The 57,671-nt window shown below is 55.2% G+C and carries 45 protein-coding genes and 1 tRNA gene (1 of these 46 running past the window's edge); 19 read left to right on the top strand and 27 right to left on the bottom strand.

Translation table 11 applies throughout. The annotated features are described in order from the left end of the window. The 5 genes from NG653_RS12395 to ruvB all read right to left on the bottom strand — a co-directional run. On the bottom strand, positions 1-943 hold the 5' end (the start) of the coding sequence (locus NG653_RS12395) for an NADP-dependent malic enzyme (RefSeq protein ID WP_252742031.1). 1,355 nt of this gene lie to the left of the window's left edge; the window shows 943 of its 2,298 coding nt (coding positions 1-943); it begins with the start codon at positions 941-943; the stop codon falls past the left edge of the window. Positions 944-1,209: 266 nt separating this feature from the next. Then, a complete protein-coding gene (locus NG653_RS12390; RefSeq protein WP_252742030.1) occupies positions 1,210-2,928 on the bottom strand; it encodes a sodium:solute symporter in 1,719 nt (572 codons plus the stop codon). 150 nt (positions 2,929-3,078) lie between these two features. Continuing rightward, positions 3,079-4,008 carry a tRNA epoxyqueuosine(34) reductase QueG gene (queG, locus tag NG653_RS12385; protein WP_252742029.1) on the bottom strand — a complete coding sequence of 310 codons (930 nt, stop codon included), beginning with the start codon at positions 4,006-4,008 and terminating at the stop codon, positions 3,079-3,081. 87 nt (positions 4,009-4,095) lie between these two features. Then, positions 4,096-5,484: a cytochrome P450 gene (locus NG653_RS12380; RefSeq protein WP_252742028.1), complete on the bottom strand. Its 1,389-nt coding sequence runs from the start codon at positions 5,482-5,484 to the stop codon at positions 4,096-4,098. 2 nt (positions 5,485-5,486) lie between these two features. Next, positions 5,487-6,521 (bottom strand): Holliday junction branch migration DNA helicase RuvB, encoded by a 1,035-nt coding sequence (ruvB, locus tag NG653_RS12375; protein WP_252742027.1) that lies wholly within the window; start codon positions 6,519-6,521, stop codon positions 5,487-5,489. 182 nt (positions 6,522-6,703) lie between these two features. On the opposite strand from ruvB, the gene pckA reads away from it, so the two are divergent. Next, positions 6,704-8,287: a phosphoenolpyruvate carboxykinase (ATP) gene (pckA, locus tag NG653_RS12370; RefSeq protein WP_252742026.1), complete on the top strand. Its 1,584-nt coding sequence runs from the start codon at positions 6,704-6,706 to the stop codon at positions 8,285-8,287. A 57-nt stretch (positions 8,288-8,344) separates the two neighbouring features. Here pckA and NG653_RS12365 read toward each other — a convergent pair whose 3' ends face one another. The 9 genes from NG653_RS12365 to NG653_RS12325 form a co-directional block, all read right to left on the bottom strand. Then, positions 8,345-9,181: a GIN domain-containing protein gene (locus NG653_RS12365; protein WP_252742025.1), complete on the bottom strand. Its 837-nt coding sequence runs from the start codon at positions 9,179-9,181 to the stop codon at positions 8,345-8,347. Positions 9,182-9,298: 117 nt separating this feature from the next. Beyond that, positions 9,299-11,122 (bottom strand): cytochrome c oxidase subunit I, encoded by a 1,824-nt coding sequence (locus NG653_RS12360; RefSeq protein WP_252742024.1) that lies wholly within the window; start codon positions 11,120-11,122, stop codon positions 9,299-9,301. 38 nt (positions 11,123-11,160) lie between these two features. Then, a complete protein-coding gene (locus tag NG653_RS12355; protein WP_252742023.1) occupies positions 11,161-12,228 on the bottom strand; it encodes a cytochrome c oxidase subunit II in 1,068 nt (355 codons plus the stop codon). A 33-nt stretch (positions 12,229-12,261) separates the two neighbouring features. Further along, entirely contained in the window at positions 12,262-13,602 is a 1,341-nt protein-coding gene (locus NG653_RS12350; protein ID WP_252742022.1) for a quinol:cytochrome C oxidoreductase, read from the bottom strand. Between the two features lie 13 nt (positions 13,603-13,615). After that, positions 13,616-14,176, bottom strand: coding sequence for a c-type cytochrome (locus NG653_RS12345; protein ID WP_252742021.1), 561 nt, complete (start codon positions 14,174-14,176; stop codon positions 13,616-13,618). A 9-nt stretch (positions 14,177-14,185) separates the two neighbouring features. Further along, entirely contained in the window at positions 14,186-14,707 is a 522-nt protein-coding gene (locus NG653_RS12340; RefSeq protein WP_252742020.1) for a DUF3341 domain-containing protein, read from the bottom strand. 3 nt (positions 14,708-14,710) lie between these two features. Next, the gene (locus NG653_RS12335; RefSeq protein WP_252742019.1) at positions 14,711-16,435 is read right to left on the bottom strand and encodes a helix-hairpin-helix domain-containing protein; all 1,725 of its coding nucleotides are present in this window, start codon (positions 16,433-16,435) and stop codon (positions 14,711-14,713) included. A gap of 24 nt (positions 16,436-16,459) precedes the next feature. Then, positions 16,460-19,576 carry a TAT-variant-translocated molybdopterin oxidoreductase gene (locus tag NG653_RS12330; RefSeq protein ID WP_252742018.1) on the bottom strand — a complete coding sequence of 1,039 codons (3,117 nt, stop codon included), beginning with the start codon at positions 19,574-19,576 and terminating at the stop codon, positions 16,460-16,462. 28 nt (positions 19,577-19,604) lie between these two features. Then, complete coding sequence (locus tag NG653_RS12325; protein ID WP_252742017.1) at positions 19,605-20,999, bottom strand: c-type cytochrome; 1,395 nt, start codon at positions 20,997-20,999, stop codon at positions 19,605-19,607. Positions 21,000-21,324: 325 nt separating this feature from the next. Here NG653_RS12325 and NG653_RS12320 point away from each other — a divergent pair, with 325 nt between their 5' ends. Beyond that, positions 21,325-21,687: an SPOR domain-containing protein gene (locus NG653_RS12320; RefSeq protein ID WP_252742016.1), complete on the top strand. Its 363-nt coding sequence runs from the start codon at positions 21,325-21,327 to the stop codon at positions 21,685-21,687. Between the two features lie 197 nt (positions 21,688-21,884). On the opposite strand, the gene infB is transcribed toward NG653_RS12320, so the two are convergent. Genes infB through rimP form a run of 3 tightly spaced genes read right to left on the bottom strand, consistent with a single transcriptional unit; the run spans position 21,885 to position 26,299 of the window. Then, complete coding sequence (gene infB / locus NG653_RS12315; protein ID WP_252742015.1) at positions 21,885-24,533, bottom strand: translation initiation factor IF-2; 2,649 nt, start codon at positions 24,531-24,533, stop codon at positions 21,885-21,887. Positions 24,534-24,578: 45 nt separating this feature from the next. Then, positions 24,579-25,811, bottom strand: coding sequence for a transcription termination factor NusA (nusA, locus tag NG653_RS12310; protein ID WP_252742014.1), 1,233 nt, complete (start codon positions 25,809-25,811; stop codon positions 24,579-24,581). Positions 25,812-25,825: 14 nt separating this feature from the next. Next, a complete protein-coding gene (gene rimP / locus NG653_RS12305) occupies positions 25,826-26,299 on the bottom strand; it encodes a ribosome assembly cofactor RimP (protein WP_252742013.1) in 474 nt (157 codons plus the stop codon). Positions 26,300-26,688: 389 nt separating this feature from the next. Between rimP and NG653_RS12300 the strand changes: the two genes are divergently transcribed. From NG653_RS12300 to NG653_RS12285, 4 genes are all read left to right on the top strand, one after another. Further along, complete coding sequence (locus tag NG653_RS12300; protein ID WP_252742012.1) at positions 26,689-28,686, top strand: S9 family peptidase; 1,998 nt, start codon at positions 26,689-26,691, stop codon at positions 28,684-28,686. A gap of 121 nt (positions 28,687-28,807) precedes the next feature. Beyond that, positions 28,808-29,401, top strand: coding sequence for a hypothetical protein (locus NG653_RS12295; RefSeq protein ID WP_252742011.1), 594 nt, complete (start codon positions 28,808-28,810; stop codon positions 29,399-29,401). A 72-nt stretch (positions 29,402-29,473) separates the two neighbouring features. Continuing rightward, entirely contained in the window at positions 29,474-31,888 is a 2,415-nt protein-coding gene (locus NG653_RS12290) for a TonB-dependent receptor (protein WP_252742010.1), read from the top strand. A 318-nt stretch (positions 31,889-32,206) separates the two neighbouring features. Further along, entirely contained in the window at positions 32,207-32,557 is a 351-nt protein-coding gene (locus tag NG653_RS12285) for a putative quinol monooxygenase (RefSeq protein WP_252742009.1), read from the top strand. A gap of 126 nt (positions 32,558-32,683) precedes the next feature. Here the strand turns inward: NG653_RS12285 and NG653_RS12280 are convergent. Then, positions 32,684-32,755 (bottom strand) — tRNA-Gln (locus NG653_RS12280). Between the two features lie 169 nt (positions 32,756-32,924). Between NG653_RS12280 and NG653_RS12275 the strand changes: the two genes are divergently transcribed. After that, entirely contained in the window at positions 32,925-36,263 is a 3,339-nt protein-coding gene (locus NG653_RS12275) for a glycosyltransferase family 117 protein (protein ID WP_252742008.1), read from the top strand. Positions 36,264-36,317: 54 nt separating this feature from the next. Here NG653_RS12275 and NG653_RS12270 read toward each other — a convergent pair whose 3' ends face one another. The 3 genes from NG653_RS12270 to NG653_RS12260 form a co-directional block, all read right to left on the bottom strand. Next, positions 36,318-36,614, bottom strand: a complete 297-nt coding sequence (locus tag NG653_RS12270; RefSeq protein WP_252742007.1) for a thioredoxin family protein — start codon at positions 36,612-36,614, stop codon at positions 36,318-36,320. A 79-nt stretch (positions 36,615-36,693) separates the two neighbouring features. Then, complete coding sequence (locus NG653_RS12265) at positions 36,694-37,923, bottom strand: metallophosphoesterase (RefSeq protein ID WP_252742006.1); 1,230 nt, start codon at positions 37,921-37,923, stop codon at positions 36,694-36,696. A 33-nt stretch (positions 37,924-37,956) separates the two neighbouring features. After that, complete coding sequence (locus NG653_RS12260; RefSeq protein ID WP_252742005.1) at positions 37,957-38,685, bottom strand: copper homeostasis protein CutC; 729 nt, start codon at positions 38,683-38,685, stop codon at positions 37,957-37,959. Between the two features lie 40 nt (positions 38,686-38,725). Between NG653_RS12260 and NG653_RS12255 the strand changes: the two genes are divergently transcribed. Both NG653_RS12255 and polA read left to right on the top strand, forming a co-directional pair. Next, positions 38,726-39,715, top strand: a complete 990-nt coding sequence (locus tag NG653_RS12255; protein WP_252742004.1) for an isoaspartyl peptidase/L-asparaginase family protein — start codon at positions 38,726-38,728, stop codon at positions 39,713-39,715. Positions 39,716-39,754: 39 nt separating this feature from the next. Further along, positions 39,755-42,583, top strand: coding sequence for a DNA polymerase I (gene polA, locus NG653_RS12250; RefSeq protein WP_252742003.1), 2,829 nt, complete (start codon positions 39,755-39,757; stop codon positions 42,581-42,583). A 31-nt stretch (positions 42,584-42,614) separates the two neighbouring features. Here the strand turns inward: polA and NG653_RS12245 are convergent, their stop codons facing one another. Next, a complete protein-coding gene (locus NG653_RS12245) occupies positions 42,615-43,106 on the bottom strand; it encodes a lipocalin family protein (RefSeq protein WP_252742002.1) in 492 nt (163 codons plus the stop codon). A 227-nt stretch (positions 43,107-43,333) separates the two neighbouring features. Between NG653_RS12245 and rplM the strand changes: the two genes are divergently transcribed. The 10 genes from rplM to NG653_RS12195 all read left to right on the top strand — a co-directional run bounded on the left by rplM (position 43,334) and on the right by NG653_RS12195 (position 54,108). Continuing rightward, positions 43,334-43,789: a 50S ribosomal protein L13 gene (rplM, locus tag NG653_RS12240; RefSeq protein WP_252742001.1), complete on the top strand. Its 456-nt coding sequence runs from the start codon at positions 43,334-43,336 to the stop codon at positions 43,787-43,789. Continuing rightward, on the top strand, positions 43,789-44,175 hold the full coding sequence (gene rpsI, locus NG653_RS12235; RefSeq protein ID WP_252742000.1) for a 30S ribosomal protein S9: 387 nt from the start codon (positions 43,789-43,791) through the stop codon (positions 44,173-44,175). The genes rplM and rpsI overlap by 1 nt, the downstream gene beginning before the upstream one ends. Before the next feature lie 244 nt (positions 44,176-44,419). Then, complete coding sequence (gene rpsB, locus NG653_RS12230) at positions 44,420-45,499, top strand: 30S ribosomal protein S2 (protein ID WP_252741999.1); 1,080 nt, start codon at positions 44,420-44,422, stop codon at positions 45,497-45,499. A gap of 70 nt (positions 45,500-45,569) precedes the next feature. Further along, entirely contained in the window at positions 45,570-46,394 is an 825-nt protein-coding gene (gene tsf, locus NG653_RS12225) for a translation elongation factor Ts (RefSeq protein WP_252741998.1), read from the top strand. Between the two features lie 245 nt (positions 46,395-46,639). Continuing rightward, on the top strand, positions 46,640-47,347 hold the full coding sequence (pyrH, locus tag NG653_RS12220; RefSeq protein ID WP_252741997.1) for a UMP kinase: 708 nt from the start codon (positions 46,640-46,642) through the stop codon (positions 47,345-47,347). Between the two features lie 37 nt (positions 47,348-47,384). Further along, complete coding sequence (gene frr, locus NG653_RS12215; protein ID WP_252741996.1) at positions 47,385-47,939, top strand: ribosome recycling factor; 555 nt, start codon at positions 47,385-47,387, stop codon at positions 47,937-47,939. A 120-nt stretch (positions 47,940-48,059) separates the two neighbouring features. Beyond that, complete coding sequence (locus NG653_RS12210; RefSeq protein WP_252741995.1) at positions 48,060-50,468, top strand: efflux RND transporter permease subunit; 2,409 nt, start codon at positions 48,060-48,062, stop codon at positions 50,466-50,468. A 96-nt stretch (positions 50,469-50,564) separates the two neighbouring features. Then, positions 50,565-51,998, top strand: coding sequence for an asparagine--tRNA ligase (asnS, locus tag NG653_RS12205; protein WP_252741994.1), 1,434 nt, complete (start codon positions 50,565-50,567; stop codon positions 51,996-51,998). 50 nt (positions 51,999-52,048) lie between these two features. Continuing rightward, positions 52,049-53,503 (top strand): RNA polymerase factor sigma-54, encoded by a 1,455-nt coding sequence (gene rpoN, locus NG653_RS12200; protein ID WP_252741993.1) that lies wholly within the window; start codon positions 52,049-52,051, stop codon positions 53,501-53,503. Then, the gene (locus NG653_RS12195; RefSeq protein ID WP_252741992.1) at positions 53,500-54,108 is read left to right on the top strand and encodes a hypothetical protein; all 609 of its coding nucleotides are present in this window, start codon (positions 53,500-53,502) and stop codon (positions 54,106-54,108) included. Before rpoN ends, NG653_RS12195 begins: the two co-directional genes overlap by 4 nt. A gap of 41 nt (positions 54,109-54,149) precedes the next feature. Here NG653_RS12195 and NG653_RS12190 read toward each other — a convergent pair whose 3' ends face one another. The 5 genes from NG653_RS12190 to NG653_RS12170 all read right to left on the bottom strand — a co-directional run bounded on the left by NG653_RS12190 (position 54,150) and on the right by NG653_RS12170 (position 57,277). Continuing rightward, positions 54,150-54,836, bottom strand: coding sequence for a porin family protein (locus NG653_RS12190; protein WP_252741991.1), 687 nt, complete (start codon positions 54,834-54,836; stop codon positions 54,150-54,152). A gap of 69 nt (positions 54,837-54,905) precedes the next feature. Further along, entirely contained in the window at positions 54,906-55,388 is a 483-nt protein-coding gene (locus NG653_RS12185) for an ExbD/TolR family protein (protein ID WP_252741990.1), read from the bottom strand. A 10-nt stretch (positions 55,389-55,398) separates the two neighbouring features. Next, entirely contained in the window at positions 55,399-56,010 is a 612-nt protein-coding gene (locus tag NG653_RS12180; RefSeq protein ID WP_252741989.1) for an ExbD/TolR family protein, read from the bottom strand. Positions 56,011-56,020: 10 nt separating this feature from the next. Then, positions 56,021-56,464 (bottom strand): hypothetical protein, encoded by a 444-nt coding sequence (locus tag NG653_RS12175; RefSeq protein WP_252741988.1) that lies wholly within the window; start codon positions 56,462-56,464, stop codon positions 56,021-56,023. 24 nt (positions 56,465-56,488) lie between these two features. Beyond that, positions 56,489-57,277: a MotA/TolQ/ExbB proton channel family protein gene (locus tag NG653_RS12170; RefSeq protein ID WP_252741987.1), complete on the bottom strand. Its 789-nt coding sequence runs from the start codon at positions 57,275-57,277 to the stop codon at positions 56,489-56,491. Between the last annotated feature and the right edge of the window lie 394 nt (positions 57,278-57,671).

The following is a 57,671-nucleotide window of genomic DNA, read 5'->3' as shown; positions in this document are numbered from 1 at the left end:
TGGGGTGGTCGGAACGCCCGGTGGCCATGATCACGTCTTTCCGCGTCCCCACGGCCAGGTCATAGCGGATCTCAGGGTCCGGGTTGGCCATGGCGAAAACGATGGGGTTCTTCGCCATGCTTTTAAGCATTTCGGGGGTCATGATATCGGCGACCGACAGGCCGATAAAGACATCGGCCCCTACCAGGGCTTCTTCCAGGGTGTCAATCTTCCGATGGGTCGCGAATTCGCGTTTTTCCACACTAAGGCCTTCGCGGTCTGCCCGGATCACGCCCTTGCTGTCGAGCATCACGATGTTCTCGTCCCGGGCACCAAAAGCCTTGTACAGGCGGGTGCAGGAAACGGCAGCCGCCCCAGCCCCACTGATGACCAGGGTTACCGATTCCATCTTCTTCCCGGCCAGTTCCAGGGCATTCAGCAGGGCAGCTGCGGAGATGATGGCGGTGCCGTGCTGGTCGTCGTGCATGACGGGGATATCCAGTTCTTCTTTGAGACGGCGCTCGATCTCAAAGGCTTCCGGCGCCTTGATATCTTCCAGGTTGATCCCCCCGAAGGTGGGGGCCATGATTTTGACGGTTTCCACGAACTTATCCACATCGTGGGTATCCAGCTCAATGTCAATCCCGTCGATGTCGGCAAAAATCTTAAACAGCAGGCATTTTCCCTCCATTACGGGTTTGGATGCAGCAGGCCCGATATCGCCAAGGCCCAGCACTGCGGTCCCGTTTGAAATCACCGCGACCATATTTCCTTTGGCCGTGTATTTATACACATGGTCAGGGTTCCTGAAGATTTCCATGCAGGGCTCCGCTACCCCCGGAGAATAGGCCAGGGCCAGGTCCCGTTGCGTGGAATAGGGCTTGGTGGGGACCACCTTTATCTTTCCCGGCTGGGGTTTGGCGTGATACACCAGGGCCTCCCGCCGTCTCTTATAGTTGCTCATGGGTTTGGGTTAGAACTACAAAAGTAAGGGGTTTGGGCCTTTTCTGTACGGGGGATTCGCAAAAGTGGGGCGATTTCACCCAATCCCCCGGGATTGCATTGGAAGTAGTTGTATTCCAATACTTTTTAGCGGAAAGCGGGAGGCCTGTTGGGGAGTTGCAGGGGGTAGGGGTAGGTTTGGGTTGGGGGCGGGAGGGCGGGGGGCCCCGCAGCACAGAGCCCTCGCGGGCTGCATCCCCGTTCACCAAAAAGGTCAACCCCCGGGAACTACCAGAACCAGATCACGATGGCCGCGGTCATCACCAGCAGGATGACCGCCAGGTACCGGTAATTCTGGTACCAGGGCAGGGCCTGCAATTCTTCCGTTTCAGAAGTGAACAATTCCTTTTTATAGGTGTACTCGGCTACCTGCTGCGGGTCGGGTCGTCCGGTGGCCAGGCTTACCCCGATGTGGATGAGCGCACTTACCACAAACAACAGGTTGGCCTTAGCCAGGAAATGGAAATCATTCAGGTAGGGCCACAGGTCCAGGGAAGCCGAAAGGATCATAAAGAGGGCGAAAATACCCCCGAAAATAAGGCTGACAAAAGCCCCCTGGGCATTGGCGCGCTTCCAGAACAGGCCAAGGATAAAGGCAGAGACCACCGGTGGACTGGTAAAGGCAATCACCAGCTGCAGGTACGCCCAGAGGGAATCGCTTACCCTTTCGATAAAGGGCACCCAGGCAGAGGCCAGCACAACCAGGACCAGGGTGGCGATCTGTCCGGCGCGGACCAACTGCTTGCTGGTCAGTTCAGGCTTTAGTTCACGCACAAAATCCATGGTAATCAGGGTGGAGGCTGAATTGAAGGTCGCCGACACCGACGACATCATGGCGGCGAGCAACCCGGCCACCACGAGCCCAAGGATGCCGGCGGGAAGCAGTTGAAAGAGCAGCACCGGATACGTCAGGTTTGGGCAATCGGCCAGGTTTTCACACATCCCCCCGGAAGCGAGGGGATAATTCAACTCTGAAATGTCGAGGGTATTGAACAGCAGCAGGGCCAGGACCCCGGGCACCACCATAATGAAGATCACAGGAAGCTTGAGCAATCCGGCAAAGAGGGCTCCCCACCGGCCATGGTTCAGGTTTTTAGCCCCCAATACGCGCTGCACCATAAACTGGTTATTGGCCCAGAAATAAAAGCCCAGCAGGGCCACCCCGGAAACCAGCCCCCACCAGGGCATAAATTCATCATTGCCCGGGCGTACCAGGCTAAAGGCCTCTTTCGAATTTGATGGGATGTATTTCCCTTCGGCCGCCCGGTCCCTGAATTCCACCTCCCCGGCAGCAAGCATGCCGTCGAGTTTGTCCATCATCAATTCCCATCCCCCGCCGAGCCGGTCAAAAGCAAAATAGGTGAGCAGACACGAGCCGATAATGAGCAGTACCGCCTGGATGACCTCGGTTTGTATCACCGAGTTAAGCCCCCCCGGAATGGTGTAGGCGGCTGCCGCGAGGGCGAGGATAATGATAATGAGGGTGGAACTGATCTCCGGAAAAAGCAGCTTGAGGACTATGCTGCCCACATAAAGCCCGGCGGCGGTATCGACCAGGACATTCCCGATGATGGTAATGAGCGAAAAATAATACCGGGAACGCTTGTCATAGCGTTTTTGCAGGAATTCCGGCATGGTGTACACCCCCGATTTCAGGTAGAACGGGAGGAAGAAGATGGAAAAAAAGATCAGGATTACCACCGCGTACCACTCGTAGTTGTATACGTGGACGTTGGTCTGAAAGCCGTCGGAGGCCAGCCCTACCAGGGTGGAGCTGGAGATATTGGCAGAAAAAAGGGCAATCCCCACAATGGGCCAGGTCATGGTGCGGCCTCCAAGGAAATAATCTTCAGAACTGCTCCGCTTCGATTTGGAAATCCCGTATATAATGATCCCTACCAGGTAGACCACGATCACTACCAGGTCCAGAGTACCTAATCCGCCCATGAATTTTTGATTTAGTTGGTTGAGTTTAGTCAAAAAACGTGGCAATCCCCCTCTGCGGGGGATCGCGTTGCGCCCTCAATATAAAAACTTTATTCCGCTCTGTAAAATCTGAGATTGAATACCGACCTGCCTGTACCGGGGGCTTTCCCCCTACTCCCCCTGGCCCTTCACAAAATCAATGTTTCGTTTCAGGCCCGCAAATTTGGCCCGTTTGACAGCCGATTTTGAAAACACCTGCCGGAAGACCTCCACAGTGAGTTCCTCCCACTCCCTCCGGTCCATGTCGAGGAGGCCTGGGGCCGGGTTGAACCTGGGTTCCCCATGGGGCTTTGAAAATCGGTTCCAGGGGCAGACATCCTGGCAAATATCGCACCCGAATACCCAGTCGTCGAAGGATCCGCTTACAGAAGCGGGGATCTCATTTTTCAACTCTATGGTAAAGTAGGAAATGCATTTGCTCCCGTCAACCACATACGGCTTCACAATAGCCCCTGTCGGGCAGGCCTCCAGGCAGGCCGTACAGGTACCGCAGTGGTCTGTCACCGGGGCATCGGGGGCGAGCTCCAGGTCCACGATCAGTTCTGCAATAAAATAGAAAGACCCTACCTGCCGGGTAAGCAGATTGGCGTTTTTCCCAATCCATCCGAGGCCGCTGCGGGCAGCCCAGGCCTTGTCCAGGACCGGGGCGGAATCCACAAAGGCCCGGCCGTCCACAGCCCCGATTTCCTCGCGGATGAATTCGAGCAATGCGCGGAGCTTGTCTTTGACCACGCGGTGGTAATCTTCCCCGTAGGCATATTTGGAGAGTTTGTACGTGTCCTCCCTTTGCTGCTCCCGGGGAAAATAATTATACAACAGGGAAATGACCGTTCGCGCCCCGGGCACCAGCTTGCGGGGGTCCAGGCGCTTGTCGAAATGGTTTTCCATATAGGCCATTTCCCCGTGCATCCCCTGCCTGAGCCACCGTTCCAACCTTGGGGCTTCTGCTTCCAGGAAGGTCGCTTCCGAGATGCCACAGGCCAAAAACCCGAGGCGTTGGGCCTCGGCTTTTATGGCGACAGCGTTTCTTTCCCTGGACATCCCCGGCTAGATTTGATCCGAAGATACCAAAAATGCGAGGGCAGTTCCCCCTCCAAAACAAGAAAGCAGAAAAGCTAAAGGGGTCGGCTAATGCCTGGGATGCAATTCCAGCAATACCTCGCCCGGCTTCAGGGAAATCAGCGGCACGACCTCCAGGGTCGGGAGCGGGGAGGTAATCCGGTACTTTTTTACCATCCACCCGATGGCCATCACCATTTCGTAGAGGGCAAAATTATTGCCAATACACATCCGGGGGCCCGCCCCAAAGGGGAAGTAATGGGAGGTGAACTCCTTTTTCCTTTCCGGGTCGAACCGATCGGGACGGAAGGACAGGGGGTCTTCCCAAAGGCGGGGGCTGCGGTGAAGTTCGTAAAGACTCACCAGCCAGGTGGTTCCGGCCGGATAGGTGTGTCCCTGCAATTCTTCCGGCCCGAGGGAAACCCGGTCGATCACATAAACCGGCGGAAAGAGGCGCATGGCTTCCTCCACGCATTGCTGGGCAAACCCAAGGCCCCTTATCCATTGATCGATGTTGCCTGGGTCAAAATCCAGGGATGCCACACTCTGGTAAAGCCTTTCCTGTATCTCCGGGTGCCGGGCGAGGAGGTACAGGGTAAAACTCAGGGCATTGGCGGTTGTCTCGTGCCCGGCCGTAAAAAGGATCAGGACCTCATCGATCAGTTGTTTCCTGGGCATGGGGGAACCATCGTCGTACCGGGCTTCCAGCAGCATGTCGAGCAAATCGCCCTGAGACGCCCCGCTTTGGACCCGCTCCTCGATCAACCGGTCAAGCAACCCCCGCCCCTCCTCTGCGTAGTCCAGGTGGCGGCGGATTTGTCCTGACATTCGGAACCACCATTTCAAATAGGGCTGCCGCATTTCACGGATCAGCATGCGCTGGTTCGTTTCGGTGATTTCCTGCAAGCGCTTCATGTCGTCCCGGAGGTTTCCCGCACTGAAAAGCGACCGGGCCACCACCTGGAAAGCCAGGTCGCTCATGCGCGGAAATACATCCATCGGCCGGCCTACCGGCAGGCCCGATAATTCTGAACGAATTGCCCCGAACATTATCCCCAGCAAGCCCCTGAGGGCATCTTTGTGGAACGCCGGTTGTATCATCTTGCGATGCCTGCGCCAGTACTCCCCTTCACTGGTCAGGATGCCGTGCCCAATGTATTTGGCCAGATCGCGGGTCTGAAGGGGCGATTTGCGGTAATTCCGGTGGTTCTTTTGCAGGATGTTGCGGGCAATCAGGGGGTCGCGGGTGAAAACGACCCTTGAATCCGGCCCGATCCAAACCATGAAAGTATCGCCATGGGCTTCAAAATTTTCGTGGTGGAACGGCAGGGGGTTTTTGAGGATCCGCTTGCGGTTTTTAAGTACCGTCCACAGGGAAACTGCATGGATGGGCGGATTTCCGGCCCCGGAAAGGGGTTTACTTGCGGTTTCCTGCTGTGGGGCCTGGTTTTCTGACATCGCTATCCCTGCTCAGGGAACAGGCCGGGCTGCACCCCTCCCTTAAACCGGCCCAGGTGCCGGTAGGCGAGTTCCGTGACCTCCCTTCCCCTCGGGGTACGCTGGATAAAGCCCTGCTGGATGAGGAAAGGTTCATATACTTCTTCAATGGTTTCCGCGTTTTCCGAGACGGCTGTGGCCAGGGTACTGATCCCCACGGGGCCACCCTTGAATTTATCGATGATGGTGGCCAGGATCTTGTTGTCCATTTCGTCGAGCCCATAGGCGTCTACATTAAGCGCCTTCAGGCCATACCGGGATATTTCCAGGTCAATCCGCCCATTGCCCTTGATCTGTGCAAAATCGCGGATACGCCGCAGCAGCGCATTGCAGATCCGGGGGGTCCCCCGGCTGCGACCGGCGATCTCTATGGCGGCCTCGTGTGAGATCGGCACTTTCAGGATATCGGCGGAACGCTCCACAATGGCAGCCAGCAATTCGGTGTTGTAGTATTCCAGGCGGCTGGCAATACCAAAGCGGGCTCTCATGGGGGCGGTCAGCAGCCCCGACCGGGTGGTGGCCCCCACCAGGGTAAAGGGGTTCAGGTGGATTTGCACCGAGCGGGCATTGGGCCCTGTTTCGATCATGATATCGATCTTGAAATCCTCCATGGCAGAGTAGAGGTATTCCTCCACCACCGGGCTCAGGCGATGGATTTCGTCGATGAACAAAACATCCCTGGTTTCCAGGTTGGTAAGCAGCCCGGCCAGGTCTCCCGGCTTGTCCAGGACCGGCCCGGAGGTCACTTTCAGGCCTACCCCCAGTTCATTGGCCAAAATATGGGCCAGGGTGGTCTTCCCCAGGCCCGGGGGGCCGTGCAGGAGGGTATGGTCAAGGGCCTCCTTCCGGAGGTTGGCCGCCTGCACGAACACCTTGAGGTTGTCCAGGACCTTCTCCTGCCCTGCAAAGTCATCAAAAGACAGGGGTCGAAGGGCGCGCTCTATATCGAGTTCCTCCTGGGAAAAATGTTCTGCCGTGGGGTCAAGATGCTCATTCATTGCCAAACAAAGATAGGAAAACCCCTCCGCACTAGTGCGAAGCTTTTGGCCCTATTTCCTTGAACGGCGTTGATATTTGTCATACTTTTCGGGACATTTTTTTCGCTCCTTTGCAAAAGGTTCCGGCTTTCCGGCTGGCCTGGGCGTCCTGTGAAATTTATTAATCGCCAAATCAGGTATCTATGGCAACTTTCAACCTAACCCAGTATGGGATTTCCGTTGGGGAAGTCCACCGAAACAGCAGTATCCCCATGTTATACGAAATCGGCCTGCGCAGTGAAGCCGGAACGGCCATTTCCGATGTAGGGGCCTTATTGGTCTACTCAGGGGAAAAAACCGGCCGGAGTCCCAAGGACAAACGCATCGTCAGGCATCCCGATTCGGAAAACAACATCGACTGGGGCGATGTCAACATCGGCCTGGACGAAAACACCTTCTTCGTCAACAGGGAACGGGCCATCGATTACCTCAACATTTGTGAACGCCTTTTTGTGGTCGATGCCTTTGCGGGGTGGGACCCCAAATACCGCATTAAGGTGCGCATCATTTGTACCCGGGCATACCACGCCCTTTTTATGCAAAACATGCTCATCATGCCCACCGCAGCCGAGCTGAAAGATTTCGGGACCCCTGATTATGTGATCCTGAATGCAGGAGGGTTCCCGGCAAACTCCTACACCTCCCACATGACTTCCAAAACCTCGGTGGATGTACACCTGGAGCGGCAGGAAATCGTGATCCTGGGAACCCAGTATGCGGGGGAAATGAAAAAGGGCATTTTCTCCGTGATGAACTACCTGATGCCGCTTCAGGACGTACTGCCCATGCACTGTTCGGCCAACGTCGGGGCCGGGGGCGACGTCACTTACCTCTTTGGCCTGTCGGGGACCGGGAAGACCACCCTGAGCGCAGACCCCAAGCGAAAACTGATCGGGGATGACGAACATTGCTGGACCGATGAAGGCACCTTCAATATAGAGGGCGGCTGCTACGCCAAAGCCATTAACCTTTCCGCAGAAAATGAACCCGATATTTTCAATGCCATTCGTTTCGGAACGGTTCTGGAAAACCTGGTTTATGACAAAGAGACCCGCGAGGTCGATTATACAGACACCTCCATTACCGAAAATACCCGGGCCTCCTACCCGATCCGGTTCATTGAGAATGTACAGATCCCCTGCGTGGCAGGACATCCAAAAAACATCATCTTCCTGACCTGTGACGCTTTCGGGGTGCTTCCACCGGTGAGCAAGCTCACCCCGGAACAGGCCAGCTACCATTTTATTTCGGGTTATACCGCCAAGGTGGCGGGTACGGAAATGGGGGTTACAGAACCCCAGGCCACCTTCAGCGCCTGCTTCGGGGCTGCATTCATGATGTGGCACCCCAACAAGTATGCGGAGTTACTGGCCAGCAAGATGAAGGAACACCAGGTGAAGGCCTGGCTCGTGAACACGGGATGGACCGGAGGCGGCCATGGGGTCGGTTCCCGGATCAAGCTCAAATACACCCGGGCCATGATCGATGCCATCCACAACGGGGATTTTGAGGCGGTATCTTACGCAAAAGACGATGAGTTCGGGTTTATGGTCCCCCAGGCCTGCCCGGGTGTGCCCGAAGCCCTGCTGAACCCGAGAAATACCTGGGACGACCAAAAGGCCTATGACGCCACCAAATCCAAGCTGGTAGCCCTGTTCCGGAAAAACTTCCAGAAATATGAGGCCGGGGTAAACGCCGACATCATTGCAGCGGGCCCCAATACCTGACAGGCCGACCAATTCCCCGGGAGGGCTTCCTTCCGGGGTTTTACATTTGTAAGGACGTTATTCCGGAGCCTTATGGAGTTCCGCCCTGTCGCGGAATCCGGGGATTTCGATTGCGGGCTGCCCGTATACGAAAAGGCGGGAATCCCCGCTGCCTTCATAGCGGAGGACGTCCAGGGCCCTTATGCGCCCATTGGACGATTCGCCCAGGGTAACCGATACAACCCTGGCTTCGAGGGCGCGAGCATCGAGTCGGGTATTTCCTGAAAGCGTCGCCTGCATTTCGGGGCTATCTCCTTCCAGGACCAGAGAAGCGCTTTGGGTTAGCGCCAGCGCAAGGCCTCCACCTTCGGAATACAGGTGGGCGTCGGCCCGGTCGGCTGCCCTTATGGCCACCGAATCGGCCCTAAGGCGCAGATCTGCAGAGGCATTTCCTTCCAGGTCCACCGACACTATGGTGCCATGGACCTCGAGTGTGGCCTTTCCCACCTCCATGACCCCGAGCCTGATTTGATCGGCCTTCAGCGGATCCGAGGTGGTAAGGTTTCCCGCGGTTACCCGTATCGATTCCAGGTGGGTGTAACTCAGGGTAAGGTCGAGCTGCTTCTTTGCGGTAATGTTGTAAAAGGAGGCAATCCGGAGGGTATCGCCGTCCAGGTCGAACCTCAGGATATCCACCAGGTTGTCGTCGGCATCAATCCGAACCCCTTCCGAGGCCCCGGCCCTTAGGCGTACTTCAAGGTCGTCTTCCAGGACCAGATGGGAAAAAGGCGGAAGTTCCCTGTCGACGGAAACCACCGTCCGGCTTCCCCGGATACGAGGTTTTCGCTGACCAAGCGCAGGGGTGGCCAGCAGGAGGGAGCAAAGGACAACCCCAAAGGAGATCAGGTTTTTCATGGTATTGAGCCTTCTTTGGATTAAAGATATCACAATTCGGCAAAACGGAGCGGTTTTCCCAAAAAACAGGAAAAGCCCACAGGGTGGGCTTTTCGATGCGTATCAGGCGAAGAGGGGCTAGTGCTGCAATTCCTCTTCCCCTTCCTGCAATGGGATGTGCTGGGGCACAAAGTCCTGTCCCTTAAGGATATACTCCCCATTGTCGTAGGTCTTGCTGTAGTCATAACACCAACGGTGTACCTCGGGGATCTCCCCTGGCCAGTTCCCGTGGATATGTTCCTGGGGGGCCGTCCATTCCAGGGTGGTGGCATTCCAGGGGTTTTGCGGGCCCCGCTCGCCGTAGAACATACTGCGAATAAAATTGTAAAGGAAGATCAGCTGGGCCCCGGCCGTAATTATCGCAAAAACGGTCATCAGCACCTGTACGTCCACCAGTTCATCGAACATGGGGAACGCAGTGTTCTCATAATACCTCCTGGGAACGCCGGCCATCCCCACGAAGTGCATGGGGAAGAAAACGCCATAGGACCCCACTGCCGTGATCCAGAAATGGATATATCCCAGGTTTTTGCTCATCATCCGGCCCTGGAACATTTTGGGGAACCAGTGGTATACCCCGGCAAAGAGTCCGTAAAGGGCAGAGATCCCCATAACCAGGTGGAAGTGGGCGACCACGAAATAGGTGTCGTGTACATTGATGTCCAGGGTACTGTCACCCAGCACGATCCCGGTAAGACCCCCGGTGATGAAGGTAGATACCATCCCTATGGAAAAGAGCATGCCCGGGTTGAGCTGCAGGTTTCCTTTCCAGAGGGTGGTAATCCAGTTAAAGGCCTTTACCGCGGAAGGGATGGCAATCAAAAGGGTGGTAAAGGTAAATACCGACCCCAGGAAGGGGTTCATCCCGGAAATAAACATATGGTGTCCCCATACAATGGTGGAGAGGAAGGCGATAGCCAGGATGGAGGCGATCATAGCGCGGTATCCGAAGATGGGCTTGCGCGCATTTACGGACATCACTTCCGAAACAATCCCCATGGCGGGCAGGATTACGATGTAAACCTCGGGGTGTCCGAGGAACCAGAAGAGGTGCTCATAAAGTACCGGGGAGCCTCCCTGGTAGTGCAAGACCTCTCCCTGGATGAAAATATCAGAAAGGAAAAAGGAGGTCCCGAAGCTGCGGTCCATAAGCAACAACAGGGCTGCCGAAAGGAGGACGGGGAAGGAAATTACCCCGATGATAGCGGTCACGAAAAACGCCCAGATCGTAAGGGGCAGGCGGGTCATCGACATACCCTTGGTCCGGAGGTTGATAACGGTGACAATATAGTTCAGGGAACCCAGCAGGGAGGAGGCGATGAAAATGGCCATCGACACCAGCCACAGGGTCATCCCCATTCCCGATCCGGGCTGTGCCATGGGCAGGGCACTCAGGGGCGGGTATATGGTCCATCCCGCAGCGGCAGGGCCGGCTTCCACGAAAAGTGAAATGACCATGATGACGCTGGAGGTGAAGAACATCCAGTACGACAACATGTTCAGGAAACCGGAGGCCATATCGCGGGCCCCGATCTGCAGGGGGATCAGCAGGTTGCTAAAGGTACCGCTCAACCCGGCAGTAAGCACGAAAAACACCATTATGGTGCCGTGTATGGTTACCAGGGCAAGGTAAATGTCAGCGTCCATGACACCCCCGGGGGCCCATTTGCCAAGCAGCGCCTCAAAAATCGGGAACGACTGCCCGGGCCAGGCCAACTGCATGCGGAACAGCAGCGACATGGCGATACCGATGATCCCCATGATCAACCCCGTAATGAGGTACTGTTTGGAGATCATTTTGTGATCCTGGCTGAAGATGTATTTGGTTACAAACGTCTCTTTGTGGTGGTGCCCGTGGTCATGGGCGTGATCATCTGCCACTGCGTGTGCTTGTACTGACATAATCCTTTGGTTTTATTCCTTTTCTAGCTAATTTTTTTTTACGGTTGCATGGAGGCCATGGTCTGCCCGAACGTCTGCTGGCTTTCGATCCAGGCCTGGTATTCCTCCTCGGTCTCCACGACAATTTTTAACTGCATGTTGTAGTGCGACTTGCCACAGATCTTGTTGCACAACAGCACGTAGTCGAATTCCCAGGGGTCCGAATTCGGTTCCCCGGCGGCAGCCCTTTCTGCACGGAGGGCATTGGTGCGCTGCACTTTATCAATGATCTCCGGTCGCTGCCTCATCTCCGCCGTGGTTACGGTGGGGGTGAAGGAGAATTCGGTGACCATGCCGGGCACACAGTTCATCTGGGCCCGGAAATGCGGCATATACGCCGAGTGTAGCACATCCTGGGAGCGGAACTTGAAATTCACTTTCCGCCCGACCGGAAGGTGGAGTTCTTTTACGAGGATGTCATCGACCCCATTGGGATCGGACTCATCCAGCCCCAGCACGTTTGCCCGGTCGATATCGATCAGGCGGACGTTCGCCTCCCCCAGTACGTTGTCGGCGCCCCCGTAGCGGGCCGTCCAGTTGAATTGCTGGGCATAAAGCTCCACGATCAGCGGATCGTCCTCATCATTGATGTCCATAATGCTCGTCCAGGTATAAAGCCCCCAGAGGATCAACCCTGCAAGCACGATCACCGGGATAATGGTCCATATGAATTCCAGCCGGTCGTTATCGGCAAAGAACAATGCTTTCCTGCCCTCCTCTCCCCGGTACTTGAATGCAAAATAATGCAGCAGCGCCTGGGTGATGATCTGTACGATAAAAATAATAACAAATGTCCACAACATTAGGGAATCGTATTCCCCCCCGTGTTCACTGGCCGCTTCAGGCAGGATAAACTTGCCGTATTTCCAGAAGCTGAAAATGGTGATGCCGTATATGAATACCAGGAAGAGGAACATCAGGTAGCCGTTGTACCTGTTGTCTTCCTCAGTGGCTACTTCCGAATTTCCCGCTTTAGCTCTTACCTGTGATAATTCAAAGATTTTGGTCATTTGCCAGATGGCAATGGCCACCAAAACTAAAACCGTGATCGTCAAAAATGCTGTCATTGTGTGAACGGATATGATTCGCTATGGATTCGTTTAATAGTGGAATTGGCGGCTTTCTTCAATAAACGGGTTGCGCGTCGGTTGGAGGGGCGCCTTGGTCAGGGCACGGAAAACCCAGAAAATAAAGGCCCCCGCAAAAAAGAGCACGGCGCCGATTTCCGGGATGCCGATATACCACTGGTCCCCTACGGTCGCAGGCATTACCATGTTGAAAACATCCAGGTAATGACCTAAAAGTACAACTATTCCGGTCATGATCACAAACCAGTTAAGCCGCTTGTAATCGCTGTTCATCAGCACCAGCAGCGGGAAAATAAAGTTCATGGCCAGCATGCCCCAGAAGGGCAGGGTGTACTGTTCGATCCGGGTTACAAAATAGGTCACTTCCTCCGGGATATTGGCATACCAGATGAGCATGAACTGGGCAAACCAAAGATAGGTCCAGAAAATGCTGATGCCAAACATAAACTTGGCCAGGTCGTGGATATGGCTGTTATTGACATCGGGCAGGTACCCCCTTGACTTCAGGTAAATGGTTACCATGGCAATCACGGTAATGCCGGAAACAAACATGCTTGCAAATACGTACCATCCGAAGAGGGTGCTGAACCAGTGCGGGTCAAGGCTCATGATCCAGTCCCATGACATCATGGATTCGGTTACCAGGTAGAAGACCAGGAACCCGGCGGACCACCGGAAATTCTTTTTGAAATTGCTGTTGTCGTCAGCAGCGTCCTGGGCCAGGGAAAGCCGGCGCGATACTTCGCGGTAAGCGATCCATCCGCCAAGGAATATGGCTGCGCGGACCAGGAAGAAGGTGGGGTTCAGGTACCCTGCCTTGCCCTGGAGCAATTCGTCGTGGGCCACGGTTTCTGCATCCATCCAAACAAAGAGGTGGTTCATATGGAGTACGGACAATACTAGGAACACAAACAGTACAATGCCGCCAGGCACCAGCCAGGCAGTGATACCTTCCATTACACGGAACAACAGGGGGGACCATCCGGCCTGGGCCGCCCGTTGAATGGCATAAAATGCAAGTACCCCAAGGGAAATCATAAAGAAAAAGAAGATGGCGACATACATGGCCGCCCAGGGACGGTTCTGCAGCTGGTGCAACAGGTGTTCATCGTGGTCTGCGCCGTGGGCTTCCTCCCCATGGGCCTGGTCGGCATGGGCCGTTCCATGTGCGGCAGCGCCATCAGCAGCTGCAGCGGCATGGTCCCCTCCGTGGCCATCCCCGTGGGAAGCCACCATGGCCCTGGCTTCTTCCACCGTGGAAGGGGCAGATACAAATCCAATGGCCATCCCCAGAAGCCCGAGGGCCATCAACACCAGGGATCCGATTTTAAGTCTGTTCGAGAAGGTATACATCTGCAATGCTGCTTTATTTTGTTAAGTCTTCCTTGAGTTTCATCACATATTCAGAAACCTGCCAGCGCTCTTTGTGGTTCAATTGGTTCGCGTAAGAGCCCATCGAGTTGAGCCCGTAGTAGATTACATGATAAGTGCCCCCGACCGTGATGTTCCTGGCGGCGTCTGCGTAAGAGGGTACCCCGAGGATCTTTTCACGTTGCACCAGGGTGCCCTTCCCGTCGCCTTTGGCCCCGTGGCAGATGGCACAGTATATATCGTAGAGTTGTTTTCCCACGGCAAGGTTTTCCTCCCGCTGCAGGGAATCGAGAGGGCTTGCCGCCAGGCGGGAAGCGTCCTTGCCCTCGGGGGTATTCTCAAAGGCATAGGGAACCAGGCCCCTGGAGATGGTATTTTCCACGGGGATCATCGCCTCGGTGCCCTCCGGGAGCCAGTCTACCTTTTCGTAGGTCTCGTAGCCGACGGACTCATACATATTGGGCATATACTGGTAGTTGGGCTGGTTGTTGTCCTGGCAGGACGCCAGCACCAGCACCAGTATAATTACCCCTGCTGAAATAAGCGTGTTCTTCATCGTTCAGAATTACTTTTCGACACTATTGATTTCTACGGCACCGGTTTCCCTGAGCAGGGCCGTCAGGCCAGCCTCATCGCCGTGTACCTCCACTTCCATGATAAAATGGTCGTCGGTACTCCTGGGGTCCGGGTTCTCCGCTTTTTTGAAGGGCCACAGGCGGCTCCTCAGGTAAAAGGTTATCACCATCAGGTGGGCGGCAAAAAACACCGTCATCTCAAACATTACCGGCACAAAGGCAGGCATGTTTTCGATATAGCTGAAACTGGGTTTCCCCCCGATATCCTGGGGCCAGTCCTGGATCATGATGTAGTTCATCATCACGATGGCCACAGTGAGCCCAAGGCAGCCATACATAAAGGAGGTAATGGCGATGCGGGTGGGTGCCAGTCCCATGGCCTTGTCGAGTCCGTGGACCGGGAACGGGCAGTACACCTCTTCGATGTGGTGCCGGGCGGCCTTTACTTTCTTTACCGCCTGCATCAGCACGTCATCGTCATTGTAATACGCGTGAATCACTTTAGATGCCATAACCTATTTCTTTTCGTTTAAGCGTTTCGCCTGTCCGGCCCAGTCGTCTCGTTGTGCCCTGCCGGGGAATGACCCGGTAAGGGAGTCGAGCAGGTCATATTCCCTTTCTGTCATCCGGCTGACCTGCCCAAAGGTAAAGATGCCGATCTGGTTAAGGGTTTGTTCCATTTGCGGGCCCACTCCCTTGATCTTTTTCAGGTCGTCCGGGGTTTCCGTGGCGGCATCGAAGACCCCCAGGGTTCCCAGCAGGGCGCCAATTTTCTCCTGGTCGCCTGCGGCGGGGGCTGAAGGCTTTCCGCCACCCTGTTTTACCGCAGCCGTTGCAGGCATCTGGTAAAGGGGTTTGCCGGCATCCCTAAGCTTCTTGTACCGCTCCCCGGAAGATTTCAGGATGGACTTCACCTCCGCCTGGGCGATGACCGGGAAGGTCCTGGCATACAGGAGGAAGAGGACGAAGAAAAAGCCGATAGTGCCTATAAAGATGCCGATATCGACAAAGGTCGGGGAAAACATGGTCCAGGAAGACGGCAGGTAATCGCGGTGGAGGGAAGTCACAATGATCACAAACCGTTCAAACCACATCCCGATGTTTACCACAATTGAAATGATAAAAGACACCATAATGCTGGTACGGATCTTTTTGAACCACATGACCTGGGGCGAAACCACGTTGCAGGTCATCATCAGGGTATACGCCCACCAGTAAGGCCCGGTGGCCCGGTTCAGGAACGCGTACTGTTCGTACTCCACCCCGGAATACCAGGCGATGAACAGCTCGGTGATGTAAGCACACCCGACAATGGACCCGGTAATCATGATCACGATGTTCATCAGCTCGATGTGCTGCACGGTGATATAGGCCTCAAGGTTGCTCACCTTCCGCATGATGATCAGCAGGGTCTGCACCATGGCAAAGCCGGAGAAGATGGCCCCGGCCACAAAATAAGGGGGGAAGATGGTCGTGTGCCATCCCGGGATGACCGAGGTGGCAAAGTCAAAGGATACAATGGTATGAACGGAAAGTACAAGGGGGGTGGCCAAACCGGCGAGGACCAGGGAAACCTCCTCAAAACGCTGCCAGTCTTTGGCCCGCCCGGTCCAGCCAAAACTCACCAGGCTGTATATTTTCTTCTGGAAAGGCTTTACCGCGCGATCGCGGATCATGGCAAAGTCGGGCAACAGCCCGGTCCACCAGAACACCAGGGAAACCGAAAGATAGGTGGATATCGCAAAAACGTCCCAAAGCAGGGGGGAGTTGAAATTCACCCAAAGGGATCCGAACTGGTTGGGGATAGGGAGGACCCAGTACGCCAGCCATGGACGTCCCATGTGGATGATGGGGAACAGCCCGGCCTGGATCACCGAGAAGATGGTCATTGCCTCAGCGGAACGGTTGATCGCCATCCTCCACTTCTGGCGGAACAGCAGCAATACGGCTGAGATCAGGGTTCCAGCGTGGCCGATACCCACCCACCAGACGAAGTTGGTAATGTCCCAGGCCCAGTTCACGGTGCGGTTGAGTCCCCAGGTACCTATCCCGGTGGAAACGGTATAGATGATACACCCGACCCCCCAAAGAAAGGCGGCCAGCGCGATGGAAAATACTATCCACCAGTGCTTGTTGGCCCTTCCCTCCACCGGGGCTGCAATGTCTACCGATACCTCGTGGTAGCCCTTATCACCCAGCACAAGGGGCTTGCGTATTGGTGCTTCGTAATGCGACGCCATATCTAGTATTCGTTTCTTAAGTTGTTATGCTTCGTTTGTGTTTCGGACCTTAACGTGATAGAACACATTGGGCTTGGTCCCCACATGCTCCAGGAGGTGGTACATCCTTTCGCTTTCTTTAAGCCTGGCCACCTCGCTCTCAGGGTTATTGACGTCCCCGAAAACGATAGCCCCGCTGCTGCACGCATTGGAACAGGCGGTCTGGAATTCCTCATCCCTGACCTCGCGGCCCTCGCGCTTCGCATCCAGGATGGCCTTCTGGGTCATTTGGATACACCAGGAGCATTTTTCCATCACCCCACGCGAACGGACGTTTACATCCGGATTGAGGACCATCTTGCCGAGGTCGTTGTTCATGTGGAAGTCGAATTCGTCGTTGTCGCTGTACAGGAACCAGTTGAAGCGGCGCACCTTGTACGGGCAGTTGTTTGCGCAATAGCGCGTACCCACGCAACGGTTGTAGGCCATGTGGTTGTGCCCCTGGCGGCTGTGGACCGTGGCGGCCACCGGACAAACCGTTTCACAGGGCGCATGGTTGCAGTGCTGGCACATCACCGGCTGGAATGCCACCTGCGGGTTGGCCGCAGGGTCTTCCATTTCCTCAAACCCGGATTTGGACTCGAAAGCCCCCGAAAACCCGTCTTTCTTCAGGTTATCGGCCTCAAAAGTCTCCTCGGAAGAGTAATACCGGTCTATCCGCAGCCAGTGCATGTCGCGGGAACGGCGGATTTCCTCCTTCCCTACCACCGGCACGTTGTTCTCGGCGCTACAGGCGATGACGCATGCCCCGCAACCGGTACAGGCGTTCAGGTCGATGGACATGTTGAAATGGTGCCCTATGGAGCGGTCAAAGCTATCCCAGAGGTCGACGGTTGTGGCGGGGACTTCCTGGTGGTCCAGGGATACCTGGGGAACCGGGTTCCATTCGGCGGCCTCCAGGGTATTGAAATCCTCCAGGGTCGTTTCCTTGATGATGTCGCCGCGACCCATCAATGTTTTATGGAGCTGTACACAGGCAAACTCGTGCATGCCGTCAGCCTTTTTGAGGGCAACGGACTGGATGGCATTAAAATCCTGGTACAGGGGGAAGGCATTTACCCCGGTCTGCATCTCCTTCTTCATGCCGACCGCACGGCCGTATCCAAAGGAAAGCCCCACGGTGCCCTCTGCCTGCCCCGGCTGGATGATTACAGGTACCCTGTTCAGGGTGACCCCATTGACGTCGAGGTCCACATAGCTCCCGTCCATACCCCCGTTGGCCACGTGGGTATTGACCAGGCCGAGGTCACTGGCGTCTTTTTTGGAAATAGTAATATAGTTATCCCAGGAGACCCGGGTAATGGGGTCGGGGAACTCCTGCAGCCAGGGGTTTCCGGCCTGTCGGCCATCGCCCATGCCCACTTTGGGATACATCACCAGGCTCATCCCGGCATCTGCAGCCCCGGCAAGGCGGCGCACTGCAGCAGCTACAGAAACCTGGCCGGCGGCCTCGCTTGCTGACCCGGTTTCCTTATCGGCGGGTCCTGCTGGCATTTTCGGGTCGGCTTCCGGGGCAGCACTTGTGTAAACCCCGTCATGGAGCGCCTGGCTCCATTCCGCTCCGCCCAGGATGCTTTCGCCCCAGGTTTCCCGGATAAAATCGTAATAGGTGGTTTCGGCGTCCATCCAGTTCAGCAGGCACTGCTGGAACTGACGGGTATCGAAAAGTTCCCGGATCACGGGCTGCATCAGGCTATAGTGCCCTTTTTTGAACTCTGCATCGCCCCAGGATTCCAGGTAATGGTTGGCTGCCCCGGCGAAGGTGGTGTGCTGGGTGGTCTCATTCTGGTTGGTCGAAAATGCCACCGAAATATCGACCTTCGAAAGGCCTTCAATAAATTCCCCGGCATTCGGGAGGGAGTACGCCGGGTTTACCCCATCCATGATCAGGGCGCCCACCTTCCCAGCATTCATATCGGCAACCAGCTGGCTGAGTTTCCGGGCGTTGCCCTGGCGCACATAGCGGGGAGCCGCCACATCAAAGGCCTGGCTGCCCAGCATTTCATTGATGGCCAGGACGACTGCCTGTGCATCCGGGTCGTCGAGCCCGCAAAGGACCACAGCCTTTCCAGGCGCCTTTCCAATCTGGCTAACCACAGCCTCCAGGGCCCGGGTCGCCTTTTCGGGCAATTCTCCCCCGGCCGCGCTGCCATTGAGGCGGGCATAGAGGTGGGCCAGGGCTACTTTTTGCCTGGCCGGGGTAAGGGGGATCCGTTGATCCGCATTGGCCCCGGTTAAGGACATGTTGGCTTCAAACTGCACGTGGCGCGACATTTTTCCATTTTGTGGGACGCGCCCTTTGCTGTACCCGCTGTCGTATCCGCCCCCCTGCCAGTCACCCAGGAAGTCGGCCCCGAAAGAAACGATCAGCTCGGCTTTGGAAAGGTCGTAATCGGCCAGTGCCCTTTCCCCGTATCGGGCTTCGAAGGCGTTCAGGGCTGCATCGTCGGAAACGGCATCGTACACCACATGGGTAACGTTCTCATACGCCTCAGCAAACCTGCTGATCAGGCGTTTTGCCGAAGGGCTCGCATAAGTTTGGGTAAGCAGGGCGATTTGCCTGCCTGTTCCCCTCAATCCCGCAAGTTTGGATTTAACCCCGGCATCGAGGGCGTCCCATTCCACGGGTTCCCCCTTGGCCGTGGGGCCCTGCATCCGGGTACTGTCGTAGAGGGAAAGGACGGAAGCCTGTATCCGGGCATTGGTGCCGCCCATCACCCGCGCCTCCTTGTTCCGCTCGATCTTTATCGGGCGCGATTCCCGGGTTTTCACCAGGATGCTGGCAAAATCAAACCCGTCAGCGATTGTGGTGGCGTAGTAGTTGGCCACCCCGGGGATAATGCGCTCGGGCTGGAAGACGTAAGGAATGGATTTATGGACCGGGCCCTCACAAGCCGCCAGGGATGCCGCCGCTGTACTGAAGCCCACATATTTGAGGAAATCCCTCCTGCTGGTTTGGGCAGAAGCGAGTTGTTGCTTGTCCCCCAGGAACTCATCCACCGGGATTTCTTCCGGGAATTCGTTTTGTTTCAGCGCCTCAACAATGGAATCGTTTGGGGATAGTTCCGCCTCACTCTTCCAGTATTTTTTGTTTGATGCCATAGGATTGGTTGTAATTAACTCCTTGTTGTTAGTAGTGACACTTTCCGCATTCCAGGCCTCCCATCTGGGCAGCTGTTACTTTTTCCACCCCGTATTTCTTGGCCAGCTCGGCGTGGATCTTTTCGTAATAATCATTGCCCTCCATCTGCACGTCGGTTTCCCGGTGGCAATTGATGCACCACCCCATGGTCAGGGGCGAATACTGGTACATGATTTCCATTTCCTCTACCGGGCCATGGCAGGTCTGGCATTCGATTTTGCCCACTGTTACGTGCTGGGCGTGGTTGAAATAGGCGAAGTCGGGCAGGTTGTGGATGCGCACCCATTCCACCGGCTGGGTTTCCCCGGTGTACTGCTGGTTTTCTTCATCCCAGCCGACAGCCTTGTACAGTTTTTTGATCTCGTTGGTATAGAACTCATTGGTATAGCCCATAGCCAGGTCCTCGGCAGACGGCCCTTCGGGGTTTCCCTTGTACTCGTAGATCGACTTGTGGCAGTTCATGCACACGTTAAGGGAAGGGATGCCGGAATGTTTTGAAACCCGGGCAGAGGAGTGGCAATAATTGCAATCGATCTTGTTGTCGCCGGCGTGGATTTTGTGGGAATAGTGGATCGGCTGGATGGGCGCATAGCCCTGGTCCACCCCTACCTGCATCATCCATCCATAGGCAAAATATGCAGCCCCCAGCATCAGGAAAATCACACTGACCAGCACCAGGAACTGGTTTTGAGCAAAGGCTTTCCAAAGGGGCAGGCCTTTTTCTGCCTTTTCCCGCTCCAGTACCACGCCATTCGCTTCAGCGATCCGGCGAAGGGTGCGGTTTACCAAAATCAGCATCATTACCAGCAGGGCAAAAACCATGGCCAGGGCCCCGAGGATCAACTCATTGGAAACCCCGCCGGAGGCGCCGGCATCCGTTTGGGCCCCGGCTGCGGCCGCAGCCGGGGCTGCAGGGGCAGGAGGGGTGGCCTCCGTATAGGCCAAAATGTCATTGATGTCCTGGTCGGAAAGGGTCGGGAAGGCAGTCATGGCTGCCTGGTTGTACTCCTCATAGATGCGGTTGGCATAGGCATCCCCAGAGGCAATCATGCCCGAACTGTTCTTGATCCAGGCATAGATCCATTCGCAATCAAGGCCTTCCTCCTCGATAAGGCGGGAAGCCACATTGGCCAGGGCCGGGCCCGTCATTTTGCGATTCAGGGCATGGCAGGCCGCGCAGTTCTGGTTAAACAATTGCTTCCCCTTGTCCGGGTCCCCCGGACCGCAGGGCCCTTCTTCACCGGCAGCTGTAGCCTCAGCCGCAGCAGCCTGGTCGGAAGCAGCATCGTCTTGGGCGTAAAGGGAAGGTGAGAAAAGGAAAGTAACTACTAAACAAAAACCAAAAAGTGCGGATAACTGATGGCGGTTGAGAACCTTTTTCATGAGTTGCTGTTCAATATTTTTCCTTGTGGCTGACAACACCCAAAAACAAGCCCGGCACCCAGGGTACCCGATCGCCTTTAATTGCTGTCTGTTCAGGCCTTTTTATTCGTCTGAAGGGAAGAAAACCCGGTCGCTTTCCACACCTGGAAAACCCGGATTTCTCGCGTTCAAATTGTCGACAAAAATAAGACATAGACTTTATTTTGGAAATCTTAGCTGTTTTATAATTTCTAATTTATAATAATTCTAAATAAAGTGGTAAAGGCCCGTGTGAATGGCCAAATTAGGTACTTTTGAACTGGGAAAAACACAAGAAATTCGAGTTATGAAGAAGCTGTTTTTGGCAAGCCTCCTCGCCCTTGGACTGACAGGCCCCGGGCTTGCCCAGCGTGGTCAGGTATCCATCGACCAGGACCCAGGGATCGGGAAGTTGCTTGAAATCTACAAGGAAGCCAACGCCAGCGCGGGCTTTTATACCATACAAATAGGTTTCGGCACCTATACATATGCCGAAGAGCTCAAAGAAGAGGTTTCCCTTGAATTCCCGGAATACCAACCCCGGATCGTGTTTGATTCACCTACCTACCGCGTGCAGGTCGGGCAATTCAGGAACCGCCTGGAGGCGGAAAAAAAATACCTTGAAGTGCGCAGGAAATTTCCCGGGGCCCTGCTGCTGAAACCGGAATAGCGCTGGGAAATCAAATCCCGATAGTTCCCGGGGCCTCCTCCCAAATCCCAAATTAAGACCTCGGCCTCAACCGATGCAAGTCAGCGCAATAAGCGGTCCCAGCAGAGACCCCATCCATCAACGCCAGTAAAAAACCCCAAGTTCCTCCGGAATTTGGGGTTTTCTTACATAAATATAGTGGTAGGATTCTCTGAACCCTACAAGGTCTTTTTGACCGCCACTTCCTGGAAGGCTTCAATGAGGTCCCCTTCCCTGATGTCGTTATAGTTCCTGATTTGCATGCCGCAGTCATATCCCTTGGCCACTTCCTTCACATCTTCCTTGAAGCGCTTCAGGGAGGAGAGTTCCCCGGTATAGATGACCACTCCGTCCCGGATCAGGCGGATGTTGGAATTCCTGAAGATTTTGCCGCTGAGCACCATACATCCGGCAATGGTGCCCACCTTGGAGATCTTGAAGGTCTCCCGGATTTCTGCCGTACCGGTAATTTCCTCCTTGATTTCAGGGGACAACATCCCCTCCATGGCATCCTTGACATCGTTGATTGCATCGTAGATGATGGAGTAGGTCCGGATATCGATTTCTTCCTTGTCGGCCAGGTCGCGGGCATTGCCCATCGGACGGACATTGAACCCGATTATGATGGCATCTGAGGCTGAGGCCAGGAGCACATCGGATTCCGTAATGGCCCCCACCCCTTTGTGGATGATATTGACCTGGATTTCTTCCGTGGAAAGTTTCTGGAACGAATCCGAAAGCGCTTCCACCGAGCCGTCCACGTCTCCCTTGAGGATGATATTGAGTTCCTTGAACTCCCCGAGGGCAATCCGCCTCCCGATCTCGTCCAGGGTAATATGGCGCTGGGTCCTGACACTTTGTTCCCGCAATAGTTGGGACCGCTTGGCGGCGATTTGCTTGGCTTCCTTTTCGTCCTCCAAAACATTGAACTTATCGCCGGCCTGGGGGGCGCCATCCAATCCAAGGATAGAAATCGGGGATGAGGGCCCGGCCTCCCGGACGATTTTTCCGCGCTCGTCCTGCATGGCCTTCACTTTGCCGCTGCAGGTACCAGCCAAAACATAATCGCCGATTTTGAGGGTTCCGCCCTGTACCAGTACCGTGGAGACGTAGCCCCGGCCCTTGTCGAGGAATGCCTCCACCACGGTTCCGGAGGCCAGCTTGTCGGGATTGGCCTTCAGATCGAGCATCTCGGCTTCGAGCAACACCTTTTCGAGGAGTTCATTGACCCCCTGCCCCGTTTTGGCAGAGATGTCCTGCGACTGGATTTTTCCACCCCAGTCTTCCACCAACAGGTTCATGTTGGCCAGGCCTTCCTTGATTTTTTCAGGGTTTGCCGTTGGCTTGTCGACCTTGTTAATCGCGAACACGATGGGCACCCCTGCGGCCTGGGCGTGGCTGATGGCCTCCCGGGTCTGCGGCATGATGTCGTCATCGGCAGCAATCACAATAATCGCAATATCGGTCACCTGGGCGCCCCTCGCACGCATAGCGGTAAAGGCTTCGTGGCCCGGGGTGTCGAGGAATGTAATTTTCTGTCCGCCGTCAAGGGAAACCGCGTAGGCCCCGATATGCTGGGTGATACCCCCGCTTTCCCCTGCTATCACGTTTTCTTCCCTGATGTAGTCGAGCAGGGAGGTCTTTCCGTGGTCCACATGTCCCATGACGGTTACAATGGGGGCCCTCGGCTTCAGGTCTTCCGGTGCGTCCTCCCGCTCTTCGATTGCTTCTTCTAAATCGGCGGTGACAAACTCCACCTCAAAGCCGAACTCATCGGCCACAATGGACAGGGTTTCGGCGTCGAGGCGCTGGTTCATCGTAACCATGATGCCCAGGGACATACAGGCGGAAATAATTTCGGTAGTGGAAACCCCCATCATCGTGGCCACCTCCTGGGCAGTAACGAATTCGGTAACTTTCAGGATCTTGCTTTCCAGCTCTTGCTGGGCGAGGTCTTTTTCAGTCTGTTGGCGGTGCAGGTCGCGCTTGTCGCGGCGATATTTGGCGCCTTTGCCCTTTTTGGTCTTGCCCTGGAGTTTTTCCAGTGTTTCACGAACCTGCTTTTGCACTTCTTCCTCCGTAGGCTCCACCTTGGGGGTGGAAAAGCGCTGGCCCTTGGGCGCAGCGGCCCGACCCCTGGCCGTATCTGCCTTGGTTACGATCCGGCGGCGACGGCGTTTGCGGTCGTCCCCGGTTTCCTTCTTTTCTTCTTTTTTCTTCTTCGCCTTTTCGAACTGAGACAGGTCGATCTTGTCCTTGATGGTGGGCCCGGAGAGCTTCTGGTATTCCGTCTTGAATTTTTCCGGCTCTTTTGGCTCTTCCTTTACAGGGGCTGCGGGCGGTTCCGCTTTGGCAACGGGTTCCTCCACCGGCGCGGCTTCCTCCTGTACCGGTTTTTCGGGCTCCGGGGCCGGGGCAGGGGCCACGGGCTCCTGAGGCGGGGCCGGTTCCTCAACCTTACGGGGCGCATCGAGGTCGATCTTCCCAACCGTTTTCGGTCCGGCCAGCTCTGCCTTTGCCTTGACCACTTCGGGTTGCACGCGTTTTTCTCGTTCGATCCGCTTCTGTTCCAGCTCCTGCTCCTGTTGCAGGCGGAGCGCTTCTTTTTCCTTTCGCTTCTCCTCCCCGACTTCCTTCGAGGCAACCTTTTTGCTCATGTCCGTCTGGAACTCTTCCAGCAAGACCTGGTATACTTCATCGGATATCTTGGTGGTAGGACGTGCCTCCACCTCATGACCCTGGGCGGAAAGGAAATCCACCGCCCGGTCCAATGAAATATTGAGTTCTCTCAGGACTTTGTTAAGCCTTATGGTTGCGTTGTCTGCCATAAAATACGCGCTCTCGTTTACTCTATTAAGGTGCTAATATATAGCTTAATCTTCAAATTCTTCTTTCAGGATCCGGACCACATCCAAAATGGTTTCTTCTTCCAGGTCGGTGCGTTTGACCAGGTCCTCCACATCCTGTTCAAGGACGCTTCTGGCCGTATCGAGCCCGATTTTCCGGAATTCCTGGATCACCCAGTCTTCGATCTCGTCAGAGAACTCGGTGAGTTCCACATCTTCCTCCACCCCTTCGCGGAACACATCGATCTCATAGCCTGTCAGGTGCCCTGCCAGCCTGATGTTGTGCCCCCCGCGGCCAATGGCCTTTGAAACTTCCTCCGGCTTCAGGTACACCTGGGCCGTCTTGTTTTCATCATTGAGCTTCACCATGGAAACCCTTGCCGGGCTCAGGGCCCGGGTTACCATCAGCTGGGGGTTGTTCGTCCAGTTGATGACGTCGATGTTCTCGTTGCCCAATTCGCGGACAATCCCATGGATTCGGGATCCCTTCATCCCCACGCAGGCCCCCACCGGATCGATCCGGTCGTCGTAGGAGTCCACGGCCACCTTAGCCTTTTCCCCGGGGATGCGCACCACTTTCTTGATAGTGATCAGCCCGTCGAATACTTCCGGGATTTCCTGGTGGAATAATTGCTCCAGGAACACGGGGGAAGTGCGCGACATGATGATCAGCGGTTTATTCCCCTTCAACTCCACGCTTTCGATAATCCCGCGAACGTTGTCGCCCTTGCGGAAGAAATCGGAAGGGATTTGCTTTTCCTTGGGCATGATGATTTCATTCCCCTCATCATCGAGCAGGATGATGGCCCGGTGGCGGATATGGTGTACTTCAGCAGTGTAGATTTCCCCTTCCAGGTCCTTGAACTGCTTGTAAATCGTGGTATTGTCGTGCTCATGGATCTTGGCGATCAGGTTCTGGCGGAGGGCCAGGATGGCCCTGCGCCCCAGGTCGATAAGCTTAACTTCCTCGGAAACATCCTCCCCGATCTCGAAATCCGGCTCGATCTTGCGGGCCTCGGAAAGGGAAATCTCCTCATTGGGCTCCTCCACTTCCCCGTCGGGGACCACTACCCGGTTCCTCCAGATCTCCAGGTCCCCCTTATCGGGGTTGATGATGATGTCGAAGTTGTCGTCAGAACCAAACTTGCGTTTGAGCGCTGCCCGGAACACTTCCTCCAGGATGGCCATAAGGGTAACCCGGTCAATGAACTTATCGTCTTTGAACTCCGAGAATGATTCGATCAGTGCAAGATTTTCCATGTCTTACTATCCGGTTAAAATTTTATAACAACTTTTGCCTGCTCAATGTCGGAAAAGGGGATCACAGCCTCTTTCCGAACCGTATGCTTGCCCTTGCCAACCGGCTTGGGCTCCCTGGCTTTCCAGCACAGGGTAATCTGTTGGTCATCCACTTTTTCAAGGGTCCCTTCCCACTCGGCATCCCCTGACCTGACCTGCAATGTCCTGCCGAGGTTTTTGCGATACTGCCTGGGGAGCTCCAGGGGGGCAGTTGCCCCGGCCGAACTCACCTCCAGCGAAAAATCGTACTGTTCCCGGTCGAGGTGGTGTTCCACGGCCCTGCTGATATCGATGCAGTCCTTCAGGCTCACGCCCTGGTCCCCGTCCAGTATAATCCGGATCGACTGGTCGGCCCCCACCTTCAGGGAAACAGGAAACAGGTCGGGACGCTTTTCCAGCGCCCCGGCCAGCAGTGTCGTTACCTGTTGTTCTAACCCTTCGCCTGCCATTTGGTCACTTTTGCTGAACTATCGGCAATAAAAGAGGGGACTTTAGTCCCCTCATGAATACCTTTTATTCTTTCAGTGGTGCAAATATACGAATTTTTTGATATCCCTAAAACGTGTATCCCTAAAAATCTCAGGGAGTTGACCCGAAGGAGCAGACGGATCAGACTTCCCCACCCGGGCTGCCGAATTATTTCCTATCTTTCCTCCACGATCCCGGACCGGTACTGCCCGGAGGTCACCGCCTGGCCCCGGACATTGACCGGGAAACCTGTTTCAAGGCACCGGGCCGGTTTCCCACAGCGGTTGATGCGGGGGGCTTTTTATACAGTACCCAAATGACTTCAAAAGGATTTTTCCGTAACAACTATTCCGTTTAGCCCTTTTTATCCATGAGAATATTCTGCCTGTTTTCCCTGCTCCTCACCTGCTTCCTGCTCCAGGGGCAGGAACCAAAAACCCGGATGACCCCCAACGATTTGCTGTCGCTCAGGGAGGTGAAGGAAGTGGAGGTAAGCCCCGATTTGAAGTGGATTGCCTATACAGTGACATCCCAGGACACCGTGAAGGACAAACCGGCCACCCAACTTTGGATGGTCCCGGCCGGCGGGGGCGAGGCCCTCCCCATGACTTCGGAAGAGTATTCCGCGGGAAACCCGAGGTGGAGCCCCGATGGGAAATACCTTTCCTTCACAGCGGCCCGGGGGGAAAAAGCCAAAACCCAGGTCTGGGCCCTGAACCGCCTGGGAGGGGAAGCCCGGCAACTCACCAGGGTGAAACAGGGCGTTTCGGGTTATGAATGGTCGCCCGACGGCAAAAGGCTGGTATTGCTGATCCGCGACCCGAAACCAGAGGAACTCACGGAAGATGAGAAGGACGACAAAAAACCGAAACCCCACGTCATTGACCGGTTGCAGTTCAAGAGGGACTACCAGGGATACCTTGACCGGTACCGCACCCACCTGTATACCTTTACCCCCGGGGATTCCACAGCTGTACAGCTTACCTTCGGCGACTTTGACGACAGCGACCCGGCCTGGAGTCCGGATGGCCGCACCATCGCCTTCGTGAGCAACCGCAGCGAGAACCCCGACGGAAATGACAATTCCGATATCTGGACGGTTTCCACAGACACCCCCGGGCCGGAAAACCTCCCCAAACAGGTCACTTTTAACGCGCACGCCGATGACTCCCCCCGGTGGAGCCCGGACGGGAAGTCCCTGGCCTACGTTACGGTAACCGATGGGCCGGCCATCTGGTACGCCACCAATAAACTCGCGGTTATCCCTGCAGCGGGGGGCACACCGCGCCTGCTTACAGAGGCCCTTGACCGCAACGTAAGCGACCCGAAATTTGCCCCGGACGGAAAAGCCATTTATTTCCTGCTCGAGGAAAGCGGCACCCAGGTGCTGGCCTCCGTCAGCCCCACGGGAAACGGCCTTAAAAGGGTGGTAACCGGGGAAATCAGCATTGCCGATTACGCCCTGGCCGGGGAAGAAATCGCCCTGCTGCTGGGCAAAAGCCTGCAGCCCAATGAAATCTTCGGGTACAGAAACGGCCAACTGCGGAAGCTCACCGAAACCAATGATGCCCTGCTTTCGAAATTTCCGAAGCCATTAGTCGAACGGATTCGGTTTTCCAGTGCCGACGGCACCCCGGTGGAAGGCTTTGTAGTAAAGCCGTCCGGATTCACGCCCGGGGTAAAGTACCCGACCCTTTTGTGGATCCACGGGGGGCCCGTTAGTCAGTATGACCATTCTTTCCACGCCCACAGCCAGCTATTTGCGGCCAACGGATATGTGACCCTGCTGCTGAACCCGAGGGGTTCGTCCGGCTACGGGCAGGCATTTTCACAGGCCATTTTTGCAGACTGGGGAACCAAGGACTACCAGGATGTCATGGCCGGGGTGGATTACGCCATTCAGGCCGGGTATGCCGACCCCGACCGCCTGGGGGTCGGTGGGTGGTCCTACGGAGGGATCCTGACCAATTACGTCATCACCAAAACGGACCGTTTCAAGGCCGCCCTTTCCGGGGCCAGTGAGGCCCTCTACCGGGCGAATTACGGGCACGACCATTACCAGTACTACTGGGAGAAGGAACTCGGGTTGCCCTGGGAAAACCCGGAGGCCTGGGAACGGATTTCCCCCTTCAACGACGTGGAAAAGATAACCACCCCCACCCTGTGGATGGGGGGAGCTGAGGACTGGAATGTCCCTATCCTCAATTCGGAACAGATGTACCAGGCCATGAAGCGCCTGGGGAGGGAAACCCAACTGGTGGTTTACCCAGGGGAACACCACGGCATCCAGCGGCCGAGCTTCCAGAAAGACCGTTGGCAACGTTGGCTCGACTGGTTTGGGAACTACCTTAAGCCCTCCCAACCCTGAGCACAAACCCCCAGGATCCGATAGGCCTGACGGACCAAATTGACGAACCGCCCCCGGCTTCCATGCCAAAGAATTTTAGTACCTTGGGGGCGCCTTCGGCCAGGTCGCCGGGAAGCCCCGGATGTGCGGGGACCCATCCTGGCAGGTCCTTATTGCGGTGAAGAAACAACTCCTTTCCATAGCGCTCCTCCTGACCCTCCTGCTCCCCATAGCCGGGACCCTGGGCTGGATGGGACTGCAGAAATGGCAGGTGAAAAGGGAGGTGAAGCAACGGATGCTGGCAGGCATCGACCGGGGGCAGCTCGTGCAGATTCGCCTTTCCCTTGCTGAAGCGAACACCTTGCTGGAATGGGAACACGACGCGGAATTCCGCTACCAGGGGGAAATGTACGATGTGGTGGACTCCTACAGGGAAGGGAACCACATAATCTACTGGTGTTGGCCCGACCGGGAAGAAACCCGTTTATACAGGGAACTGGAAGACCTGACAGCCCGGGCCCTCAGGAACGACCCCCTGCGGGACAAGAGCCGGGGCCAGGTGATCTCCTTTATGAAAACCCTTTTTTTCGAAAGCCAGCCCGCTACCCATTTTTATGCCCCGGTAACCGCCCGGGCCATATCCCAGGTCCCGTACAGCCTTTGTACGGGTATCTCCCCGATGCCCCCAACCCCTCCCCCGGACCCGGGGAAAACCTATTTCGCCGTGATCGCGTAATCCCTCAGAGAGAAGCCGCTATTTCCCTTCACGGCACTACTTTTCAGTTTACCTAACCCAATGCATTATACGATGAAGAAACGCGTTGTTCTTTGGGTTTTGCTGGCCCTTACCGGAGGGACTGCCTTTGCGCAGACCATCACCCTCCGGGACCAGGAAACCGGGAAACCCCTTGAAGGGGCCACCCTTTACAGTGAAAACCCCAAGTATTACACCACCACCAATACCCAGGGACAGGCCGATGTCTCCCGTTTTGAAGGAGCCCTCGAAATCCAAATCCGTTCCCTGGGCTATAAAAACCTGTTTTTGAGCTTCTCCGAATTGCGCAACCAGGGGTTTGAGTTGCAGATGGCGCCGACCAACCTGAGCCTGGATGAGGTAGTGGTTGCAGCGCGACGCTGGCGTGAGATCAGCAGCAACATTTCCTCGAAGATCGTGGCGGTAACCCCCAGGGAAGTCGCCCTCCAGAACCCCCAGACCGCCGCCGACCTGCTGGGGATTTCGGGCAAGGTCTTCATCCAGAAAAGCCAGCAGGGCGGGGGAAGCCCCATGATCCGGGGTTTTGCGACCAACCGCCTGGTTTACACCGTGGATGGGGTGCGGATGAATACGGCCATTTTCAGGGGGGGCAATATCCAGAACGTCATCAACATTGACCCCTTTGCCACCCAGGGGACCGAGGTGCTTTTCGGGCCGGGGTCAGTCATCTACGGCAGCGATGCCATCGGGGGGGTCATGAGCTTCCAGACCCTGACCCCCCTTTTCTCCCTGGACGGGGAGGCATTTGTCTCCGGCAAGGCGATTGCCCGATATGCTTCCGCCAACCAGGAACGCACCGGCCACGTGGATGTGAATGTCGGCTGGAAAAAATGGGCCTTTGTTACCAGCATCAGCTCCTGGGACTACGACCACCTGAGGCAGGGAAGCCACGGCCCCAAAGACTATGTGAAGGGGTTTTTTGTCCGCCGCCAGGATGGCAGGGACGTGGTAGTGGATCAGGAAGACCCGCTGCTGCAGGTTCCCTCTGCCTATTCCCAGGTGAACCTCATGCAAAAAGTGCGCTTTTCGCCGGGGGAAAACTGGGACCTGCAATACGGGTTCCATTTTTCTGAAACTTCCCCCTACGGCCGGTATGACCGCCACAACCGCCTGCGGAACGGGGTTCCCCGGCACGCCCAATGGGACTACGGCCCCCAGCAATGGATGATGAACCTCCTGAGCGTCAATCACCGGGGCAACGGGCGCTGGTATGACGAGGCAACCCTCCGTCTGGCCAACCAGGCGTTTGAAGAAAGCCGGATCACCCGTGACCTGAATGACGATACGCGGGAGGTCCGGGTGGAACAGGTGGATGCCTGGTCGGCTAACCTCGACTTTGTGAAGTCGCTGGGGGAAAAAAACACCTTTTACTATGGACTGGAATACGTCCACAACGGTGTGGCTTCGGACGGGACCACAGAAAACATCGTAACCGGGGCGCTGTCGGATGGGGCGGACCGTTATCCGCAGGCCACCTGGACCTCCCTGGCCGCCTACCTCAGTGATGAATTCCGCCTCACTGAAAAATTCACCCTCGAAGGGGGGGTGCGCTACAACTATTTCCGGTTGAAGGCTGATTTCACCGAAAACCTCCCCTTTTACCCCTTCCCCTTTACCCGGGCCAACAATGAAAACGGGGCGCTGACCGGAAGTATCGGGGGGGTCTACCGCCCCTCTGAAAAATGGGTGCTGCAGGCCAACCTGGGAACGGCCTTCCGATCGCCCAATGTGGATGATATCGGCAGGATCTTCGATTCTGAACCCGGGGCAGTGGTGGTCCCGAACCCCGACCTTGATGCGGAGTACGCCTATAACCTCGACCTTGGGTTCGCCCGCGTGTTTGGGGAGGTTGCCAAACTGGAAGTAACCGGCTATTACACCCGCCTTAAGAACGCCCTGGTCCGCCGCGATTTTGTATTCAACGGACAGGACAGCATCCCCTATGACGGAACGCTCAGCAAGGTACAGGCCATACAAAACGCCGCAGAAGCCGAAGTATACGGGTTGCAACTGGGGGTTGAGGTCAACCTGCCCGCAGGTTTCAGCTTTGCCTCCGACCTGAACCTGCAAAAGGGGATCGAAGAACTCGACGACGGCTCGACCAGCCCTTCCCGCCATGCCGCCCCCTTCTTTGGGGTGAGCCGGTTGAATTTCAGGTCGGGGAAACTGGAAATGCAGCTATACTCAGAGTATCAGGGGGAGCGGGAATTCGAAGACCTGGCCGTGGAAGAGCGCAGCAAGGATGAAATCTATGCCAAGGATGCCAATGGCAACAACTATTCCCCGGCCTGGTATACCCTGAACCTGAAGACTCGCTATGAGCTTTCCGAAACCCTGAGCCTTGGCGCGGGCCTGGAAAATATCACGGACCAGCGTTACCGGCCCTTTAGTTCGGGGATATCGGGGCCCGGGAGGAATTTTATCCTATCCCTGCAGGCCAATTTCTGACCTCCTTTACCGCAGGAACCCTTTAATGCCCCTGAAGGATGCGCACCCGGTCACCGGGAAGCACCTGGCAGGGGCCTTGCGGTTTCGGGCCGGGGGCAATCCCTTTTAACGGGGGTACCCCCCACCCCGGCTCAAGATACCCGAAACCCCTGCAAAAAGCGCTCATTCAAGTCAAAAAGTGCTGTGATTCCCTGGACAGCGCAGGGGCGGGCGGGTCGAAAACCAAAAAGCCTGAGGCCTTTTCGTCCAAAGTACAGGATGCAAATTCGAGCCTGAAAAAATGCTATCTTTCAACCTATTCACCGTAAAACCAACCAAATGAAAAGACTTGACGCCATAGCCCGGTTCCGGATAAAGCCTGGGGAACTTGGCCATTTTAAGGAAATAGCCGCTCAGATGATTAAAGCAGTCCGGGAAAAGGAAAAAGGCGATGGCTGCCTTCAGTACGACTGGTTCTATAACGAGGCCTTGTCGGAGTGTATCGTGCGCGAAATTTACAGGGACTCCGATGCGGTGCTTCAACACATGGGCAATGTGGGGCCGATGCTGGGAAAATTAGCGGCTATTTCCGAGCTCAGCTTATGGGTCTGCGGGTCGCCCTCAGAGGCGTTGAAAAAGGCCTCTGAAGGCATGGACATCACTTATTACGATTTTGAAGCGGGGGCCTGAAACTGCCGGGGGCAGCTTCCGGTTGTTTTTGCCTTAAAGGCCGGGTGGATGCCGTAGCCCGGACAACCCCGGGGGCATGCCGTGGATCATAAAAAAAACCCCGACCTGTTGGTCGGGGTTCTCTCGTTGGCCCACTAGGACTCGAACCTAGAATGACTGAACCAAAATCAGTAGTGTTGCCAATTACACCATGGGCCAGTGCCTTACGAGCGTGCAAATTTAAAATAAACTTTGATTGGGCCAAACAAATTTGATCCAATTTCATCCCCGGGCAAGGGGGCATGTGGTGTTAAACCTTTGGCAAAAAGGGGACCCCATCTGGCCATTAATTGCTAAATTCGCCCCGTACCTGTAAAAGCGCGGATCCATGGTTGCCAAAAACTTCGAGAAGTGGGACACCCTGATGGGGTGGTTTGTTTTTATAATCGCCCTGGCCACTTATGTCCTTACCGTGGAACCAACGGGCAGCTTCTGGGATGCCGGGGAATACATCTCCACCTCGGCCAAACTGCAGGTGGCCCACCCTCCGGGTGCCCCCCTGTTCCAAATGTTGGGGGCCTTCTTTGCCCTTTTCGCCCCTGAGGCCGACAAAGTGGCCCTGATGGTGAACCTGATGTCGGGGGTATCGAGCGCCTTTGCAATTTTGTTTATGTTCTGGACAATTACGAACCTGGGCCGCAAACTGGCGGTGGGGGATGCACCCCTCTCCAACCCGAAGGCCATCGCCTTGCTGGGGGCCGGACTGGTTGGTTGCCTGACCCTTACGTTTTCCGACAGCTTCTGGTTCAATGCCGTGGAAACCGAGGTATACGCCATGGCCAGCCTGATCATGTCGCTGCTGATGTGGCTGGGCCTGAAGTGGACCGACAACCTCGATTCCCCCAGGGGAGACCGGTTCCTGGTACTTATCGCCTTTGTGATTGGGCTCACTTTCGGAATCCAGTTCATGGGGTTCCTTGCCATCCCTTCCATCGGGCTGCTCTATTATTTCAAACGCTACCGCGAAACCACCGTCAAAAACTTCCTGCTGGCCAATGTGGCTGTGGTGGCCGTGCTGATCCTGGTCTATAAGTTTTCACTTACCTATGTGCTGAAACTCTTTGGATGGAGCGAGGTGTTCTTTATCAACGAGGTTGGCCTGCCCTTCAACTCAGGGACCATCATTATGGGCCTGCTGTTTGCCGGGGCCTTTTATTTCGGGCTCCGCTACACCCGCAGGAACCAATACTACCGGGCCAATACCCTGGTGTTGTGCGGGTTGTTCCTGTTCCTCGGGTTTTCCTCCTGGCTGATGCTGCCCATCCGGGCCAACGCCAAGGTGGTGATCAACGAAAACAACCCGGAAGACGCGCGGGCCCTGCTGGCCTATTACAACCGCGAGCAATACCCGGGGGTAGACAGCCCGGTGTACGGGGCCTATTACAGCGACCTGTTTGCCCCCCCGGGGGATAACCGGGACGATAAACCCAAATACGAGCGGGACGAGAAACAAGGCAAATACATTATCGTCAACAAATATGAAGAAGCCCTGCCAGGCCCCAACGAAAACCACGTAGGGCTCCTGCCTCGCATGTGGAGCGACCAGCACGCCGAAAATTACATGAAGTATTTCGGGCCCCTGGAATTCAGCCTGAAATCAAGCAACGAGGAACTCCGGAAGGCTGCCCAACAGGTCAGGGAAGGATTGGCCAACGGGGAAATCGACCAGGAACAGTACATCGGTTTCCTGAGGCGCTTCGGGGAATTCCTGGAGGTACATCCCCCATCGTTATGGGACAACATCCGCTATATGCTGAGTTTCCAGTTCGGATATATGTACTGGAGGTACTTCATGTGGAATTTTGTCGGCAAGCAGGACGACCTGCAAGGCCGGTACAACGGACAGGGTGAATGGATCAGCGGCATCGCTTTCATCGATGCCATCCGCGTGGGCAGCCAGGAGAACCTGCCCAAGGACAAACTCGAAAACAAAGGGCGCAACACCTATTATTTCCTTCCCCTGTTGCTGGGGATCATCGGTATATTGTTCCAGGCTTCGCGCAACCCAAAACAGTTCTGGGTCCTGTTGGTCTTTTTCCTGTTTACGGGCCTCGCCATCCAATTCTATACAAACCCCTACATCTTCCAGCCCCGGGAAAGGGATTATTCCCTGGTGGGCTCCTTTTACGTTTTCGCCATCTGGGTGGGGCTGGGGGTACTGGCCCTGTATGAAGAGTTCAAAAAATGGATCGCCCCCCGTATCTGGGCCCCGGCTGTTACCCTGGCCTGCCTGCTGGCCGTACCGGTGGTGATGGCTTCCCAAAACTGGGACGACCACGACCGTTCGGGGCGTTACACGGCGCGGTCCGCAGCCATGCAATACCTCGACAGTTGCCAGGAAGATGCCGGGGCCATGATCTTTACCATTGGCGACAACGACACCTTCCCGCTTTGGTACGTTCAGGAGATCGAAAATTACCGGACTGACGTAAGGGTGATCTGCACCAGCCTTTTCGCCACGGACTGGTACGTAGACCAGATGAAGCACAAGGCATATGAAAGTGAGGCCATTCCATCGCAGCTTACCCACGACCTGTACCGGTACGGGAACCGGGATGTGATCTACCTGCAAAAGATCACCGACAACCGCTGGGACATCAGGGATTTCATGAACTGGATCGGCAGTGACAAACCGGAGACCAAGCTGCGCTACTACCTGGAGCGGAACGGGGCCGACCTGAGCCAGTACCCTGAAAGCACCCTGGACCTGGTTTACTACCCCACCGATAAAATCCGTGTGCCGGTAAACAGGGAGAACGTCCTGAAAAGTGGCCTGGTCAAAGCCAAGGATTCGGCCCTGATCGTCGATTATATCGATATAGACCTTCCCGGCGCCCTGGCCAAGAACCGCATCATGATGCTAGACATCCTGGCGAACAACAACTGGGAACGCCCCATCTATTTCTCCGGGGGAAGCTTTGACAGCGCAGAATACCTCTGGATGAAAGATTACCTCCAGCTCGACGGAATGGCGTACAAGCTCGTCCCTATCCGCACCCAGAACCGGAGCCCCTTCGAAATGGGCCGCATCGATACCGACCTGATGTACGATGTGGTGATGGGCTGGGAATGGGGCAACTCGGGCGACCCCGACGTTTACATCGATCCACAGACGCGTTCCCAGGGCCTTTCCCTGAGGAGCAACCTGGCCAGGCTGCTGGAGCGCCTCCTGGAAGAAAACAAAATCGACAGGGCACGAAACATCATTGAGCTGTCCCTCACCCACATGCCTGTGGAGCAGTTTGGGTTTTATGCCTTTGTGGAACCTTTCCTGGACGGCTACTACAAGGTTGGGGAAACCATGAAGGCCCGCGACCTGTTCAACCAATTGCAAGCCATTTACCAGGGGCGCCTCGATTACTACGCCGGGGCCCCCGTGGACCAGCAATACGACCAAATAAATGAAATCCTTTCCGACATGGAGGGCTACCGGCGCATCATCGATATCGCCATTGAAAACAACGACCGGGAACTGGCGGAAAAAGAAACCGAAGTCTTCAACCGGCAGCTAGACCGGTTTGGGTTTTACAAGGAAGACCGCCTTTTGGATGAGTTGCCCGCCCTCCCTGAGGCCTCCCCTGGAGCCGTGGTGCCCGACAGCACCCGGCAGGACAATATCCCCATGGAAGGGCCTGACAGCCTGGACTTGCCGGAAGACATCCAATAGGATTCCCAAATCGGGGCCTAAAGAAAATTGTAGCTCCGTTATGGGGCTGGTTGGTCAGAGGTATTCGTTAAGGATACCGATGAGGGTATTGGCATCCTGTTCCCCGCTTTGCCGCCACACCATTTCCCCCTTCTTGTAGATCATAAGGGTGGGCAGGCCTTTGATCCGCAAGGCCTGGGAAAGTTCCTTGTTCTTGTCCACATCAATCTTGATGACCTTGCCCTTATCGCCCAGGGCCGCAGCCACATCGCGGAGCACGGGATGCATGGAGGTTGAAGGTTCGTTCCACTCGGCGTAGAAATCCAGCAGAACAGGGATGTCCTGGTCTATAAGTTCACCGAATTTAGACATATGGCGTGCATTGGGTTCCTCCCAAAAGTAAGAAAATTTGTGATATTCCCTTCCTGATGGCGCAGCAATGGGATGTATTTCAAGACAATCCGGTTTTTCGGAGCCTGATCACCGTGATCTCCGGCCAGATCCCCACGCGACCCGGGTAGCCAAGAAAACCGAAGCCGCGGTTCACATTGATGAACTGGCCGAGTTCCTCATAAACCCCTGCCCAGTATTTATACCGCCATTTGACCGGGCTCCATTTTATCCATCCCGGGATCTCAATCCCGAATTGCATGCCATGGGTATGGCCGCTCAGGGTAAGGTGGTAATGCAGGTCGTCGTGGATGACCTGGTCTTCCCAGTGGGAAGGGTCATGGCTGAGCAGGACCTTGAAGTCGCCAGGGTGGATCCCTTCAGTGGCCTTGCGCAGGTCCCCCGCCTTTTTGAAACCTCCGCGTCCCCAGTTTTCGACGCCGATCAGTGCTATTCGGTCTCCTCCCCGTTCCAGGTAGCGATGCTCATTGAGCAGCAGGTCAAACCCCATCTCGCGCTGGAGTTTTTTCAGGTCTTGCAGGTTCTGTGCCTTTTCTTCTTCGGTGTCCCAGGGGATGTAGTCGCCATAATCGTGGTTCCCAAGGATGGAGTATTTGCCGTCAGGGGCCTTCAGGGTGGCGAACAGGTCAGCCCAGGGAATCATTTCCGAGGTTTTGTTGTTCACCAGGTCCCCGGTAAACAGGATCACGTCGCTTTGCTGCTGGTTGATCAGGGAAACCCCGTATTCGATCTTTTCGCGGTTGTCGAAGCTTCCACTGTGCACATCGGAGATCTGGGTAATGGTATAATTGTGGAACCCATCGGGTAGGTCCTTGAATTCCAGGTCGTATTTCAACACCCGAAAGCGGTACTTACCCCGGTACATGCCGTAGAGCAAGGCTCCGAAGGGGATACTGGCAAGGCCAAGGGCCATTAGGCTGATAAACCGCCGTCGCCCGGGAAGGCTGAATTCCGCCCGGCCTCCGAAAAGGCGGTGGTACCCTGCCATCAGCATGCGGTAGATATCTTCAGAGAACAGGAAGAATATGGTGATCAGGTTAAAGGTCAGGATGGCAATCAAAAAGCCAAAGGCATAACTCTTGGGCCGGTTTAATACGCGGCCGGTATCATCCCCGACGGTAAACTGGTAAATGAAATTGCCCAGGATCAGGAGGGCAATGGCCAGGTACAGGTAGTGCAGCCACGGAAACCGCGTGCCCGATCTGAGGGCCTGCAGGGTATAAAGGGCCATGGCCAGGTAAACGATCACGAACAGGATCCAGCGGAGCATAAAATCTTTTTGCAAATATACCCAATTTCCCCCTCACAGCCCCTGCCCCCTGACACGGTCCACGACCGCCTGCAGCCGTTCGGGGTCGGCTTGCAGGGGGGGGCCTTCCCTGAGGAGGGATGGGGAGTTCAGCGGCAACCCGCGGAAATCTTCCCTTGGGCCCCTGGGCAGGCCGCTTAGGTGGATGGCCTCAAACCCCCTGCCGAGGAACAGGGAAACATTTTGTGGGCCGATACCAGCCCCGGGCATGATGCCCAAACCGCAACTGGCCTGCAGCTTTTCAAGCAAGGAAAGGCCTGCTTCGGCCGTGGGGGCCCTGCCGCTGGAGAGGATGGTCCGCACGCCGAGGGCTTCCAGCGGCTCAAGGGCACCTTCCCAATCTTCCATCCGGTCAAAAGCGCGGTGGAAGGTCAGGTGGGAAGGGCCGGCCTCCCGGGCCAGGGCCTGCATCCCGCTTCGATCGAGCCGGCCATCCGCCTGCAGGCAACCCAGGGCAAATCCTTCAAACCCCAACCGACGGCAAAAAGCAATATCGAGGAGCATTTGTTCGAATTCCCATTCGGAGTAACAAAAATCACCGCTTCGGGGCCGGATCAGCACATGCACGGGGATACGGACCGCCTCCCTGACGGCCTGCAACAAACCCGGGGAAGGGGTCACCCCCCCCAAGGCGAGCTCACCGCAAAGTTCCAGGCGGTCGGCCCCGGCCGCTTCGGCTACACGGGCCGATTCCACGGAAGACACGCAAACTTCTACCTTCATTGCTTATCTTTAATTTTCCTAAATGTAAATCCTTCCTCCCATGCACCGAAGAAAATTCCTGAAGAATTCCACCCTGGGCGCCACGGCCGCCATGGGCGGGGCCAGCCTGATTTCCTGCCAGGAACCCTCCCCCGGAAAACCTGTTCCGGCTGGCAGCCACCCCGGCCCCATAACCCTGTGCACCTGGGATTTTGGCAACGCCACCGCCAGGGCCTGGGAGGTGCTCCAAAACGGGGGGACGGCCCTGGATGCCGTGGAGGCCGGGGCCATGGTGGAAGAAGCCGACCCCGGCAACCAGACCGTGGGGCTGGGCGGACGGCCGGACCGTGAAGGCGTGGTCACCCTGGACGCCTGCATCATGGACTCCAATGGAAACTGTGGGGCCGTGATGGGCCTGGAAGGCTTTGTCCATGCCGTTTCCGTTGCGCGCAAGGTAATGGAGCAGACCCCCCATGTGATCCTGGCCGGGGCCGGGGCCGCGCAATTTGCCCGGGAACAGGGGTTCCCTTCCCAGGACCTGCTTACCCCGGCATCCCGGGAGGAATGGGAAGAATGGAAAAAGACCTCCCGCTACCAACCCGTCATCAATATCGAAAACCACGACACCATAGGCATCCTGGCCATGGATGGGGAAGGCCGGCTGGCCGGCGCCTGCACCACCAGCGGCCTGGCCTACAAGATGCGCGGGCGCGTAGGGGATTCGCCCGTTATCGGGGCCGGCCTTTACGTGGACCCTGAGGTGGGGGCAGCCACCGCGACAGGCCTGGGGGAGGAAGTAGTGCGCACCGTGGGGAGCTTCCTCATCGTGGAGCTCATGCGGCAGGGAAAAAGCCCCCAGGAGGCCTGCGAGGAAGGGGTTCGGCGGATCCTGGGTCGGAAACAGGGCAGGCCTGATTTCCAGATTGGGTTTATCGCGCTGAACCACCGCGGAGAAACTGGCGCTTATGGGGCACACCCGGGGTTCAGCTTTCGGCAGTACGATTCCCGGGGCCACCGGAACACCCCTGCCGAAAGTTACCTGAAATCCTGAGATTCTTAGTAGTTTTGAAACCCCTTGAAACCCGATCCCATGGCTGAGAAAAAAAGATTGTTCCTGCTTGACGCATACGCCCTGATCTTCAGGGGGTATTATGCCCTGATCAAAAACCCCAGCATCAATTCCAAGGGCATGGACACTTCTGCCATCATGGGGTTCATGAATTCCCTTTTCGATGTTATACGACGTGAAAAGCCGGACCACCTGGCCGTTTGCTTCGACAAGGACGGGAGTGCGGAACGCACTGAACTCTTCCCGGAGTATAAGGCCCACCGGGATGAAACCCCGGATGCGATCCGCATCGCGGTCCCCTGGATACAGAAAATCCTGAAAGCCATGCATATCCCGTGCATCGAAGTCTCAGGCCTGGAAGCCGACGACCTCATCGGGACCCTGGCCAAGCAGGCTGAACAACAGGGATACCAGGTGTATATGGTCACCCCCGACAAGGACTTCGGACAACTGGTTTCCGAAAACATTTTCATGTACCGCCCCGCCCGGATGGGCAATGGCATCGAAATCTGGGGAATCCCGGAGGTGCAGCAGCGCTTTGGGGTGGAGCGGCCCGAACAGGTAATCGACTACCTGGGCATGATGGGCGACACCAGCGACAACATCCCCGGGTTTCCCGGGGTGGGCGAAAAAACGGCCAGGAAATTTATCGAGGAATTTGGCTCCCTGGAGGGGTTGCTGGAAAACACCCACCAGTTGAAGGGGAAAATGCGGGAACGCATCGAAGAGAATGCCGAATTGGGCAGGCTTTCCAAAAAGCTGGCCACCATCTGTGTGGATTGTGAGGTCACCTTTGATGAAAGGGATTATGAACTGAGCGTCCCCGACAGCCAGAAGGTTCAGGAGCTTTTCGAAGAACTCGAATTCCGGAGGCTCAAGGAGCAGTTCGTGAAATTATTCTCCGGGGAGGAAACCACCACCCCGACCCAGGTCAGCAGCACAGAAACCGCCCGCAACCAGGCCCGGGAAGCCGGGAGCGGGCAGTTTTCCCTCTTCGGGGCCGAGGAAACCCAAAAGGTGGAGGCCTATTCAGGGCGCAAAACCCTCAAAGAGGTCCCCCACCTTTACCAGACGGTGACGCCCGGGATGGGGCTAACCCTCTTCCTCCAAAGCCTGATGGGGCAGCCGCGCGTATGCTTCGATACGGAGACCACTTCCCTGGACCCCCTGGAAGCCGAACTGGTGGGGATCGCCTTCAGCTGGGAACCGCATAAAGGCTATTACCTCCCGTTCCCGGAGGGGATGGAGGAGGCCGAAAAGCTGCTGGAACAGGTGCGCCCCTTCTTTGAATCAGCGGAAATTGAAAAAGTGGGGCAGAACCTGAAATACGACATCAAGGTGCTCCACCGCTACGGCGTACCCGTAAACGGCCCCCTCTTCGACACCATGCTAGCCCATTACCTGATCAACCCCGACATGCGCCACAACATGGACGTGCTCGCGGAAACCTACCTGAATTACGCCCCGGTGCCCATCGCCGAGCTGATCGGCAAAAAGGGGAAGAACCAGCTCAGCATGCGGGAGGTGCCGGTGGAGGAAGTGACCGAGTACGCCGTGGAAGACGCCGACATTACCCTGCAACTGGCCGACCATTTTGCCCCGGAACTCAAAGAAGCCGGGACGGTAGGGCTCTTTACCGACATTGAAATCCCGTTGCTGCGGGTTTTAGCCGCCATGGAGCTGGAGGGTATCAACCTCGATGCCGGCTTCCTTAAGGAACTTTCCCGGGAACTGGAAGGGGATATTGCCAGCCTCGAGAAGAAAATCTATGAACAGGCCGGGGAAACCTTCAATATCGGTTCCCCAAAGCAGCTCGGGGAAATCCTTTTCGATAAGCTCAAGCTGGTCAACAAACCCAAAAAGACCCGTACCGGGCAGTATTCGACCGCCGAGGACGTACTCTCTGACCTGGCCCGGGACCATGCCATCATCAGGGATGTTCTGGAATACAGGGGGCTGGCCAAGCTCAAGAGCACCTATGTGGATGCCCTGCCCCTGCAGGTTGCCCCTTCCACCGGGAGGGTGCATACCGACTACATGCAAACCGTTGCGGCCACCGGGCGGTTGAGCAGCAACAACCCCAACTTGCAAAACATTCCCATTCGCACGGAGCGGGGACGCCAGATCCGCAAAGCCTTTATCCCGCGCAATGCAGATTACAAGCTGCTTGCCGCAGATTATTCACAGATAGAACTGCGAATCATCGCCGCCCTGAGCGAGGAGGATACCATGATTGAATCTTTCCTGAGGGGAGAAGACATCCATGCCTCCACGGCCGCAAGGGTCTTCCAGGTACCCCTGGAATCCGTTACCCGGGAACAGCGCTCCAATGCAAAAACAGTCAATTTCGGGATCATTTACGGGGTTTCTGCCTTTGGTTTGAGCAACCAGACAAACCTCAGCCGAACCGAAGCCAAAGAGCTCATCGATACCTATTATGAGACCTATCCGAAACTGCGGAGCTATATACAGCGGCAAATCGATTTTGCCCGCGAGCACGGGTACGTGCAAACCGTTTTGGGCAGGAGGAGGTACCTTAAGGATATCAACGGGAGCAATGCCGTGGTGCGCGGCGCTGCCGAGCGGAACGCCATTAACGCCCCGATACAGGGGAGCGCCGCCGACATCATCAAAATCGCGATGATCCGGATTTACGAAAAATTACAGGAAGGGAATTACCGGACCAAAATGCTGCTACAGGTACACGACGAACTGGTTTTCGATGTGTTCCAACCCGAACTGGACGCAGTCAGCGCCATGATCCGATCCGAAATGGAAAACGCCTATACCCTCTCCGTGCCCCTTGTGGTCGACATCGGGGTTGGAAACAACTGGCTGGAAGCGCATTAAGGCCCGGGGGGCAGGGTTCCCGCTTCCCGGCCTAGCGCCTTTCGAAGATCAGGGAACCCCCGGTTCCAAACTCTTCAAATTCATCCCCTTCGATCTGCATGGTAAGGCGGTTTCCACTGAGGGTGGCGGTTACGGTTTCGCTCATTCCCTCCGAATCCGTAATGGTCAGCTGTCCGCCCGTATAGCTGTAGGTGGCGGTTTCGCTGTCGCTTTCCGTTGGGCAGGCAATATTGAAATCCCCGGTCAGCAGGCCGCTCAGGTCCAGGTAGGCAAAGGAGCTTTCCAGGGTAGCCTGTTGGCTTTCTGTAAAGATCAGCGTAAGCAAATAACAATCCTGGGCAGCCAGGAGGTTGAAAAGGGTTGCAGCGTTCCTTTCCTCTTCTGTGGCGGTGGCATCCAGTTGCAGGGAAACCGCATCCCAGGTGCCCACTATGGAATTCACGCCGGAATCCGCATCATCATCGGAAGAGCAGGAAAAAAAGGCTGCGGTGAGCAGGGCGATCAGGTAGTATTTTAATTTCATGGCAATATCAGTTTCAGCGGTTCGCTTAAAGTGCTGTTGCTGTTAGAACGCTGCAAAGGGTGAAAAAGTATTTCAAAATGCGCCCGGGAACCGCACCGCCCGTCCTAAAAAAGTTTAGGGGGAAGGCAAAAATATTGCCCGGGGGCCATTTGTAATTCAACTTAATAGTTGTACATTTGCAGCCCGTTATTCGGACTTGACGTGTTTAATTTTTAAAAATAGGAGTAGTGGATACATTGAGCTACAAAACCATATCTGCCAACAAAAACACCGTTTCCAAGGAGTGGTTGCTGGTGGATGCCGATGGCCAGACCCTTGGCAGGCTTGCTTCCAAGGTAGCGAATATCCTGAGGGGTAAATATAAAACCAACTTCACCCCCCATGTGGACTGCGGGGACAATGTGGTGGTTATCAATGCCGAAAAAATCAGCCTTTCAGGGAATAAGTGGGATGACAAAAAGTACATCCGCTACACCGGATACCCCGGCGGCCAGCGCGAACAGACTGCCCGCGAACTGATGGCGAAGAAGCCCACCGACATGGTGGAAAAGGCGATCAAGGGCATGCTTCCCAAAAACCGCCTTGGAGCTGACCTTTTCAGGAACCTGTATGTATACGCAGGTCCGGAGCATAAACAGGAAGCGCAAAAACCGAAGCAAATCAACTTAAACGACCTTAAGTAATGGAGGTGATTCACAAAATTGGGAGAAGGAAGACCGCTGTGGCGAGGGTATACCTTTCTGAAGGGAAAGGCACTATTACCGTCAATAAAAGGGCCTTTGCGGACTACTTTCCGACAGCCACCCTGCAATACAAAGTACAGCAGCCTTTTACCCTCACGGACTCCGAGAATGCCTTTGATGTAAAGATCAACGTGTTCGGCGGCGGGATCACCGGGCAGGCGGAAGCCGTGCGCCTGGCGATTTCCCGTGCCCTGTGCGAGCTGAACGAGGAACACCGCAGTGCCCTTAAGCCTGAAGGCCTGCTGACCCGGGACCCCCGTATGGTGGAGCGGAAAAAATTTGGCCAGAAGAAGGCCCGGAAGAAATTCCAGTTCTCCAAGCGTTAAAAGTAAATCCTGCCGGTTACCCCGGCAGGAATTTTTTGTCACCCTGCGCTGCAGGATAATATTAACCCAGTTCCTTGAAACGTTCTCTCCGGAGAAACTAGTACAGCCCGGCAAACAGGCTTTCCCGCCTGCAAAACCGGAGCCGATTTGGTTTAGCATCTAAATAGCAGAGGCGCGTCCTGCCCCATGGAAAGGACTACCACTCTGATATTGCACTTTCAAAGAACGTAAACTAAATAACAGAATGGCTGTAAAAGCTGAAGTAAAAGATCTTTTAGAAGCTGGGGTGCATTTTGGACACCTCACCCGTAAATGGAACCCGAACATGGCGCCCTACATCTACATGGAGCGCAACGGGATCCACGTCATCAACCTTTACAAAACGGTTGCCAAGCTGGATGAAGCCTGCGAGGCCCTGACCAAAATTGCCGCCTCCGGGCGCAAGGTGCTCTTTGTGGCCACCAAGAAACAGGCCAAAGACATCGTGGCCGAAAAGGTTTCAGCCGTGAACATGCCCTACATCACGGAGCGCTGGCCCGGTGGGATGCTGACCAATTTTGTCACCATCCGCAAGGCAGTCAAGAAAATGACCAGCATTGACCGGATGAAGAAGGACGGCACCTTTGACACCCTTTCCAAGAAAGAAAGGCTGCAGGTGGAACGCCTCCGCGCCAAGCTGGAGAAAAACCTGGGGTCCATCGCCGAGATGACCCGCCTGCCGGGCGCCATCTTCGTGGTAGACACCATGAGGGAGCATATTGCCGTGAAAGAGGCCCAGAAGCTGAATATCCCTGTTTTCGCCATGGTGGATACGAATTCAGACCCACGCCCTATCGACTATGTCATCCCCGCCAATGATGATGCCTCCAAATCCATTGAGATCATCATGAAACAGGTAACTGACGCTATTGCCGAAGGCCTGACCGAACGGAAATCGGAGAAGGCAGAAGCCGCTGAAGAAAAGGCAACCCGGGCAGAAGCGCCCGCCTCAACAGCCGTTGAGGAAGTAGAAACTGCCACCGCCCCGGCGGAAGCAGCCCCTAAAGTGAAAAAACAGGCCGCTGAGGCCACAGGCGATGACCTCACCAAAATTGAAGGGATCGGACCCAAGGCAGCAGAAGCCCTGGTAGAAGCCGGACTGGGCACATATGTGGCCCTGGCTGAAGCGGACCCTGAAAAAATAAAGGACCTGCTGACGGAATTCAGCTCCCGCCTGGCCCACCTCGATCCGGGAAGCTGGCCAAAGCAGGCAAAAATGGCTGCTGACGGAGAGTGGGAAGCCCTCAATGCATGGCAGGAGGAAGCTAAAGGCGGCATTGAATAACCCGCCCGGACTTTGAGAAATCAAAAACAAAATTAAATCGGGACCCATGGGTTCCACAAATACAACAACAATGGCAAATATTACCGCAGCTGAGGTAAATAATCTTAGAAAAACCACCGGTGCCGGGATGATGGATTGCAAGAACGCCCTGGTGGAAGCCGACGGCGACTTTGAAAAAGCCATCGAAATCCTTCGCAAAAAAGGACAAAAGGTTGCCGCGAAGCGTGCCGACCGCGAATCCACGGAAGGTGCGGCCATCGCTAAAGTCAATGCAACCAATACCGAAGGGGTGATCATTTCCCTGAACTGTGAAACGGATTTCGTGGCCAAAAACGACAGTTTCGTGGCCCTGGCCAACGACCTGGCCGAGCTGGCCCTGGAGTATGCCGACCGCGATTCGTTCCTTGCAGCGGATTTCGGGGGCATCTCCGTGCAGGAAAAGCTCATGGAACAAACCGGGGTGATTGGGGAGAAGATCGAGATCGGGGGCTTTGAGAAGCTCAGCGCCCCTTTTGTAGGGTCCTACATCCACGCGGGAAACAAAATCGCTACCCTGGCGGGGCTTTCTGAAGCCGTGGCCGATGCCGCTTCCATTGCCAAGGATGTCGCCATGCAGGCTGCTGCAATGAACCCTGTGGCCCTGAATGAAGAACAGGTGGACCAGGAGATCATCGAAAAGGAGATTGAAATCGCCAAGGACCAACTCCGTCAGGAAGGAAAGCCCGAGGCCATGCTCGACAAGATAGCCCAGGGGAAACTGCAGCGGTTCTTCAAGGACAATACTCTGGTTAACCAGGAATTTATCAAAGACAGCAAGGTAAGTGTTGCGGAATACGTGAAATCGGCCGCCCCCAACCTTGTGGTGACTGGTTTTTCGCGGGTAGCCCTGGGGTAACCTGTTTTGACTGCTTAAATAAGAACGCCCCGGCATCCCCGGGGCGTTTGTTTTTTAAGCCCCTCCCAATTTTCCGCCCGCCCTTCCGCCACGAAAAAAATCGATGGCCATAGGGCCCCGCGCCAATTTAAAGGCGGGAGGCGCCTGCCTTTTTCGATTGAATTGAACATCCGGTACCACAGAGCCCGGCAGGCCCTGAAACCAAAATAATTTTGATTATTTTTGTCCGGATTTAAGCCCGTGCCATGCCATACAAGAGGATTCTCTTAAAATTAAGCGGTGAAGCCCTGATGGGCGACCAACAATACGGAATTGACCCGGGCCGCCTGGAAACCTATGCCGAAGAAATCAAAGCGGTGGTCAACCAGGGGACTGAGGTAGCCATTGTAATCGGAGGGGGGAATATCTTTCGCGGCGTAGCCGGGGCAAGTCGCGGCATGGATCGCGTACAGGGCGACCACATGGGCATGCTGGCCACCATCATCAACGGTCTTGCCCTTCAATCAGCCCTGGAGGACAAGGGGGTCGATACCCGCCTGCAATCTGCCATTAAGATCAATGAGGTGGCCGAACCCTTTATCAGAAGAAGGGCGATGCGCCACCTGGAAAAGGGTCGGGTGGTCATTTTTGGGGGGGGCACCGGGAACCCGTATTTCACGACCGATTCGGCCGCCGTACTCCGGGCCATCGAGATCGAGGCGGATGTGATCCTGAAAGGGACCCGTGTGGACGGCATCTATACCAGCGACCCTGAAAAAGACAAAACCGCCACCAAATTCGATACCATCAGCTTTGCTGAAGTCCTGCGCAAGGGCCTGAAAGTTATGGATACCACCGCCTTTACCCTGAGTCAGGAAAATGAACTCCCCATTGTGGTATTCGATATGAACAAAAAGGGGAACCTGATGAAAATCGTATCGGGTGAAAACATCGGGACGGTGGTAAACCTGTAAATCGCAGCCGGAAAACCTTTTCAATCACATACGACCCATGAACGAAGAAATTGAATTTATTCTGGACACCGCCAGGGAGAATATGGAAAAGGCCATGGCCCACCTGGAAAAGGAACTGGTCAAAATCAGGGCCGGCAAGGCCAGCCCCGCCATGCTCTCCTCAGTTATGGTGGAATACTACGGCAACATGACCCCGCTGTCGCAGGTTGCCAACATCAACACCCCGGATGGGAGGACCATCATGGTGCAGCCCTGGGAAAAGAATATGATCCCTGCCATTGAAAACGCCATCATGACGGCCAACCTCGGCTTCAACCCCATGAACAATGGGGAAATGGTGATCATCAACGTCCCCCCCCTGACAGAGGAGCGTCGCAGGCAGCTGGCCAAGCAGGCCAGGTCCGAAGCGGAAGAAGCCAAGATTGGCGTGCGCAGCGCCCGGCAGGAAGCCAATAAGGAAGTAAAGGCCCTGGGAGTTTCCGAAGACCTGGAAAAGAATGCGGAAATCGACATCCAGGAGCTTACCGATACCTACATCAAAAAAGTGGACCAGGTCCTGGAGGTTAAGGAAGCGGAAATCATGAAGGTCTGACCGTGCCCTGATTCTATAACAAAGCCTCCAACCGGAGGCTTTTTTTATGATCGTCCCTAATTGGCAATTTGTTGGGCGCACTGGGGATGATTTTCTACCTTTGCCGCCGGATTCATCCCCATGGTGGCAAAACTCACACAGGGCTTCTGGGCAAAGACAGCGCGGATCATCCTCCGGAACAGGGTCCTGATCCTTCTGGGGATCGCCGCCCTTACCGTTGCGCTTTCCACGCAATGGGAACACATGCGTTTTTCGAACTCGGAGGCCAACCTGCTTCCCGACGACCATCCCGAAAATGTCCGTTACCAGGAATTCCTTTCGCAATTCGGGGAAGAGGGAAACACCATTGTGCTGGCCGTCAGGGACCCTGCCCTTTTTGAGCCGGAAACCTTCAACCGGTGGAACGTGCTCAGCAAGCAGCTGGAGGCCTTCCCGGAAGTGGACTTTGTCCTCTCCACGGAAAACCTGCAACGCCTGGTCAAAAGCCCCGGGAATGAAGAATTCCTGCTGGAGCCCTGGATCACGGGGCCCGTGGAAAACAAAGCGGCAGTGGACAGCCTCAGGCGGATGCTGTTTGAAGAGCTCCCTTTTTACGACAAGCTTCTGTACAACAGGGAAAGCCAAACCCTTCGCACCGTGGTTTACCTCGATAAGGACCTGGTAAACACAAGCGTGAGGAAAGATTTCGTCCTGCAGGACCTCACCAGCCTGATCAGGGAATTCGAAAAGGAAACAGCCCTGGAGGTACATACCTCCGGCATGCCCTACATCCGGACAATGAATGCCCAGAACATCATTGACGAAATCGGAAAATTCATCTTCGCTGCCCTGGCGGTTACTTCCCTGATCTTTTTCTTTTTTTTCCGTTCGGTACGGGCGACCCTTATCTCCGTTTGCGTGGTGGTCATCGGGGTCATGTGGGCTTTTGGCACCCTGGGGCTCCTGCGGTATGAAATCACCGTGCTGACGGCCCTCATCCCCCCGGTAATTATCGTGATCGGCATCCCCAACTGTATTTTCCTGATCAATAAGTATCAGCAGGAGGTGAACAAACACGGCAACCAGGCCCTCTCCCTGCAGCGGGTGATCACCAAGATCGGCAATGCCACCCTGATGACCAATGTGACCACGGCTTCCGGTTTTGCCACCTTCATCATTACCGACAGCAAACTGCTGACTGAATTCGGGATCGTGGCTTCCCTCAATATCCTTGGGATTTTTGTGCTTTCGCTGCTGATTATCCCCATCCTGTACAGTTTCATGCCCCTGCCCAAGACCAAGCACCTGAAACACCTGAACAAGCGGTGGATCGACACCTTTGTCAACTGGATGGAGCGCATCGTCCGCAACCACCGGATCGCCGTTTATTTTGTTTCTGTGGCCCTGCTGGTCGCGAGCATAATCGGGATGTACCAGATAGAAATTTCCGGAAGCGTCATAGAAGACATGCCCAAAAATTCGGACTTCGTGAAGGACATCCGCTTTTTTGAGTCCGAATTTGACGGCATCATGCCCATTGAAGTGGTGATCAACACGAACCAGCGCAATGGCGTGCTCAAACCTGCCACCCTGAGGCGGATGGACCAGTTGGACGCACATATCGAAGAAGTCCCTGAACTCTCGCGGCCCGTATCGGTGGTAAACCTGGTAAAGTATTCCAAACAGGCCTTTTACAATGGCATCCCCAAATATTACCAGTTGCCTACCTCCCAGGAGAGTAACTTCATCCTGAATATGGCCCGAAAATCGCGTGAGAACAGCAATTTGCTGAAAAGCTTCGTCGACAGCACCGGGCAGATCGCGCGCATGACCACCTATATGCGCGACGTGAAAACCGACCGGATGGAGGCCATTGAAAAGGGGTTGCTGGAGGAAATCGCGAAAGTATTCCCCCCGGAACGCTATACCGTCTACCTGACGGGGAAAGCCCTTTTATTCCTTAAGGGGACGAAATACCTGGTCAGGAACCTGTTGATGTCCCTTGGGCTGGCCATCGGCCTGATCGCCCTTTTGATGGCTTACCTGTTCCGCTCCTTCCGGATGATCCTGATCTCCCTGATCCCTAACCTCCTACCCCTGCTCATCACTGCAGGGGTAATGGGCTTTGCAGGGGTCCCCATCAAGCCATCCACCATTTTGGTCTTCAGCATTGCCTTCGGGATTTCGGTGGATGACACCATCCATTTCCTGGCCAAATACCGGCAGGAACTCGTCGCCCACCGCTGGAAGATCCGGCCATCGGTCTATGCCTCCCTGCGGGAAACAGGGGTAAGTATGTTCTACACCTCCATTGTGCTGTTCTTTGGGTTTTCCGTGTTTATCATCTCCAGTTTCGGGGGGACGGTGGCCCTGGGCGCCCTGGTGTCGGCCACCCTCCTGTTTGCGATGCTGGCTAACCTGATCCTGCTCCCTTCCCTCCTCCTGTCTCTGGAACGCAACATTGCTGACAAGAAAATCCTCAAAGAGCCCCAGATCGATATCCTCGCCGGGGAAGAAGAAGAAGGCGATGATGCGGCCACCAACTCCTGAAAAAATAGGGTATCCCCGATTTTTAGGATCCTTTTTCGACGCGCGGATTTAGCTCAATACCGTATCTTTGACCCGCAAATCCACAGCATAGAATCCATGAAAGTAACCAGTATAAAAACCCTGCTTGCCGACCCGAAAATGCTGCAGGAAGTCCGGGTTTCCGGATGGGTACGCACCTTTCGCAGCAACCGGTTTATTTCGCTCAACGACGGTTCCACCCTGCAGAACCTCCAGTGCGTGGTCGATTTCGAAACCCTTTCGGAAGACGTCCTTAAGCGGATTACCACCGGGGCCGCCCTCCAACTTGAAGGCATCCTGGTGGAAAGCCAGGGAAAGGGCCAGCAGGTTGAAGTACAGGTCAGACACCTTACAATTTTGGGGGATGCCCACCCCGACCGGTATCCGATACAGCCGAAGAAACACACTATGGAGTTCCTCAGGGAGCAGGCCCACCTCAGGGTACGGACCAACACCTTCGGGGCGGTGATGCGGGTGCGTTCGGCCCTCGCCTTTGCCGTACACCAGTACTTTACCACCCACGGCTTCTTCTATTTCCATGCCCCCATCATTACCGGCGCAGATGCCGAAGGGGCCGGGGAAATGTTCCGGGTGACTACCCTTGACCCCAGCGACCCGCCACGGACCGACACCGGGGAGGTAGATTACCGGGAAGACTTTTTTGGTAAGCAGACCAACCTGACGGTCTCCGGGCAACTCGAAGCTGAAGCCTATGCCATGGGGCTGGGAAAGGTATACACCTTTGGCCCCACCTTCAGAGCTGAAAATTCGAATACCTCCAGGCACCTGGCGGAGTTCTGGATGATTGAACCCGAAATGGCGTTTTATGACCTGGATGCCAACATGGACCTGGCCGAGGATTTCATACAGGGGGTAGTCCGCTACGTCCTGGAGCACTGCCGGGAAGACCTCGAATTCCTGGAAAAACGCCTTTTGGAGGAAGAAAAGGGCAGGCCACAGGCCGAACGCAGCGACATGCCGCTGCTGGAAAAACTCCGGTTTGTCACCGACCAGCCCTTCAAAAGGGTCACCTATACCGAGGCGATAGAAATCCTGAGGGAAAGCAAACCCAACAAGAAGAAAAAATTCCAGTATCCCATAGAGGCCTGGGGGGCCGACCTGCAGAGCGAACACGAGCGATACCTGGTTGAAAAGCACTTCAAATGTCCCGTAATCCTCTTTAACTACCCGGCCCAGATCAAGGCATTCTACATGCGCCTGAACGAGGACGGGAAAACGGTACGGGCCATGGACATCCTCTTCCCCGGGATCGGGGAAATCGTAGGCGGGTCCCAGCGCGAGGAACGCCTGGAGGTGCTCCGGCAGAAAATGCAGCAAATGGGGGTCGATGAGGAAGAGCTTTGGTGGTACCTGGACCTGAGGCGCTTCGGAACGGCCGTCCACAGCGGCTTTGGCCTTGGTTTCGAGCGGTTGGTGCAATTTGTGACGGGAATGGGCAACATCAGGGACGTGATCCCCTTTCCCAGGACGCCGCAAAACGCTGAGTTTTAAACGGAAATCCGTAACTTTAAGTAAGCCCATTTTTCTGACGCGCTCCTTTTATGCTCAAGCAACACCTGCAGTTTAAACTATCCCAAAAGCTTTCCCCCCAGCAGATCCAGTTGATGAAACTGATCCAGCTGCCCACCCAGGCTTTTGAACAACGGCTGAAACAGGAGCTGGAGGAGAATCCCGCCCTGGAGCCTGGCCGGGAAGAAGCCGAGGGGACAGAAGCGGATTTTGACGAGGGCTTTGAAAATGAAGCGGAGGGGGATGTCATCGATACGGAAGACATCAATATCGACGACTACCTGAGCGATGACGAAATCCCTGATTACCGGACCCGGGGCAACAATTACGGGGATGAGGAAGAAAAGCAGGTGCCGTATGCTGCCGGTATTTCCTTCACCCAATACCTGATCAGCCAGCTCAATACCGAATACCTCGACGAACAGGAGTGGCAAATAGCGGAGTTCCTCGTCGGCAGCATGGATGAAAGCGGGTACATCCGCAGGCCGGTTGCCGACATTTTGGACGATCTGGCATTTACCCAAAATGTTTTTACCGATGAGGCGAGTGTTTTAAAAGTACTGCGGAAGGTACAGCAACTGGACCCCCCGGGGGTGGGCGCGCGCTCCCTCGAAGAATGCCTCCTGTTGCAGCTGCAGCGCAAAGACGCCACCCCTTCGGTGGACCTTGCCAGGGAAATCCTGCAGAAATCTTTCGAGCACTTCAGCAAGAAGCACTACAAAAAGCTCATGCAACGGCACAACATCTCAGAAGAGGAATTGAAGGGTGCCATACAGGAAATCGAAAAATTAAACCCCAAACCGGGTGGGGGCTATTCCGGAAATAACCGGATTGTGGAACACGTGGTCCCCGACTTTACGATCCGTATTGCAGACGGGGAACTCGAACTCAGCCTTAACAGCCGTAACGCGCCGGAATTACATGTTTCCCGGGGCTATTCGGAAATGCTCGCCGGGTATAAAAGCGCGAAGGACAAATCACAATCCCAGAAAGATGCCGTGATGTTCATCAAGCAAAAGCTCGATGCCGCCAAGTGGTTCATCGATGCCGTAAGGCAGCGGCAGCAGACCCTCTACCTCACCATGAATGCCATTATGGAGTACCAGAAGGAGTACTTCCTTACCGGGGATGAACGCAACCTGCGGCCCATGATCCTGAAGGACATTGCGGACCAGATTGGGATGGATGTTTCCACGGTATCCAGGGTGGCCAATAGCAAATATGTAGATACCCCCTATGGGACGAAGCTCATCAAGGATTTCTTTTCGGAGGCGGTAAAAAACGTAGAGGGGGAAGATGTGTCCACCCGTGAGATCAAAAAGATCCTCGAAACGGTCATCGGGGACGAAAACAAGCGCAAACCCCTTACCGATGACCGGCTGGCAGCCATCCTCAAGGAGAAAGGGTATCCGATTGCCCGCAGGACCGTCGCCAAATACCGTGAACAACTGGGCATCCCGGTTGCCCGGCTCCGCAAAGAAATATGATGCGCGCCTTTAACCAGTTCATTAGCTACGCCTTCCACCCCCTTTTTGTGCCCACCTACGGGACCGTATTTTATTTCCTGGTTACCCCGCGGTACAGCCCCCCGGAATTTCGGCTCGCGTTTATCCTGCCGGTGGCCGTCCTAACCCTGCTTATCCCCCTTTTCGGATTCCTCATCCTCAGGCAACTGGGGGTGTTGCGCTCCCTGTCGTGGCTGCCGGCTGCGCAAAGGGGATACCCCCTGCTGATTTACCTGACCTTGCTGCTGATCGTTGTACTCCGGGTGGTTTCCAAAGGGGATTCCGAAGAACTGTATTTCTATTTCCTGTCCATGGCCCTGGCAAATGCCACCTGCCTGCTGCTTGCCCTGTCGGGTCGTGTGGTAAGCCTGCACATGGCTGGGATTGGAAGCCTGCTGATGTTCCTGGTATCGCTGAGCCTGCATTTTGAGAAAAATATCGTGGGCGCCATAAGCCTGTGCACCCTGGCTACGGGGTTGCTGGCCACCGCCCGCCTGTATCTGAAAGCCTACGGCAGGGCTTCTGTCCTTACCGGCTGGTTGATAGGACTGCTCTCCCAACTGATCCTGGTCCGTTTCTGGCTGTAACCTGGTCTTTGGGTTGGGATATTCTTGTTCCCGGGTTTTTCTCAGAGGATATAGAATATCAACCCGAGGTGCAGGGGTCGCATCCCAAGGGGGGTATTGTCCGGCCCGGTCACCCCTTCTTCAAACAGGTCGTTCAGGCCGTAATAAAAATGAAGGTTAAACGTATTATATCCTACGCTTAATTGGATGCCATACCGAAAATTCCGGGTATCGGTATTGTAGAAGCTGTCTACAAAATCCCTGGTGACAAATTTGGACCGGGAACCCACCACATAACCCAGCTTAAAACCTCCATAGACCCTCCAGAATTTATAGTCGACCGGGGTGGAATTCCTCCACCGGAATTCCAGAGGCAGCTCGATAATGTGGGTCTCAAACTTATTCCGGCGGTATTCCGAACCTGCCGTCAGGACCTCGTATCTTATGTCATCCCCCTCCTCGACCGCCCGCAGATTCGTGTAATATGAATTTACCCCATAGCCCAGTCCAATGCCCAGGGCGACCGTGCCTTCAGGATTGAGGGGAAAATCGCGGATAAACCCCGCCAGCAAACCGTATGGGAGGTTAGACTGGGAAACCCCGTCCGGCAAATCGAGGATCAAGTTATAGCTTAGCCCCAGGTAAAACTGATCTTCCCGGTAAAAGGTATTTCCGGACGGGGCGTCTGTATCCTGAGCCAGTACGGCCAGGGTCCCAAAAAAGAACAATAGAAGTAACCGGTGTTTCATCATCCGTCGGTTTCAAAAAAAAACGCTTCATCAAATGAAGCGTTTTTTCCAATCGGGTTTGAAAAAATGCTATTGAAGGTTCCGGAAGGCATCCCCTTCATACGTGGTGTAATTCACCTTCAGGGCGTTCACTTTCCGGAGCTCCTGCTTGATATCAGAAATAAGGCCCATGTTGGCTTCCTTGTCCACCTTAAGTGCCGTGGTAAGCACATTCTGCAATTCCTGGGGCTTTTTGGCCCGCTCCTGCAGGATGAAGTCGCCAATTTCAGAGACTGAAGCGAACTTATCGTTCAGCTGGATTTTGGGCTCTGATCCAAAGACCTTCTGGTACTGGCTTGTAGGCTTCCCTACATAGATATAAATTACCCTGTCTTTCTTTTCCAGCTTCTTGATCTCACTGGCATTGGGAAGGGTGTTCTCCACCATCAGTGAACTGTCCTTCATGGTAGTTACCGTCATGAAGAAGAACAGGAGCATAAACACGATATCCGGTAGTGATGCCGTGGATACTGCTGGCAGATCTCCATCTTTTTTCTTATTAAACTTTGCCATGAATTCCTATTTAATTAGTGCTGCTGCTGGTTTCCGCCTCAGAGAGTTTCTGAGGGAAGAGTTCCTGGATTTTGGCCACCTTTTCCTTCAGGTCATCCCGTATCCCGGATGGCGTTTCAGGATTAAGGTACTGGGCCTCCATGTCCGTGAAATCACGTCCAAAAAGCCGTTGGGCTTCCCTGTTCCGAAGGTCATTGTAGGCCCCCACCAACTCGTTTTGCACGGTAATGTAGGTGCCGTAACGGGTTTCCCTGTCGTTTTTCAGGGAAATAATCGCCTTGGTCGGGTTATCGGAAGACGATTCATCCCTGCGGCCCTTGCAGTACGCACAACTGCCGTCAGCTCCGTTGTCCAGGAACGCAATGGCAGCCTCCCGAAGGTCTTTCAGGTCCATCAGTTGCTCTTCCACGAGCAGCTGCCCATTCTTGTTGATATTCACCGTAAAGATGTTTTTCTGCCTGATAATTACGTCCGTGTCGGGCGGTTCTATAGGCGGCAGCATCCGGTCAAGGCCGGCATCAGTCTCTATAGTGGTGGTTACCAGGAAAAATATCAACAACAGGAAGGCGATATCCGCCATGGATCCTGCATTTACTTCTGGTGGTGCTCCTCTTCTAGGCATAATCCAGGTTTTATTTGCTAAACATTTTCCTCGCTCCTCCCCAGGCCATGGCACCCACGGCGATGATCACAAGGAGGAAGAAGACATTCAACCCCGCCCCGATATTCTTCACCACAGACTCAGTGGTGGAAACCCCGCGGCTGGCCATAACCTCCACGGTGCCGTCGGCCCCATTGGAGAGTACATAGGAAATGGCAACCACCACCAGGAAGGCGACGATAAGGGTAAGTGTTTTCTTAAGGCTTTCAGGATTCGAGAACATGTGCTTCAGGGTAAACGCCAGGCTAAAAGCCACGGCTACCGCCAAGAGCAAATACGTGATCATGAACATCCAGTGCATGGCGCCGCTTTCGACGGCTTCCCCAACCGGGACTTCGCTTCCCGGCAACTGCAACCACAAAATAGCGGCGGCGGCACCCAATACGGCTAAGGCAATTTTTACAATCTTATTCATACCAAGGGTATTAAAGGGTCCGACTTACTTCTTGTGATCTACCAGCATATCGATCAGGCTGATCGATGAATCTTCCATGTCATTGACAATGCTGTCAATCTTGGCAATAATATAGTTGTAGAAAATCTGCAGGATAATAGCCGTGATCAGACCGAATACCGTAGTCAAAAGGGCCACCTGTATATCCCCGGCGATCAGGGAGGCACTCAGGTTACCCACAGCGCTGATCTTCTGGAAGGCCTGGATCATACCGATTACCGTACCCATGAACCCAAGCATGGGCGCGATGGCGATAAACAGGGAAAGCCATGAAACATTCTTCTCCAACTGCCCCATCTGTACGCCCCCGTAGGAAACTACCGCCTTCTCAGCGGAATCGATGCTTTCCCCGGCGCGGTCAAGGCCCTGGTAATAAATGGAGGCAACAGGCCCTTTGGTGTTGCGGCAAACCTCTTTGGCGGCTTCTATTCCACCGGAAGCAAGGGCGTCCTCTACTTGTTGTTTAAGCTTAGTGGTATTGGTGCTTGCCAGGTTCAGATAGATGATCCGCTCTATGGCCACTGCAAGGCCCAGGATCAGACACAACAGTACAATTCCCATGAATCCTGCACCTCCTTGTATGAACTGCTCTTTAAGAACCTGGGTGAACCCCCGATCCTCTGACGCTGCGGCAGCCTCATCCTGAAGCATAACAGTCATGGTGGCCAGGGTTGAAGACATGTTCGAAGGAATGACATTCGCGTTTGCGCTTACCGTATTTGCACTAAGGACAAATACCCCAGCCATGGCCAGGATGGAGAATACTTTTTTCATTTTTTCAAACTTAAATTTAGATTAGTTATTAGGGCTAAAGATAAAAAAAAATTGGAATTAAAAAATTAAATTTAATGGGGTCGATCCCCGAGAATCCTAAAAAAACAAGGCGTTTTCGGAAGACTTCACTTCCTGGGCCACATTTCCTTGCGAATCTTTCAATGTCGGTTCTGACCTGTCGCGAACCACGCCCTGTGCATTTTTCCGGCCCTTAATCTGTCCGGTCCCGTACAGGGGGCCGGACAAGCATGGGAATCCCCAGATCGGCCTTCGCCGATCTGGCTTCCATACCCTTCAAAATGTCAGCCGGATAAAACCGGGATTAGCTGCGCTGATCCCTGGTTCCCGTACAGGGGGCCGGACAAGCATGGGAATCCCCAGATCGGCCTTCGCC

It is taken from the genome of Robiginitalea marina (assembly GCF_024006985.1).
GTDB classification, from domain to species: Bacteria; Bacteroidota; Bacteroidia; order Flavobacteriales; family Flavobacteriaceae; genus Robiginitalea; species Robiginitalea marina.
Note: the sequence above shows the minus strand (reverse complement) of the source record. Positions and strands in the feature narration are given on the sequence as shown.

Excerpts from the sequence above, each read along its gene's own strand:
- ruvB (WP_252742027.1), bottom strand. The coding sequence starts at position 6,521 with ATGAATGAGCATCTTGACCCCACGGCAGAACATTTTTCCCAGGAGGAA.
- rimP (WP_252742013.1), bottom strand. The coding sequence starts at position 26,299 with ATGGCAGGCGAAGGGTTAGAACAACAGGTAACGACACTGCTGGCCGGG.
- NG653_RS12335 (WP_252742019.1), bottom strand. The coding sequence starts at position 16,435 with ATGGCGTCGCATTACGAAGCACCAATACGCAAGCCCCTTGTGCTGGGT.
- NG653_RS12270 (WP_252742007.1), bottom strand. The coding sequence starts at position 36,614 with ATGTCTAAATTCGGTGAACTTATAGACCAGGACATCCCTGTTCTGCTG.
- polA (WP_252742003.1), top strand. The coding sequence starts at position 39,755 with ATGGCTGAGAAAAAAAGATTGTTCCTGCTTGACGCATACGCCCTGATC.
- NG653_RS12175 (WP_252741988.1), bottom strand. The coding sequence starts at position 56,464 with ATGAATAAGATTGTAAAAATTGCCTTAGCCGTATTGGGTGCCGCCGCC.
- NG653_RS12210 (WP_252741995.1), top strand. The coding sequence starts at position 48,060 with ATGGTGGCAAAACTCACACAGGGCTTCTGGGCAAAGACAGCGCGGATC.
- tsf (WP_252741998.1), top strand. The coding sequence starts at position 45,570 with ATGGCAAATATTACCGCAGCTGAGGTAAATAATCTTAGAAAAACCACC.
- NG653_RS12265 (WP_252742006.1), bottom strand. The coding sequence starts at position 37,923 with ATGCTCCGCTGGATCCTGTTCGTGATCGTTTACCTGGCCATGGCCCTT.
- NG653_RS12365 (WP_252742025.1), bottom strand. The coding sequence starts at position 9,181 with ATGAAAAACCTGATCTCCTTTGGGGTTGTCCTTTGCTCCCTCCTGCTG.
- NG653_RS12195 (WP_252741992.1), top strand. The coding sequence starts at position 53,500 with ATGATGCGCGCCTTTAACCAGTTCATTAGCTACGCCTTCCACCCCCTT.
- pckA (WP_252742026.1), top strand. The coding sequence starts at position 6,704 with ATGGCAACTTTCAACCTAACCCAGTATGGGATTTCCGTTGGGGAAGTC.
- NG653_RS12275 (WP_252742008.1), top strand. The coding sequence starts at position 32,925 with ATGGTTGCCAAAAACTTCGAGAAGTGGGACACCCTGATGGGGTGGTTT.
- rpsI (WP_252742000.1), top strand. The coding sequence starts at position 43,789 with ATGGAGGTGATTCACAAAATTGGGAGAAGGAAGACCGCTGTGGCGAGG.
- rpoN (WP_252741993.1), top strand. The coding sequence starts at position 52,049 with ATGCTCAAGCAACACCTGCAGTTTAAACTATCCCAAAAGCTTTCCCCC.
- NG653_RS12380 (WP_252742028.1), bottom strand. The coding sequence starts at position 5,484 with ATGTCAGAAAACCAGGCCCCACAGCAGGAAACCGCAAGTAAACCCCTT.
- NG653_RS12295 (WP_252742011.1), top strand. The coding sequence starts at position 28,808 with ATGTGCGGGGACCCATCCTGGCAGGTCCTTATTGCGGTGAAGAAACAA.
- NG653_RS12285 (WP_252742009.1), top strand. The coding sequence starts at position 32,207 with ATGAAAAGACTTGACGCCATAGCCCGGTTCCGGATAAAGCCTGGGGAA.
- NG653_RS12245 (WP_252742002.1), bottom strand. The coding sequence starts at position 43,106 with ATGAAATTAAAATACTACCTGATCGCCCTGCTCACCGCAGCCTTTTTT.
- NG653_RS12340 (WP_252742020.1), bottom strand. The coding sequence starts at position 14,707 with ATGGCATCTAAAGTGATTCACGCGTATTACAATGACGATGACGTGCTG.
- NG653_RS12325 (WP_252742017.1), bottom strand. The coding sequence starts at position 20,999 with ATGAAAAAGGTTCTCAACCGCCATCAGTTATCCGCACTTTTTGGTTTT.
- asnS (WP_252741994.1), top strand. The coding sequence starts at position 50,565 with ATGAAAGTAACCAGTATAAAAACCCTGCTTGCCGACCCGAAAATGCTG.
- NG653_RS12185 (WP_252741990.1), bottom strand. The coding sequence starts at position 55,388 with ATGGCAAAGTTTAATAAGAAAAAAGATGGAGATCTGCCAGCAGTATCC.
- frr (WP_252741996.1), top strand. The coding sequence starts at position 47,385 with ATGAACGAAGAAATTGAATTTATTCTGGACACCGCCAGGGAGAATATG.
- NG653_RS12180 (WP_252741989.1), bottom strand. The coding sequence starts at position 56,010 with ATGCCTAGAAGAGGAGCACCACCAGAAGTAAATGCAGGATCCATGGCG.
- nusA (WP_252742014.1), bottom strand. The coding sequence starts at position 25,811 with ATGGAAAATCTTGCACTGATCGAATCATTCTCGGAGTTCAAAGACGAT.
- NG653_RS12260 (WP_252742005.1), bottom strand. The coding sequence starts at position 38,685 with ATGAAGGTAGAAGTTTGCGTGTCTTCCGTGGAATCGGCCCGTGTAGCC.
- pyrH (WP_252741997.1), top strand. The coding sequence starts at position 46,640 with ATGCCATACAAGAGGATTCTCTTAAAATTAAGCGGTGAAGCCCTGATG.
- NG653_RS12290 (WP_252742010.1), top strand. The coding sequence starts at position 29,474 with ATGAAGAAACGCGTTGTTCTTTGGGTTTTGCTGGCCCTTACCGGAGGG.
- NG653_RS12330 (WP_252742018.1), bottom strand. The coding sequence starts at position 19,576 with ATGGCATCAAACAAAAAATACTGGAAGAGTGAGGCGGAACTATCCCCA.
- NG653_RS12300 (WP_252742012.1), top strand. The coding sequence starts at position 26,689 with ATGAGAATATTCTGCCTGTTTTCCCTGCTCCTCACCTGCTTCCTGCTC.
- NG653_RS12345 (WP_252742021.1), bottom strand. The coding sequence starts at position 14,176 with ATGAAGAACACGCTTATTTCAGCAGGGGTAATTATACTGGTGCTGGTG.
- NG653_RS12350 (WP_252742022.1), bottom strand. The coding sequence starts at position 13,602 with ATGTATACCTTCTCGAACAGACTTAAAATCGGATCCCTGGTGTTGATG.
- rpsB (WP_252741999.1), top strand. The coding sequence starts at position 44,420 with ATGGCTGTAAAAGCTGAAGTAAAAGATCTTTTAGAAGCTGGGGTGCAT.
- infB (WP_252742015.1), bottom strand. The coding sequence starts at position 24,533 with ATGGCAGACAACGCAACCATAAGGCTTAACAAAGTCCTGAGAGAACTC.
- NG653_RS12190 (WP_252741991.1), bottom strand. The coding sequence starts at position 54,836 with ATGAAACACCGGTTACTTCTATTGTTCTTTTTTGGGACCCTGGCCGTA.
- NG653_RS12360 (WP_252742024.1), bottom strand. The coding sequence starts at position 11,122 with ATGTCAGTACAAGCACACGCAGTGGCAGATGATCACGCCCATGACCAC.
- NG653_RS12255 (WP_252742004.1), top strand. The coding sequence starts at position 38,726 with ATGCACCGAAGAAAATTCCTGAAGAATTCCACCCTGGGCGCCACGGCC.
- NG653_RS12390 (WP_252742030.1), bottom strand. The coding sequence starts at position 2,928 with ATGGGCGGATTAGGTACTCTGGACCTGGTAGTGATCGTGGTCTACCTG.
- NG653_RS12320 (WP_252742016.1), top strand. The coding sequence starts at position 21,325 with ATGAAGAAGCTGTTTTTGGCAAGCCTCCTCGCCCTTGGACTGACAGGC.
- NG653_RS12355 (WP_252742023.1), bottom strand. The coding sequence starts at position 12,228 with ATGACAGCATTTTTGACGATCACGGTTTTAGTTTTGGTGGCCATTGCC.
- NG653_RS12170 (WP_252741987.1), bottom strand. The coding sequence starts at position 57,277 with ATGAAAAAAGTATTCTCCATCCTGGCCATGGCTGGGGTATTTGTCCTT.
- queG (WP_252742029.1), bottom strand. The coding sequence starts at position 4,008 with ATGTCCAGGGAAAGAAACGCTGTCGCCATAAAAGCCGAGGCCCAACGC.